Here is a 57671-nt window from a genome sequence, read left to right as displayed (position 1 = left end):
GGCGACTATGCTTTAACAGATCGCTTAAATGTTCAAACTGGCGTGCGTTATCAATATGTTCAGGCAGACACAGACAGTTATTTAACGGCACGTAAACCTTATACTTTAATGGCTGCTGATTCGACAGATTCCGATAAATTCTTATTTAATTTAGGTACAGTGTATAAGCTAACTGATGCTCAACAAGTTTATGCTAATTTCTCTCAAGGGTATAGTTATCCGGATGTACAACGTGTACTACGTGATGTCGCAGCCTATACGCTAACAACCTCAGGGATCGCGCCTATTACGGTAAATAGCTATGAATTGGGTTGGCGCTTAAATCAAGATACTGGTTTAAGCTTAGGTTTAACTGGCTTTTATAATACCTCTGATAAAGTAGTACAGTTCAATTCTGATCGATCAGTGAATATTGTGGATGCTGATCAACGTGTTTATGGTGCCGAAGCTAATGTTAGTTATCCATTTATGGAAAATTATAAAGTGGGCGGAACCTTGGGTTATACCCGTGGACAATATAAAGATGTAGCAAATAATTGGCATGAACTCAATGCCTTTGCTGTTTCTCCAATGAAGGGAACCCTGTTCGCTGAGTGGAATAACGATGAAGGCTATGGTGTCCGCGCACAAATGCAAGCCATTCAAGGCACAGATAAAGCCTATAAAGATGACCAAAAATTAACAGCAGCAGGCTTAAAAGACAGTAATAGCGCAGCAGAGATTAAAGGCTATACCACCATGGATGTATTGGCTCATTTCCCTATGGCTAAAGGGCGTGTAGATTTTGGTGTTTATAATGTTTGGGGTAATCAATATAAAACGGTATTTGCACAACAAGCAGCAGTGACGAATGCAAATTCGTTATTGGCTATTCCAGCAGAAGGGCGTACTTTTGCATTGAGTTATACGATTAATTATTAATCTCTGCTATAAAGTATCCGTAAATTCTGCGGATACTTTTAAATTTTGGGTCTGTACTAGATTAGCAAAGTGTTAATCTATGAAAATAACCCCAACCAATTGTAAATTAAATAAAAAATACAGCTAAGGTTGCTCGAGTTTTTTGTACTCGGTGTAACAGCTAAAGCTGCCGCAGATGTATTAGAAATACATCCCAATTCTGCTGCTCTCTTTTTCACTAAAATTCGAAAAATTATTTCCTATTATTGAGCACAAGATGCTTTAGAAATCTTTGATGTTGAAGTTGAACTGGATGAAAGCTATTTCGGTGGAGCTCGTAAAGGAAAACGTGGTCGAGGTGCAGCAGGTAAAATCATTGTATTTGGTTTGCTAAAACGCAACGATAAGGTCTATACCATTATTGTTCCTGATACAAAGGCAAGCACCTTAATGTTTGTAATATCAAAGAAAATCACTCCTGACAGCATTGTTTATACAGATCGTTGGCATAGCTATAATGTTTTAGATGTGCGGTTTTTTGTCATCATCGAATCAATTATTCAAGCCATTTTGCAGAATGGTCAAAATCATATAAATGGAATTGAGAATTTTTAGAATTAAGCGAAAAGAACGCTTAGGAAATACAACGGAATTCCTAAAAATTCTTTCTACTGGAGATGATGCTAAGTAGAATAAATTACTGAATTTAGTGTTTATTTACAATTTTTAAATACTGATAAAATATTAGCTAGTTAGAATGTTTATTACTTCATAGACCATATTTTTCAGGAAGTTAATCACTTCCTGAACTTGTTTTAAGGAAAGCTAAAATGTTTTCTACCTATATTCATGCTTTTGCCTTATTTTTTGCCTTATTGAATCCTTTTTTAATGAGTGTTTATATGATTGGGTTTATTCGTCATACAGAGACTCATGTTTTTAATAAAGGATTAATTCAAGGGGCTTTAATTGCTTACATCGTTTTTATGCTATTTGCATGGGGAGGCGAAGCTATTTTTAGTACATATTTGAATGTACGTTTTGAGTCATTTCAAATATTTGGTGGGCTAATCTTTCTAGTGATAGGTTATCGTTTTGTTTTTCAGGGAGCTGATACTATTGGAGAAATGAGAGGTGCGCCAGAACATTTAGCTGGCACAATTGCTATGCCTTTCATGATTGGTCCTGGAACAATTAGTGCTGCTGTTGTTACTGGAATGAATTTGTCAATTGGTGAAGCTGCTCTTGTTATTTTTTTAACTCTTTTATTAACATGTACTATTTTGATTATTATGAAATTTTCACATGATCATCTACGTGATAAACATTCTAAATATATAGATCGTTACTTTGATATCGTAGGTCGTTTATCTGCTTTATTAATAGGTACGATTGCGATAGACATGATTGTCACAGGTATAATTGCATTAATTGAGAAAAATTAAGATTATTTAATAGAGCTAAATATTTTATGTAACTCTATTATTATAAATTGATTTCTGGAGTATATTTTGACTGTGTCATTGGGACATTCTTTCAAGAAAGTAGGTCTCCGACAATCTCGGTACGGTTCATTATGGATGGACACCATAAACAGTATGATCCAGCCTTCCCAAAACAAACTCATTTAACAGTGGGGCGTGTTGGCTGGTCAGCTTGGGAAATCAATCATAAACTAGCTGATCGAAAATAAGTTGGGAGCTTCGGCTCCCTAATGAGGGAATTATACACACTTTGTATTTACAAGATATTTATTCTGCGCTTTATCCAGCATGTACTTAAATATAATATAAATCAATATTGCGGCTGAAATATTTAGATAAAGGTTTGCCATATACAATTATATTTTGGATATTTTGCAATAATCCTCATTTGTGAGGTCTTGTAAATTAAAGCGTAATATTTTTAATCTCAAAAAAACGATATGTTTACTTATTACTAGGTCTGCAAATGATGAATGCTCCAGTCGCTTTAACACCTGAGTTATTAACCCAATTGACAGCTATTGTCGGTGAAAACCGCATTAAAACTGATGCGGATAGCCTCCAGAATTGGGGTCGAGACCACACTAAACATTTCGATCCAAATCCATCGGTTATCGTTTTTCCATCGAGCACAGAACAAGTGCAAGCGATTGTAAAATTGGCGAATCAATTTGATGTTGCGATTACCCCATCAGGTGGTCGTACGGGTTTATCTGCGGGTGCTGTGGCAGCCAATGGTGAAATTGTCGTTAGCATGGACAAAATGAACCAAATTCTTGAGTTCTTCCCTGCAGACCGTATGGTACGTGTACAAGCGGGTGTGGTGACTGAACAATTGCAAAACTATGCTGAACAACAGGGGCTGTATTATCCGGTTGATTTTGCATCTTCGGGTTCGTCACAAATTGGCGGCAACATTGGTACTAATGCTGGCGGTATTAAAGTCATTAAATACGGCATGACGCGTAACTGGGTACTGGGTTTAACCGTCGTGACGGGTAAAGGCGATGTACTACGCTTGAACAAAGGCATGATTAAAAATGCCACAGGTTATGCATTACAACATTTATTTATTGGTGGTGAAGGCACTTTAGGTTTAGTGACTGAAGCTGAAATGAAGCTGGAACGTCAACCGCATGATTTACAAGTAATGGTCTTGGGTATCCCTGATTTTGATTCGATCATGCCTGTACTTCATGCCTTCCAAAACAAAATTGATTTAACTGCATTTGAATTCTTTGGTGAATTGGCGATGCAGAAAGTGTTGGATCATGGTCATGTACAACGTCCGTTTGAAACAGCTTGTCCTTTCTATATCTTGCTTGAGTTTGAAGCACCGTATGAACCCATTATGGATGCGGCAATGGAAATCTTTGAGCATTGCATGGAACAAGGTTGGGTACTGGATGGTGTGATGAGCCAAAACCTAGATCAAGTCCATAGCTTATGGCGTTTGCGTGAAGACATTTCTGAATCAATCGCACCATTTACCCCATACAAAAATGACATTTCGGTGTTAATTACCCATGTTCCTGCATTCATTAAAGAAATTGATGCAATTGTAGAAGCGAATTATCCAGATTTTGATATTTGTTGGTTCGGTCACATTGGTGACGGTAACTTGCACTTAAATATCTTAAAACCTGCGGATTTAAGTAAAGATGAATTCTTTGCTAAGTGTCAGGTAGTGAATAAATACGTATTTGAAACCGTGAAAAAATATGATGGTTCAATTTCTGCGGAACATGGCGTGGGTATGACTAAAAAGCCATATCTTGGCTACACGCGTTCTAAAGAAGAAATTGAATACATGAAAGCATTGAAACAAGTATTTGACCCGAAAGGCATTATGAATCCAGGTAAGTTATTTGATTTATAAGGCTGTTATACGGATAACTACATAAAGCTAATCGTGTAAAAAATGAAGGCATGGCATCATGGGTGCGATGCCTTTTTTGTTTTGGGGAATATAATGATGATTCGTTTATTTTCAGTTTCTGCTTTGTGTTTAGCGGTACTTTCTGGTTGTGCAACGACTGAAAAATTAGCCAGTAAAGTCAGTTTTACTGGTTCAGATATGCCAATGCAACAGGTGTTAAAAGCACAACCTGATTTGGTCAAAAATCAAAATAGTCTTTCGATTCGTCAGGTATTTAATCGCGTAGAATCTCCAACGGCTGCACAAATTGCAGTGATTGAGTCAAATTTAATGGATGATTCTGTCAGTGCGATTCGTACTGATTATGTTTTTAAGCGTGTGGAAGATGATTGGAAATTACAGGAAACGAAGAAGAGTTATCAATGTGCACGTGGGAAGAATAAAGTTTTTCAAACTGCGGTGTGCTCATAATAAATATTTGATTTTGCTTGAAAGTTAAACAGTAAAGCCTCATAAAAAGCGTATCAGATTTGGTACGTTTTTTAGTTTTGGGGAAATAATAACAATGAATATTTTAATTGTGGGTAATGGTTTTGATTTGTCGCATTACTTGCCGACGAAATATGACCATTTTATGATGGCGATGGGTACGATTGAAAAGTGGGATATTGCTAATGGTGAAATGAGTTTTGATGATTTATTTGGCTCACTCTATGAAAAAGAAGACTATTTTTTTGGTTATACCAAAGCAATGTATGACACAGATCAAATTAAAATTTCAGTAGAACAAGTTATAAAGTTAAAAAAGAAATTAGAAAAAAATGTTTGGTATCAATATTTTTTCGATCATGTAAAAGAAATAAAAACATGGATTGATTTCGAGCAAAAAATAAATGAAGCACTTATTTTGGTAGGTAATTTTTTAAATGAAATAGAAGAAAAATTTAAATTATATGGAAAGTTTAACTACGGATTAAAAATATTAGAGAAAAGTAACTTTAATGAAAAAAGTGAATGTTATTACATTACAAAATTAAAAATTGATTTATTAGAAACATTGAAGATATGTATTTCTAACCAAAAATTTGGGGAAATAATAAGTGCTGGTTTGACAGACTTGAGAAAATCTTTTATAGATGAATCTTGGTATAAGATTGATAAAAAAGAAGAGTATGGATTCTCATCTGACCAATATCTGGGCTTTCTTTATAAAGAATTGGATAGTTTGATTAAGCTCTTTAATGATTATTTAGTTTTGGTCATTAATGAATTAGAGATAACTAAAAATATCCAATCTCCAATTGATGAAGTCGAGCAAATTTATTCTTTTAATTACACAAAAACTTTTCAAAGGTTATATGCTGAAAAACAAAAAATCAATTATCTACATGGTCGACTTGGTGAAGACCAAAATATAGTATTAGGAATTTCTAATTTGACTTCTCAATTACTGATTGATCAAAAAGCTTATGGATTTACTAAATATCATCAAAAACTATTGAAAAATACAGATTACAGTTTTCTACATGATATTAAGGAAAAATTATTTAATTTATACAGCCGAAAAGAAAAGTTTATATATGCTTATAACTCAGCCGAGCATATGAAAATTAGATCTTTAGCAGAAACACAAAAATTATTTAAAAAGATTGAGGATATTAATCGAAGTTTAGCTAATTTGAATGGAAAAATTATAATTTGGGGACATTCATTAGATCGTTCAGATATTAATTATATTAAGGAGATTTTTGAATTAAATCAGCTTGAAAAAAATTTTGAAATAGTCATATATTATTATAATTCTCAAACCAAGTTTGAACTTTTGGCGAACCTTTTAAATATCTTGGAGCAAGAAAAAGTCGAAATATGGATGAAAAAAGGTTGGCTTAAATTTGAATCAAATCCTAATATTGTTGAATTAAATAATATTAAACCTGTTGAATTACCAAAAATTGCAAAAGCTTAATTTCTTTCTTTAGATTGTCTCTGCTAAACTATAAGGACAGAGCCAACAAAACGTACTTGGCTCTGTGATAAAACATCACAATTATTTATTTTTATCTACTCAGACACCTTGTGAAAACGGTGTTTTAAATCGCTTATTTTCAAGCGTATTTTTCCAACTCAATTTCTAAAAACTCAGTGCTTGTCATTGGGCTGACGCTTATCTCCCTAAAAATAGTGTTTAGCTCCACAAGCCTATAACGATATGTAGAAAACAATGCAAAAGGTTAAAACCACAACGTTAAGCCGTGCCACGCTTATGTTTCCATTGGCATTGGTATTATTTGAATTTTCCGTCTATATCGGTAACGACTTAGTCCAACCCGCTATGCTTTCCATTACCAAAGAGTTTGGTGTGAGTAGCAGTTGGGCACCCTCGTCTATGTCATTTTATTTACTTGGTGGAGCATGTGTTGCATGGCTACTGGGACCATTGTCTGACCGCATCGGACGAAAAAAAGTTCTACTGGCAGGTGTATTGTTTTTTGTCGTGTGTTGCTTACTCATTTTACTGACACAGAATATTGAAAGCTTTTTAGCACTGCGCTTTTTACAAGGCATAGGCTTAACAGTTATTTCTGCTGTCGGTTATGCCGCAATTCAAGAAACCTTTGAAGAACGTGATGCCATTAAAGTCATGGCACTTATGGCGAATATTTCGCTGCTTGCGCCATTACTGGGGCCTGTGGTGGGGGCATTTTTGATTGATCATGTGTCATGGCATTGGGGTTTTATTGGTATCGCATTTTTGGCATTTTTAAGTTGGTTTGGTTTAAAAGCCAAAATGCCCGATACCAAAGTAAGCATTCCAAAACAGCCGCTGAGCTATATTTTAGATGACTTTAAACAAGTTTATAAAAACAAACGCTTTTTAGGCATGACTTTGGCATTGCCGATGGTCAGTATGCCTTTAATGCTGTGGATTGCGCTGTCACCCGTGATGTTGATAGAAGAATTAGGTTTTAGTAGCATGCAATATGGCTTGGCACAATTTCCAGTGCTGGGTGGCTTAATTCTAGGCAATATTGTGCTGATTAAAATTATCGATAAATTGGTTTTGGGTAAGTCAGTGTTGATTGGTTTACCTATTATGTTGTTGGGAGCCTTGGTTTTAGTTGCAGGGGTAATTTGGCAGGATTATCTGGTCTGGTGCTTAATTGCAGGAATGACGCTACTGAGCTTTGGTGAAGGCATTAGTTTTTCTGTACTTTACCGTTTTGCTCTCATGTCATCGGAAGTATCAAAAGGAACTGTGGCAGCAGCAGTATCGATGCTGTTGATGTTTAGCTTCTTCTTTATTATTGAATTGGTTCGTGTGTTGTATGAACAATTTCATTTAATCGCTTATAGCGTGTCATGTTTTGTCTTGATTGCACTGTGGTTTACTTTCCCTCGAGCAATACTGAAACAAGTGCTGCTGGAACGTAAACAGAGCGGCATTTTTTAAATGGCATTGACCTGATGAGTTCCTCTCCTTCAAAAATGGAGGAGAGGGCGCATGAATTTAAAGATAGGGAAATATTTTTTTATTCACTGATGGGTTGTTCAAAGGTCTTTAATTTTCGATCAAAAATAAAAGGTCCAAATGGTAAAATAGCGGCAGCCAGACCCATTAAAAAAATAGTAAGCGACCATTTCTGTTTTTCGCAAACGGTAAATAAAACAATTAGAAAGAGAATGAAAAGTACGCCGTGCCCCATACCGACATATTTTACTAAAACTGGATTATCGAATATATATTTCATCGGCATAGCGATGAATAAAAGCAGGAGGAAGGAAAGACCTTCCAAAAGACCGACAACACGTAAAGTTTGGATATTCATGGTCATACTTAAATCAATGAGAATGAATGTTGAGTGTACTCAATATTGAAACATGGGTGAATGAAAATAATAAATATATTTACTATTTATATCAGGTGTTTATAACCAACGATTTAACTCGGATTATTTTATTTCCTGTAGAAACAATGCAGTTCTTAACTTTAATAATTCAGGCAAAGTTTCCAATAATAAACTGATCTGTTTTAGTACCAATAATAAGTCTTCAGATAAATTTTCTTGTTCGCTTATTTGCTTAATTTCTTGCAACTTAGCTTGAACTTGATCTTCTGCTAAAGGCTGTTGTTGTAATAGTGCTGAGAATAAAGTGTCTTTGCACCAGAGCATTAAATCGAGTACTTGCGTATCTTGTACCTGTTCACGGTGGCTGCCCAAAGCCGAGACATAACTCAATTGACTGTGGCTATAGACCAAATAGCGAAATGCAGAATGAATCAGTGCTTGGTTTGGGTTCGGTTCGGTACTTAAACTGGAAATCATGCTCGACAGTTCAATTTGTGCATTATGGGCTGAACGACGTGCTTTACGATAATCAATACCGTTATTTTTACCCGATTGGTATTGTTGAACCACAGCATCGAAATAGTCCAAAGTAGCCTGATTACTTTTTTTGATGGTGTTGGAAATATCACGAAAATTCCAATCGGGCCAAATAAAACTGACTGCAAACCATGCAATGAAACAGCCTAAAAGAGTATCGATCATCCGTGGCAAAATAATGGCATAGCCTGTACCTTTTAAGTTGAAAATCAGTAACACCATGAGCGTTGCCATCAGGGTCGCCATGGCATATTTTTTCGAACGTAAATAGAAAAAACACACGCCAAAAATAATGGTCAGTACCAATTGTCCTTCAATACTGGGCACAAAATATAAAACTGGAATGCCTAAAATAACGCCTAAAACTGTGCCTAAAGTGCGCAGTTTTAGGCGGCTTTTGGTGGCAAAATAACTGATCTGACAGACAAAGAGACTGGTGAGTAAAATCCAATAACCATGTTTGGCAAAGGGCAGTAATGAAATGGCATAACCGACTGCAAAAACAAAGCCGATACGGACAGCATGGCGAAATAGGGCAGACTTCGGGGTTAGATGTTGCGTAAGTTTGAGCCATAAATCTGGAATATCATGGATATCATCATCCAATAGATTTAAGTTGTCCTGATGCTGAAAATAGTTTTGACGATAATTATTCTGTTCACGACTTAGATTGATAAATTGTTCCTGAATTTTTTTTAAATTGCGCAAAATCAGCAGCAGGTTTTTTACTTCTAAATTGTGTGGGTTTTCTGCAATCCATAATTGGATAGACTGTTCTAAGTTGGTAATCGCAATATCTGTTTGTGGGTCAGATTGATAGGTCTGATGGTTGAGAATGTTTTGCGCCAGTTTTTGACAGGATAAAGCATGTAGTTTTACATTTTTTTGAATGCGAAAAATTAAGTCGGTGCGGCTAAAATTTTGATGAATTTTTTCATAATGCAAATAATTGGATGTCGCTTGTTCATGAATGTCTTGTGCTAAAAAATATAAATTGAGCCAGTAAATGGTATTTTTGTTGGCACGAGAGGCTTTTAAACGGGTGAGTAAAGAGCCTTTGGTTATATTTAAGCTTTGTACCACAAGGCTATTTTTAAGTGAAAGTTGGTAAAGGAAGGGTTCAATATTATCGGTATTGTCTGGGTCAAAGAGATGAGCTTTGGTCAGCAGTAAGTCTGCAATTGCATTAAAATTGGCAGCCAAATTGTCTTGTAGTGCTTGAGTGGGTTTGAGTAAATAAAAGATGATTGAGGTTAAGCCATACCACAGCGCACCCATCACAAAATAGCTGGGTTGTTGAGACCATTCGCTATATTCACCCAGTCCAAACATAGTGTAAATAGACAGTAAAATGGTACCAAAAGAAATGGTCGCATAACGCTGTCCCAATGCCCCCATTAAAATAAAAGCAGCACTGGATAGCGATAAATACAGAATAAAAAGCAGTTTATAGGGGGCGAGAAATTCAAGAATGCTACTGACGCCAAAAAACAAGATGCAGACATAAAGCAAATTGCGTAAGCGAATACTCAAGCGATCATCAAAATCGGTCAGAGCCGTCGCAATCGCGCTTAAAGTGATCGGCACAATTAAGGATTCATAACCTAAAAACAGCAGGCCGAGTGTCGTTCCCGTGAGAACAATAAAAATTTGCAAGCAATAGATTAAAATGGAATTAGATTTAAAGCGTTGTAGGAGGTCTTTTAGGTTATTCACGATTTTTCTAAAGAGTCATTATTATGCAGATAGCGTGAGCTTTTTTAACGGTGCTGTCAATTTATGATCTTGCTCATTGCTTAATGGAACGTTGTCATAAGCAAGCCAATTGAACAAAAAAAAAGCAGGTCTGGAGCCTGCTTTTTTATCTTGCTGGGGATAAGTTAGTATTTATCCACAATAAAGATTATTGAATCAGACCACAAGCAATACGCTCTCCACCACCACCTAGTGGTTTAGGTTGATCTGAGTAGTTATCGCCACCTGCATGTATCATTACGGCTAAACCATGAATATCTGCCATTTTTAAGCGTGGTGCAATTAAGCTGGTTTTCGCTTGACCTTGAGCATTGACATTTAATACGGGTAAATCACCGAGATGACCTTGGAGAGGTGTGCCATGGTGGGAAGCTTGATTGGGATTAAAATGCCCACCAGCGGCAATGGCTGCGCCCATTTTCCCATCTTTTTCGGCAGGGTCACATGAACCTTTTTCATGAATATGAAAACCGTGAGGACCAGATGGTAATTCAGATAAGTTGGTGTTAATCACTAAACCTGCTGGACTGTCTTTAAATTGAATGCTGCCAATTGCGCGACCGACACCCTGAGCAGATACCGCATGAACGGTTACCCGATGTTCGCTGCTTGGTGATGACATTGGCGTGTTTACGCAACCAGCCATTGCAAGACCAGTCATGGCACAGAGCATTGTAAATTTGAACAATGAAGAAGACATTGAATTGCATCCTTTTCTTTTATGATGACTTTGATCATTCAAGCAAGGTATGAGACACAATTCAATGTTAATTAAGTATTTGAATGTATGAGTTTCTTAAACTTTTGGCTTAATTCTCATCCTTACTGGGTGGTTTTTCTTCATCGTCAATATCATAGGCCAGTGTCGATTTTGGCATCATGAGGGCATTAAAATCATTGGTTTCATGTAGCCATTCACGCCAAATTGCCAACAAGACTGCAAGAATAACTGGACCAATAAATAAGCCGACCAGACCAAAACTGGCAATACCACCTAATACACCGAACATAATCAGTAAAAATGGAATTTGTGTGGCACCTGAAATCACCAATGGACGGATCACATTATCCGAGGTGCTGACAATACAGACTCCCCATACCATGACGCCAATTGCCTCAATCGTTTGACCTTGCGAGAACAACCATAAAGAGACAGCTCCATAAGCCAGCGGAGTTCCAAATGGAATTAATGCGAATATGAATGTCACAATGGTGAGTACCATTGGGTTGGGTACATCTACGACAAAATAACTTAAACCCGCTAATGCTGCTTGGGCAACTGCGGTTAATCCCACGCCATAAACAACAGCACGTGTGGTTTCAGAAATGGTGTCTAAATAATGATGGATACGTGGACCAATGATCATTTCCAAGGCTTTACTGACTTGATTGAGAATGGTTTGACCATCGCGGTAGAAAAAGAATAATGACAATACTGCAAAACACAGCTTAACGATGTTTTTACCAATTTCATTTAAAACGAAACGACCGTAATTGAGATGACTTTGAATCCATGTTGAAACCGTTTGCACAATACTGTTCGGGTCGGTATTGATGTCATGCAAAGTTCGGCTAATTTCCTTACCAATAAAGGGTAGGTCACGAATAAATTGCGGTACATTGAGATGACCAGAGAAAACCTGTTTTTGCAATTCATAATATAAATTCCGACCTTCATGTTGCAGCATAAAAATACCGAAGGTCAGTGGAATACCAATCAGCAAAATGATCAGGCTGATCATAATTGTCGCACTGAGTGTGGCACGTGAGCCGCACCAGCGATGAATGGATTGATACAATGGCCACGTCATATAGGCAATAATGGCTGCCCAAAGTACAGGCACAATAAAATATTTGAGAACATTAAAACTCAAAAACAGGAGGATAAAGAACAATCCAAAGAGTAATACTTTTTGTAATGTTGGCGCGTACTGTTGCACTGTATTCCCTGATTTGTTTCTAAGGTTTATGCCATCTTAACTGAAAAAAAAGAGATCGAAAATGAAAGCCGAGTAAGTTCTAGTGAATAATGAAGAAACTCATTGGTTTTATTAGGGTGATGTTCGAACCTTTTAATCGGCTAAAACCACTTGGTCGGGTCATCAATAATGGCATTTAAGACCGGTTGCCACTGATTTTGCATGCTTAAATAATTTTTCTGCGTTTTATCAAACACCGTTAAGCCGTGCATTGCCAACTGGCCATAAGCCGTTCGTTCCGAAATCCAAGCCACAGGTTGTTGTTCAACTTTGTTGAAAAAATCTTGAATATCTTTAGCACTGGCGCTGTTAGCTTTGACACGATTGGCTAAAAGTAAAATTTGCACTTTGCCTTTACGAATACGTTTAATGTCTTGTAAATGTTTTAAGAAACGACGCGTACTGTCGATATCAAAAAATGAGGGTTGTAAAGGAGTAATGATGGTGTGGGCTTCACTGATCAGCTGTTCGGCATGATCCCCTGAAAGCGCACCAGGTGCATCAATAATGAGATACTCTATATTGGTCGGTGCATCACCAATGGATTTTCCTTGACGCCAGTCTAGGTCTTGAATAGAGGCTGCATCTTTAGGGCGCTGTTTGAGCCATTGTAAAGTCGATTTTTGGTTGTCTGCATCGGCAAGTGCGACCCGATAACCCTTTTGTGCTAAAGCGGCAGCGAGATTAATCGCGGTCATGGTTTTCCCACATCCACCCTTTTGATTGGCAATTAAGATTGTTTTCATGACCCTGACGATTTTATTCTGCTCGACCCTAGCATATCATTGTTTGATGCCATGAATATGACACATGACAAAAGTCTTTAAAATTCATGTGATAGTACTTTTTTGAATTAGGAAAAAATAATGTCCATTTGGATGGCAATGCTGATTGGTGCATGTATTGGGGTAGTTTTAACCACCCTGATTTTAAGTAATACCCGTAACGGACGGGTAAAAGCAGAGTATGAGCAGTACATTGCTGAATTGGAATTGGAACATCAACAGGCTTTAATTAGTGCGCAAAAGCGTAGTGTTAATACCAGTCGTGCGGTATTAAAAGGAAAAATGGCAGAGCAACTGGCACCTATCATGCCAGAGTTTCAATACTTACCCAGCGATGCCAAATTCTTAGGTGATCCTATCGATTATGTGGTGTTTGATGGTTATAGCGACTTCCGTGATGGTGAAGGTCGGGCAGAGGACATCGAAGTGGTACTGATTGATATCAAAAGTGGTGGTGCACGATTGACTAAAGGGCAACAAGCGATTGCTCAAGCGATTGCTCAAGGTCGAGTGCGTTTTGAAACGATTCGCATCGACTTTGATGATTAACCCGAGATTGCTGGTTGAATGAATAAGCTTATCATTACTTTCGTGATATTCGCCTTGATGATCTGGATTTGGTCATCTTACTTTCGTGCCATTCCGCATTTACAACAAGTCGGTGTATTGAAAAATTTTCAGCTTAAACATCTGGATGATTTTTCAGGTGAATATGTATTGCTAGAGAAACGCTATTACAGTCCAGCAAGACGATCTTTTCATCCAGCATCACCTGTGGTGGGAAGTTTTAATGATCTGGCTTATGTCAGTAATATTGACTTGTTATTGGGAACTGGAAAATTAAGCGATACACTGAACTTAAAACAGGTCGAATTTGAGCAAGAACAACGCTGTTATCGCTTCAAAATCAAATCAACAACCAGTTTAAGTGCAGAGGATATTTACGCCAACAGTCTAAATGTCAGTGTTATTGCCAATAGCGAGCGTGTAGCAGATCAATTACGCCAGCTTCGCACTGGACAAAGAATTTACTTAACTGGGGACTGGGTTAAGGTCAATTCAATTGCTACAAAGCACTTTTTTAGCGTCGGTCAAAAAATTCCAGTAAATCATCAAAACTGCGCTATTTTACGTGTACATTCACTTCGTATTTTAAAATAGTTTTACTGAGCTTGTCTTTGAGCACGGGCAAAAAACATACGCTGTGCAAGCTTGGGAACACCTTCAGCAGCAAAATAATGCTGCTCTTTAAAATTAAAATGAGCATCTCGTAATGCCTGTTCAATATTACGGTTGAGATGACAACCATCGGCAAGGCGTTTTTGAATGGGCGTGAGTAAGCTTTGTAAATGCTTAAGTTTTGTATTGTCTTGATATTGCACATGTTCGAGCAGATGCAAAGTCCCACTAGGCTTTAGTACCCGATGCATTTCACTTAATGCTTGCTCTACATTTTCAATGCTACATAAGGTCCATGTCGTGACAATATGATCAATACTGGCATCGGAAAAAGGTAGTTTTTCTGCATAGGCTTGCACGTGTTGGACATGAATCGCACTTTCATGGATACGTTTTGCAGCGAGTTGATAAAGATCTACATTGGGTTCTAGTGCATATAGCGTGGCAACGTTTTGATAAAATGGCAGATTAACACCTGTGCCAAAGCCAATTTCTAACACCTCACCCGCAATAGGGAGCAACAGTTGTCGACGCTGATCCATGAGACTTGGTGTGTGCATGACTTGATTGAGTAAATGCGGGAAAATATGTTGTTGGTAAAATTTATAAATCATAGTTCTCTTGATTTTTCTTTATCGATGTTGAGCTTAATGGCTATTCTGATCCAATCATAAGACAAAAAAGTGACTGAATATATCTCTATTGTTACTAAGTCGATATGGTTATTTTAGTTTCATCGCTTAAGATAAAAAATTAGAAGATAGAAATTCGTTTTGAGGTATAGAGATGACTAGGCAATTATTACTCAGTATTTTACTTGCAACCACCATGTTGCGCGTGAGTGCCAGCGCATCATCTGTCGATCATAATATTTCTAAAGGTCTGATGCCTGTATCCAAAGAACAGTCGATTAAAATGCTGCAACCCTTTAAAGGGGATTTTCGTATTTTAGGATCGAAAATTTATGCCCACGATGAGCAAGCAAAGTTTTCGCCTATTGATTATGCGGTCAGTTGGGGGTTATTTGCTGAACCTGAAATTGCACGCCATATTTCGGTTAACCAATATGACCGTTATCTGAATTGGAAAATTGATCGTTTGCCTGTGCCCAAAGAGCAAGCGATGCAGATGGTGTCGAATATGCATATCATTCCTGCAAACCCAAATATTGCGCAGCAAATTAAAAATGTAAAACGTGGTGATTTAGTCCGTTTAAAGGGCGATTTGGTTGAAATTAAAGATAAAGATTTGGTCTGGACGTCATCTTTAACCCCAACAGATACAGGGGACGGTGCATGTGAACTATTTCGTGTCAGTTCAATTGAGTGGATTGAAAAAGTACAAGGTTAATTTTTGAAAAGAATGCAAAAAGCCCTCTTTATTAAAGAGTAAAGCCAGTCAGTTAAGAAACTGACTGGCTTTTTTATTTTAAATTCATGATGTTATTCGATACACGGAAACGTCATCCGCAACTGTTCGAGGCAAAACCATTTTAAAAAGGTAAGGTTTCTGCGATTAATCAATCAATAAAAGGTATTTGGCGAGTTTTGCGGATGACAAGTGCCTTTGATTACTTTGGGCTTATCCAAAGTAATAGATGAGCTCCAAGTATTTGATTTAAAAAATATAAGACTCCGTCGTGAATAACTAGAAAGCTAAGGACTTTATTTCTAAAACCCTTGACTGACTGGCATTACTCTATTAAAGAGAGCTTTTTAGATAAGAAACTTATTTGGCAGCTAAAGCTTCGCCTTCAAATTGGATGCCATCCCAACTGTTTAACATAAACTGGCGAATATTTTGATGGTCAGTTGCTTCTGGTGTCGCTAAAACTGCGGCGTAATGTTCTGCAAATAAACTTAAGGTTTGCGCTTGATCCAAACCATTGAGCTGAGCAAAAGAAAAAACTTTTGCACTGCCTTGGTTTTCAGTCGCGGCATTGGCCTGTTGGCCATTTTTAAATGCAGTTGGAGTGTGGTTATAACGCGCGTCAATATAAGCAATGACATCGGCAAATTTCGCTTCACCTGTTTGAAGTTGCGCTAATAAATCTTGAACCATCATTTTTTAATCCATAGAAAGAGTGAATTTAATGGCGAGACTATAGCAATTTTTAGCTATTTTACTCAGTATTATTTCTTTGTAAAACCTGTAGATTCATGCAAAAGTAATGGCTGAATCTGGACAGGGTTGTGTTATAGGCAGCCAATATTGGGTGAAATAAATGAGTTGGTTATGGGTGGCTATGGGCGGCGCTATTGGTGCAAGTTTACGTTATGGCGTAGGGGTGTTTTTAGTTAAACCGACAAATTTGTTCCCATGGAGTACATGGTGGATCAATATTGTGGGCTGTTTACTTACAGGTATCTTTTTTGCTTATAGTCAAAAATTCCCCATCTTGCAAAATGAAGCACGCCTATTTTTAATGGTGGGTATTTTAGGTGGCTTTACTACATTTTCCAGTTTTGGTTTAGAGACATTTCAGCTGTTAAAACAGGGTCAACCGATACTCGCCATGTTCTATGTAATATCAAGTGTGATCATCGGGGTGATGGTTTTGGCATTGGGTTTTTATCTCTTTCAAGCGCTATTAGCTAGTAAATAAAACCCAAATTAAACATTCATTTGGGTTCTGTCCGTATTTTATGGGCGAGGCGGAACGAATTCATCAAATAAGTCGTTTAGATTGTCATGCATTTTTAAATGAATCATATTCCAATAATGACCCGATACTGTGCGATTAACCATGAGTGTTTCTGCTGAAGGTTTAAATACATCCCAATATTTTAATGAGGGTTTGAGCAGTTCAACTCCATCATGATGTGCTGAATTTTCTGCAAAATCATACATGGTGGTCAATGGGCGCATAAGAACTTCTAACCATTGATTATATAATTCAGTTGGAAACTTTCCTTGTACTGAAATGGCATGTAACGCATCTAATTGTTGTTCCATTTCGACAATATTACCTTCACGAGCAGACTGTATTAACTGTTTAAAATGCTGCACCGTTACACTGGATAATGTTTTGACTCCACCGTAATCATAAATAATCACATAGCCATCTTCACGAAAGGCAAAATTGCCTGGATGTGGGTCGCAATGGAAGCGTTTGAGATAAAAAATCTCTTGTCCAATGGCGCGAAATAAACGACGTCCAAGTTCATTTCGGGTTGCTTGCGACCATGTACTCGCCGTTTCAATACTTTCACCTTGTTCTAAGCTCAAGGTTAAAACATGGCGTGAGGAATAGTCTTTATACACTTGTGGAATAATAATTTTGCTGTCTAAGCTTTGGTGGAACGTACGCGCGACTTTTAGATTTTGTGCTTCAATTTCATAGTTTAATTCATTGTCTAAGCTTTCTTGAATTTCTTTGAACAGTTGATCTTGTAGTTTACGATCGACTTTCAGTACGCCCATTAAACGTAATGCCAAACGGACTTGTTTGAGATCACTTTCGCAGGCTTCATCAACACCCGGATATTGTACTTTCACTACAACCTGTTGACTATTTGGCAGTAGGGCTTTATGCACTTGACCAATGGATGCTGCGGCAAAAGGTTGCTCATCAAAGCTTTTAAAAATTTGATGCAGTGGCTTGCCGAGTTCTTTTTCAACTTGTGCTTTAATTTCCGCAAAAGGCATGGCAGGGGCTTGGCGCTGTAATTTGGCAATGGCACGGGCAACTTCGGGTGGGAAGACATCTTTATATTGTGAGGCAATTTGCCCGACTTTCATCACTGCTCCTTTCATTTCGCCAAGGGTGTCAGCAATTTGTAGACCAATATCTTGAAAAAGTTGGCTGCGTGAAGCATTTTTTTGTTCTTCATCGGCATTAAAATTTTTGATCGAGTTAGAAACTGTTTTAGTTGCGATGCTCGCCGTCATACTGGCAAGTTTCATAAAGCGACGACCGGGTGTGCTAGCCGTTTTTGCCATGCGATATTCCTCAAGGTCATCATAGATATGTTTGATTGATCATAGGCGACAAAGTTAAAAACACCTACTTTAAATTGTTAAGCATTTGTTTGTGTCTGAATATTTTGAGCTTTATTGGGGGGGATTTTTTGTGGGAAAATATTCAGTTTTGCTATATAGATGAAAGTGACTCATCTCAATATACAGATATAAAGAAATGCTCAAATCTAAGTGAATAAATATTTTAAAATTTGATACGCGGTAAAGTTCATGATCAATTATCTAACATCATTAATGAACTCACATCCTCATTTTAATTACATAACTTAGATCACTTTGCGCAGGAACTAATGACACTTTTGTTTGGGAAAAATAAGAAGTGGAGCTTCGCAAGGAAACCACCGTTGGGCTGAGGAATATCCATGTCCCTCAGCCCAACGGTGGCTCCCTGCCACCTACTTGATGGTTAATCACGGAGGGAAGAGTAAATGTGATAAGTTTTTTTAGTTTAGGAATGATGACTTAAGCGCTGATTATTCATATACAAACGTGTCAGTAACAACACACAAGCAATACTTAAACCGACAATTAGTCCGACCCAAACTCCTGCTGCGCCCATTTCGGTAAAACGGGCCAAATAAATCCCAACAGGGAAGGCAATGACCCAATACGCGAGCATAGTGATCCACATTGGACCTTTGGTGTCCTGCATACCGCGTAAACAACCTGCGGCACTGACTTGCCATGCATCCATCAATTGATATGCAATTGCAAATAAAATCAGATACATCGCGACTTTAGCTACGTCATAATCTGAAGTATAAATGGCCACAATTTCAGCGCGGAACAACCACATCAATGCCATGGTGATAAAGGCAAAAACAGTTCCAGTAGCGAGACCCAGATACTGTACTTTACGCATCGCCAGCCAGTTATGTTCGCCATAATACGTTCCAACACGAATGGTGAGTGCAATCGCCAGTGACATTGGAATCATAAACAGTTGCGAAGTGACTGAAATGGCAATCTGATGTGCAGCGATAATGGTTTCACCCAAAGGACTTAAAACAATTGCTGCAGTACTAAAAATACTGACTTCAAAGAAAATGGCTAAGCCAATGGGTAAACCGAGGGCTAAAATTCGTTTGACCCAATAAGGATCTAATTTTTCCCACAGCGCAAAAGGCTGGGTTTTTTGATAACGGTCTGCTTTGAGTATATAAATGGCTAAAGCAAAGAACATCAACCATTGTAAAATTGCGGTGGCAAAACCAGAGCCTGCACTGCCTAAATGTGGAATAGGACCAATGCCATACATAAAAATAAAGTTTAAAGGAATTAATAGCACCAGAGCAATTAAGCTAATTGCGGTGACGGGGCGTGGATAACCCAAGGCTTCTGAATAGCCTCTTAATGCCGCATACATGGTTACAGCAGGCATACCAAAACCAATCGCATGTAAAAATAAACTGGCTTTAGGCAATAAATTTTCAGGAACGCCTAAAATTGGCAGCAGCAAAGGCATGAGCTGTAAAATCAGCCCTGCAATGACCCCTAAAATCAAAGCAACCCACAAAGACTGACGGGCAATGGTGGCAATTTTTTCGGGGGTACGTGCACCATTGGCTGCGGCAACTAATGGCGTGGTTGCAATCATGATGCCACTAAACAGCAACATGATTGGAATCCATAAACCCACACCAACGGCAATAGCAGCAAGATCTTGTGCAGATAAATGTCCCGCCATAATCGTATCAATCAGACCAAAACCTGCTTGGGCAAATTGTGTGATCAAGATTGGAATCATAAGGTGGAAGAGTTGTTTTAACTCAAAACGAGTGGTCGTAGTAGATGTAGCATTTAACAAAAAAATTACTCATTTTATTAGGGTCTGTGGACATTTCAGCCATGCATTGCGTTATTCACTAAAACAACTCAAACAAGGCATGAAATGCAGACAATGGTAATCCCCTTGCCAAGTTTCATAACGAGGTTTGGGGAAGTTTTAGTGATAACCCTACGGGACAGGGACATTTTTTCCGCTACTGCGTTATGTTTTACTCATTTAGAATGACTAAATTTCGTAAAACATGCCCTGTACCGTCTAAACATCTTGCGCCGTGTACGGCTCATGTCGCAAGCATCTGTGACATGTCCACAGGCCCTATGTGCTTAGAATGAAGTGTTAGCGTTGTAAAGTGAGAAGCACACCAATAAAAATCACGACGCTACCTAAAAGACGTTGCCAGTTAATGGATGTTTGTTCTGTACCGAGTAAACCAAAATGATCCAAGAACATCGAAGTGATGATTTGTCCAAAAATAATTAACCCTGCAAAGGTCAAAAAACCAAGTTTGGGTGCGGTATAAATACTGATGCTAATCGCATAGACACCTAAAAATCCGCCAATCCATAAAAACCAAGGCAGTTGAGCCAACATTGTAAAAGTTGGTTTATCTACGTTTTGAAAAAACACCAACACGGCAAGCACTATTGTACCAACCAAAAAGGATAAAAGCGCGGCTTGCAGAGGGGAATGTAAATATTCTCTTAATTGGCTATTAATTGCCGTTTGAAAAGTCATAGCAATACCAATCCCCATTGCTAGGGGCAGCAACAACAATAGCTGAGTCGATATTTTCATCATATGCGTGATCTAATTATTCTTGGCTTTGAACAGTTTATCGTAGATAGGAGAAGAATTCAGAAGTGTCTTGATACAGTCATGTTAAAATGTATGTCTTCTTATTTTGTTGTTTTGAGCTTATTCCTTGGCCGATTTAAATCCCGCAAGTATTCCATTGTCTTTATATATTCACATGCCGTGGTGCGTGCGTAAATGTCCGTATTGTGACTTTAACTCACATGCCGTACCCGATGGAAAGTTATCTTTAGATTTAGAGCAGCAATATTTACAAGCGTTGGTTGAAGACTTTAAAACACAGATTAATTTTGCCCAAGGTCGCCACATTCATAGCGTATTTATTGGTGGTGGAACGCCGTCTCTAATTTCTGCTAAAGGTTATCAATGGTTATTTAGCCAGCTCAAAAGCCTCATTCCTTTTGAAGAGGGTTGTGAAATTACTTTAGAGGCCAACCCTGGTACGGTAGAACACGATCCTTTTGCAGGTTATTTGGATGCAGGGATTAATCGTCTATCTATTGGGGTGCAAAGTTTTAATACCGATCATCTTAAAAAGCTAGGTCGTATTCATAGCAATGATGATGCCGTTAATGCCATTCACTTGGCCAAGGAAGCAGGTTTTACACGCGTTAATGTAGACTTGATGCATGGTTTGCCTGAACAGACCTTAGAGCAAGCTTTGTATGATTTAAAACTGGCAGTGGAAAATGGTGCAACGCATCTTTCATGGTATCAATTGACTATTGAACCGAATACGGTGTTCTTTAGAACTCAACCTGTTTTGCCGGTTGATGATGTGTTGGAAGAGATTCAAGCACAGGGTGAAGCGTATTTGAAAGCCAATGGTTTTGTGAATTATGAAGTGTCGGCCTGGCGTAAAGAAAAGCCCTCTGCACATAATTTAAATTACTGGCAATTTGGTGATTATTTAGCGATTGGGGCAGGGGCGCACGGTAAAATCACAAAGCCGGATGGTGTCTATCGTTTTCAAAAAACGCGTTTACCGAAAGACTATTTAGCCAAAGTTCCAGCGGAACATGTGCAGTTTAAACGCATTGAAGCCGATGATATGCCATTTGAATTTATGATGAATGCACTACGTTTAAACCAAGGCGTTGACGCGAAACTGTATGTGGAACGGACAGGCTTGAAATTTGATGATTTAGATGTGCTGTTAAATTCTCTACGTTCACGTCACTTGATGGTTGAAGATAAAACTCGAATTTCATGTACCGAGAAAGGGCATGTGTTTTTAAATTCGGTGTTGGAAGAGTTTCTTTGATTTTAAAATTTAATTTTATGTACAATTTATGAGTAGAAAATGGAAAGAAACTTATCTATTGATATTTTGAAAGTCATTTTAGCAATTGGTGTAGTGTTTTTACATATACACATTTTTTCTGATATATCGACACTTTTAAGTCATGTTTTCGTTCAGGGAATATTTAGGCTGGCAGTACCTGTTTTTTTAGTGATTACAGGTTATTATTTTTTTTATATCAATAGCATTCAAAAATATAAAACATGGCTCAAACGTGTTTTTATTTTGTATGTTGTTTGGATGATATTTTATTTACCCATATGGTGGACAAAAAGCTCCGCCTATAATTTTTCTGTCTTATACAATGGTTATTATGTTCTTTGGTATATTCAGGGGCTGTTGTTGGGCGGTTCTCTTTTATATTTCTGTAGAAATATAAAAACGGAAAAGCTTTTTATTGGGAGTGTTGTTTTATTTTTGTTTGGGGTTATTCTGCAGCAAATCGGTAATTTACATTTATTTCAGGGTCAAATGGATTATGAATTGAATAGATATACCGTGCATCGTAATTTTTTATCGATGAGTTTTCCTTTTCTAGCATTAGGTTTTCTGCTGAATAGATGTAAGGATACAATTAGTCATAAAATAGATATAAAGCTTTGGCATGTCATTGTTGTTATTATTTTAGTGATTGTAGAATCACTCGCGAATTATTTTTTGATCAGTAAGACGCAAAGTCTAGATCAGATGTTTTCCTTATTTATTGCTGCACCGATTATCTTTCTATACTTTTTGAATAAAAAGATACTGGGGAAAAATAAAGAATTGGCAAATTTATCGACGGCCATTTTTTTAATTCATCCTTTTTTTATTTACCATTTAAAAGGTTACTTTTTAAATCAACAGACATTATTCAGCCTAATTGTATTGGTGTGTTCAATTCTGGTCGGATTAATATTGGTACAAATGAATAAAAAAATAAAATACTTGTTATGAAAAAATTATAAAAAAGAGCGCCGTAGCGCTCTTTTTTTGCTTTAAAACTTATTAGTAATCGAAGCTAAAGTGTTCAGGTGCGAGTGAAGTCATGGTTTTTGAAGGATTGACCATTGCTTCAGCATGACCTTGGGTACGCGGCAATAAACGTTCGAAATAGAAGTCAGCGACTTTAATTTTCGCTTTATAGAATTCAGCAGATTCTTTGCCTTCACCAGTCGCCAATTTTTCTGAAGCAACAGCGGCTTGTTGTGCCCAGAAGTACGCCATCATCACATAGCCAGAGAACATCAAGAAATCGACAGAAGCTGAAGATACGACATCACGGTCTTTACGTGCTGCAAGCATAATGCGCACCGTTAATGCATTCCACTGTGCACATACTTTGGTTAAGTCCCATGCAAAACGACGCATGTATTTGTTGGTGGCATTTTGTGCACAGAATTTTAAAATTTCAGTGGTGTAGTCACGAATGACTTTACCTCTAGAGGTGAGTAACACTTTACGACCAATCAAGTCCAGTGCTTGCACGCCAGTTGTACCTTCATAAAGTGTAGCAATACGCGCATCACGTGCAATCTGCTCCATACCCCATTCTTTGATATAACCGTGACCACCGTAAATTTGCATACCGTGGTTTGCTGCTTCTAAACCAAGCTCAGTTAAAAAACCTTTTAAGATTGGGGTGTAGAAACCTAAATGATCATCTGCTGCTTCAAATGCCGCAGTATCACCACGCTCTAAAGCATCTGCCATTTTGTCAGCCAGTTGCGCTGCATAATAAATCATTGAACGACCGCCTTCAGCAATCGCTTTTTGCGTCAACAACATGCGGCGAACATCAGCATGGTGAATAATGGCATCGGCAACTTTTTCAGGATCTTTCTTGCCAGACAGGGCACGCATAGACATACGATCTTTAGCATACGGTAAAGCACCTTGGAACGACAATTCAGCATGCGCGATGCCTTGAATGGCAGTACCAATACGCGCCGTGTTCATGAATGTGAACATGGCATGTAAGCCTTTATTTGGCTCGCCAATTAAATAGCCCACAGCATTGTCAAAGTTTAAAACGGCGGTTGCAGACGCGCGGATCCCCATTTTATGTTCAATTGAACCACAGGTTACAGGGTTGCGATCGCCTACAGTACCATCGGTATTGACAAGGAACTTCGGTACAATAAATAAAGAAATCCCTTTTGTACCTGCTGGCGCATCTGGAAGACGTGCAAGGACAATATGGATAATATTGTCTGTTAAATCGTGTTCACCCGCAGAGATGAAGATTTTTGTCCCTGTAATGTTGTAGCTGCCATCTGCATTGGATTCTGCTTTGGCTTTCACTTGACCTAAGTCAGTACCACATTGTGGTTCAGTTAAACACATGGTGCCTGACCATGTACCTGCCACCAAGTTCGGCATATACAGATTTTTTTGTTCGTCAGTACCAAACTGAAGAATGGTATTCATACAGCCAACGCTCAAACCTGGATACATTTGGAATGACCAGTTTGCTGTCCCCATCATTTCTGATTTGATCAGATTTAAAGATTGAGGCAGATTTTGACCGCCAAATTCTTCTGGAAAAGACAAACCTTGCCAACCACCTTGTACGAATTGGTCATAAGCTTCTTTAAAGCCTTTCGGTGTTTTGACTTCACCATTTTCGAAATGACAGCCTTCTTCATCACCCGATTGATTTAAAGGAGACAGTACATTTTCACAAAAATCTGCTGCACCTTCAAGAATCATGTCTACAGTATCAGCATCGGCAGCTTCGCCATTAGATAACGTTTTATAGTGGGCAGAGAAGTCAAAGACTTCATTCATTAAAAAGCGAATGTCGTGTAAGGGAGCTTTATAAGCAGGCATAGTGTTAATCCTAATTTAGAAATAGTTTTGGATTATCCGAATCGATAGTTTGATTATTCACATTGTTCATCAAAATACATTGATAGAGTCGCCTTGAAAAAATGTCAGAAAGGCGAATAACAATGAAAATTAAACCGTTCATAAAATGTTTTTTTGTTAAAGTATAAACTTTGATTTTGATCAATAAATTAAATTGATCAGTGTTTAAGTATAAATAACATAAGGTATTTAAAAAGAAATCATGCAAATAAGATATTTAACGTTGTGCTTAATGGCACTGAGTTTGAGTGCTTGTTCACAACATGTCATTAAATCCAATACCAATACTGGACATAGCTTAGAGCAAAAAGCGGTGACCGGTCTAAATGCCATGTTTGAAACGTCGGGCTATGATTATCAAGGAAAATTAAATTTTCAGGCAAATTTAGCCTCTAGTACGACAAATAGTACGACAAAAAATTCAAAAGCGACTCCACAACAGCTTGCTCCTCAATTAGATCCTGTACTGCAAGGTCAAATTGAACAATATCTTAAAGTGCAAAAAGTTCGTTTAGATCATCAGGAAAAGCAGCATTTATATGCAGCATTGGCAAAAGAACAGCTTTCCAATGACGATCTATTTTCTACGAGGGAGGGCTATGCCAGTAAGTTTGATCAGTTTGCCTTGAACTTATTAAGTAATATTCAGTTTAGTTATAATGGTTCAGTGCATTATCGGCAAAAACTAGCTTCTTTGAATTTAGAGGCAAAATATGAAAAACCAACGCTACTGGTGCATGCTAAAGTCCCAATGGTGGTTGATTTTAATGAGCATAAATTTTATATCAATTATTTCTCACTCATGCCTTATTTAGTTAATAAAGACAGTCAGGCAAGCTTCGCCTATATTGATTTTTCGAAGTATAAAAATGAAATAGATCGAGTTGATTTTAAAAAACTGGCAGATTATTTAAAGCAAGTCAATGCGCTGTCTTATGTATTGGCTGAACCGAAAGGGATTCAAGCTTTGCCGTTAAGTGCAAAAGATAAAGACTTGGCGGTGATGGAGAAAATTCGTTTAAGCACCACCTTGGAACAATTACAGCTGCAAATGGCTTTATATGAACAAGTCAATCGACCTTATTTTCTTAATTCAGTGCTTGGAATAAAGGCGACGGATGCAGTTTCTGATCAAGCAGCAACAACTGCAACAGAACAGAATTCAACTAAGGTTAAAGGTAAAGTATCTGTAGCTCTTCAAACGGCTGATACAACTGAATTTCCACTGGATAAGGCAGCAGATGAAGCCGCTGCATCAAGTCAGCAGTTAAGCCAATTGATTGATACGCATTTTAGTGCTTTAGGGCAAGGTAAGTCAGCAGAGCCAGCCCAAGCCACACAATCAAGTTGTTCGACAGATGGCGGATCTGAAAATAAACGCTGTGCTGAAACAGATGTGGCAGAGGATACCGTTGTTGTAACAGAGCAACGGGAAGATGCGGTCGCAGCGGATGAAGTGCAAACCGCGGATCAAGACTCGGATGAATATTTAAATCAGCAACAGTGTCAAGAATTGATGAGCCAGCCACAGCGTGCCACGATGGGTGCTTTAACATTCTGTCAGCATGAATATGATTTAAATGCTTTTACGAGCAAACAGAAAGATGTCGATCAAACAAAACAGGTCGATGCGCTGAGCAGTTTAAGTCCTATTTTTGAACAGTATGTTTCAGATCAATTGATGGATGTAAAAGTATTTTCAGGCTTATGGGCGAAGCATCAAGCTGAAATTCAGCAAGCGCTGAAAGCTAATGCAGAGCAGATACCGCTTGTTATTGATGTCGGACTGGATGCCCAAGGTCGCGCCACACTGGTAGATTACGATATAAAAATTACCAGTAAAAAATATGGCACGGTAAATATTCAGGCCGATATGAATATTCAGAATTATGGTCAAGCCAGCAAAATTGATCGTACTCAATTACGTCAGGCCAAGTCTTTAGAGGAAGTATCTAAAGGATCGGTGATTGAAAATATGGTTCGTGGTTTGTCTAATGTAACGGGTGTAGAAGATATACAAACGGATGCAGCGATAACTGCGAAAGGTACGCTAAGTTTGAATGAGCAACTTAAGCAATTGGCTGAAAAAACGTATCAAAAAACGCATTCTTATGCGCACACTTATCAGGCACTGTGGGGGGGGCAAATGGCGTCACAAAACAGTGAATTGCTTAAGAACTATAATGCACAAAGTCTGCAAGAAATTGCGCAGGTCTATGCCTATTGGTTTGCCGATGAAAAAATTTATAACCCGACAGATCAGGCTCTGAAGCAGATTCAAACGCTACAGAAAAAACATGATTTAGAAATAGATCAGCAGTTTAATCAAGCGTTAGGGGAAGCGGTATATCAAATGGTGGTCACTGCTATTCAAAAGGATGCTGAACGTCAGGCATGGCAGCAACTGGTTAAACAATATAAACAACCAAAAGCTATTTTTGCTCAACACTATATACAGAACTTTAATCAAGATTATGAGGTTGAACAGCCGCAACAATTGAAAGCCGTTGCGGATATTTTGGCACAAGCCTATGTTGATTCAACTCAAAATCGTCTGTCTTTAAAGTCGATTGAAAAACTGACTTTAGAGCAAGAAGGGTATATTGATTTAGCCTTGTATCAGAAAACCTATACGGTGTTAAAGGAAAACTTGAACACTAAAAAATAACAGTGAAAAAGAACCTCATATGAGGTTCTTTTTTTGGCATATTTTATGAGATAGGCTTAAAGAAAATCTTTCAGCGATGGTTTAACCCCATTCCAAATGGAAAAAGATTCAATCGCTTGACCTACTAACATGCCATAACCTTCAGATGTAGGAATACCACGTGCTTTGGCTTGATCTAAAAAGCTCGATGGTTTGCCATAGGCCATTTCATAGGCATGTTTAAACTGTAATGTTTCAGGTAGAACTAAAGCTTCACCACTGAGACTGGCTGATGTGGCATTAATGACTAGATCAAATTCACCGATTAAATGATCTAATGAAACGGCAGCAAGCGTGGCTTGCGGAACAGCATCTTTTAAATCTGCGACCAATTGTTCAGCGCGCGCTAAGGTACGGTTGGCAATGACAATTTTTTTCACACCCGCTTGCACCAATGGATAAACAACGCCACGCGTTGCGCCGCCTGCACCAATGATTAAAATAGCAGTATTGTCTAAATTCCAATTTAAAGCTTGAATGGCATCGACCAAACCTTGACCATCGGTATTATCGCCGTGTAATTTCCCATCTTGCATCCACAGGGTATTCACCGCTTTGGCAATTTTGGCACGTTCAGTCAGGACATGGCATTGTGCAAATGCTTGTTCTTTAAAAGGCACAGTGACATTCATACCGATGCCACCTTGGGCAAAAAACTCTTTAATGCTGGCTTCAAAACCATCAAGGGGAGCAAGGCGTTTGCTGTAATGAAGGTCGATACCTGTTTTCTGTGCAAAAGCATGATGCAGTTCTGGTGAACGCGATTGTTCGATGGGGTGACCAATCACCGCGAATTGTTTGCTCATTTCACAAGATCCATGTGCGGAAATGGCATTCAATATACGTGATTTTTAAACAAGGCTAAAGTCAGAACCAGAGAGAAAATAAAATAGAAAAAGAAATTAAAACCGTAGAGAAAAATTTTTAAAATTAAAAGTGATGAGATAAATATTAAGGATTACAGATTTCGTGCACCATTTCTTCAAGTAACATTGCCGCAGTAAAAAATAAAGCAAAACCAGCAAATACACTAAAGCTAATCGATAAGCTGTCAGAAAAAGTATTGTCTGATGATAGGGTAATGCTTATAGAGCAAAGGATCATGATGAAAATTGACCAAAATAAAAATATTTTACGATTTAGAATTTTGTCTAACATGGTTTTCCCCTTATAGCATGGTTTTTTGTCATTTATACCTGCTTTTAAATATGTATAAATAGTCCATTGAAGAGCCAGTCTAAACGAATTTATAAACCTCACTGTATCTCGTGCTGTAAGGAAATATGTCAATAACGTGAATATGAGTGGAATAGCGCGATACATTTATAAAGTAGTAATATTGATTTAAAAGGTTTTAATTGATTTTTAATCAAGATCTAATCAAGCAAATATTAAATTTAAAAACCCCTCTGTTCACTATGGAACAAAGGGGTTAAGTTTTCTAGATATTTAATTATTTAAGTTCGGTTAGCCAATCATGTGGTTTTAAATAGTAATCGGTTAAGCGTTTTTCAGCTGAATCCTCATCCCATTCGGGGCGATATGACCAAGCGGCAAGCGGTGGCATACTGACCAAAATCGATTCAATCCGCCCACCTGTTTGTAAACCAAACAAAGTACCACGGTCATAAACTAAATTATATTCCACATAACGACCACGACGGTAGAGCTGAAACTCACGTTGCGCTTGACTATAAGGTTGATTTTGATGACGTTGGAAAATCGGCAAAATTGCTTCTAGGTAACCATTACCCACAGCTTGAATATATTGAAAGCAGGTTTCAAAATCCCATTGATTTAAATCATCAAAGAATAATCCGCCGACACCACGCTGTTCATCACGATGTTTTAAATAGAAGTAGTCATCACACCATTTTTTATGTTCAGCATAAATATGGTCACCAAACGGGGCACACAGGTCATGGGCTTTTTGATGCCAAGCCAAGACATCTTCATCATCTGGATAAAAGGGGGTTAAGTCAAAACCACCACCAAACCACCAAATTGGATCTTGCCCTTCAGGCTCTGCCACGAACAAACGTACATTGGCATGTGAGGTTGGAACATTTGGATTCTTTGGGTGAATAACTAAAGAAACCCCTAAAGCTTGTGCTTGCGCCCCAGCAATTTGTGGATGACGTTCAGTTGCAGAAGCAGGGAGTTTTGAAATATTGATGTGTGAAAACATCACACCACCTTTTTCAATCACCGTACCATTTTGTAAAACGCGTGAACGACCGCCACCACCTTCAGGGCGCTCCCAATCATCAATCTCAAATTGAGCGGTGCCACCACTCTGTAATTCTCGTTGTTCTAGGGCTGCACAAATACGGGCTTGTAAATCGAGGAGAAATTCGCGAACGCGTTGAATATCAGCTGACGTTGGGTTCGGCATAGATGACCTCTATAGCATGATTTTAAGGACTGCTTACATCAAAGCATAAAGTCATAAAAAAAGTAAGGGATTTTTTAACATCGTGTAAAAAATCCCTGAATCTAGGGTCTGTGGACATTTCAGCCATGCATTGCGTTATTCACTAAAACAACTCAAACAAAGCATGAAATGCAGACAATGGTGATCCCCTTGTCAAGTTTCATAACGAAGTTTGGGGAAGTTTTAGTGATAACCCTATGGGACAGGGACATTTTTTCCGCTACTGCGTTATGTTTTACTCATTTAGAATGACTAAATTTCGCAAAACATGCCTTGTAGCATCTAAACATCTTGCGCCGTGTACGGCTCATGTCGCAAGCATCTGTGAAATGTCAACAGACCCTAATGATTTATAATATTTTTTAAAATGAATTAGAAGTCATCTTTATCATACATGTGTGACATGCGTTCATGTTTAGTTTTTAAATAATCCGCATTAAACGGATTTAAACCGACGGTAAGGGGAACACGTTCTACAACATTAATACCGAGTTCTTTTAAGGCTTTAATTTTTGTAGGGTTATTGGTAATTAATCGGACTTGTTGGATTTTTAAATGCTCAAGCATGATATTGCACATGTCGTAACGGCGTGCATCAGCAGGTAAATTTAACATTAAGTTGGCATCAACGGTATCATGACCTTGATCTTGCAGAGCATAAGCACGAATTTTATTGGTCAATCCAATACCACGCCCTTCTTGGCGTAGGTATAGAATCACGCCTTGACCGACTTCATTAATTAATTTCTGTGTGGCTTGTAATTGTGGACCACAATCACATTTGAGCGAGGCAAAAGCATCACCTGTTAAACATTCAGAGTGAACCCGAACCAATACGGGATCTGTAGGTGCTGTATCAAGACCTTTAGAAAGTGCGACATGTTCTTCACCAGTTTCTGGATCTTGAAACACAGTGATTTTAAATTCACCAAAAGCAGTGGGTAATCTTGAGGTTGCGACAAACTCTATAGGCACTGTTTAACCCGTCAAATAGTTCATTAATACGTTAAAGTATAGCCTACTGGTTGAGTATTGGTAGAATTGCTATGCTGAAATATGCAGAAGATTTTCTTTTTTGTATAAAGCGAACGATAATGGTTGATAAATAGTAAGATTATTCAGGATAATCTGATTTTATGAGTAAACACCCAGTTGAGAGAACTCCTCAAAACTGCATCGCTAGAAATGTGGCTGATTTAAAGGTGATACAATTCGATAATATGATCGAATAACCCATTTACCTAGCTTAGGATTTGCCAGGCTTTAGAAGGCTTTGCCATATATGTTGTATACAGAAATACCCACTCATCGCCCTGTAACACCGTTGCTGGATACCATTGATCATCCGCAACAATTACGTTTGCTCGAGCGCGACCAATTAGAAAAAGTGGCGGATGAGTTACGTCAGTACATTTTGTATGCAGCAGGTCAAAGTGGTGGACATTTTGGTGCTAACCTAGGTGTGATTGAGCTGACAGTTGCTTTACATTATTGTTTTAATACACCCAATGATCGTTTGGTTTGGGATGTGGGTCATCAAGCCTATCCGCATAAAGCCTTAACGGGTCGCCGTGAACAACTCACGACGATTCGTGCCAAAGATGGTTTGGCTGCCTTTCCTGCACGCGAAGAATCCGTGTTTGATACGTTTGGGGTTGGACATTCGTCTACCGCTATTTCTGCGGGTTTGGGCATGGCACTGGCACGTCGTTATCAAAATGATCCGTGTGAAGTGGTTTCAATTATTGGTGATGGTGCCATGACTGCGGGTATGGCTTTTGAAGCCATGAACGATGCAGTAGCCCATAATGCTGACTTGATTGTGGTACTAAATGATAATGATATGTCAATTTCATGTAGCACTGGTGGCTTTGCTAAGCACTTAGCTGCAATTTGGGAAAGTGGGCAATCTGTTAATATTTCAGAAATGGGCGAGGCTTATTTACAACCGCATCCTGAATGGAATTACAATTCACGCTTACACAGTTCAGCCACTGATGCGGCAGACAACCTATTTAAAGCCATTGGTTTTGATTATTTCGGTCCATTCGATGGACATGATGTCACACAGTTGGTTCAAGTCTTCAATGCATTAAAAAAACGTAAAGGTCCACGTTTAATTCATGTCTATACCAAAAAGGGTAAAGGTTTTATTCCTGCCGAATCAGACCAAATCAAGTATCATGCCATTAACAAAGTAAATTCAGTTGCTGCTGTAAATACTGCGCCTAAATATTCTGATGTATTTGGGCAGTGGTTGTGTGATGAAGCTACACAAGATGAGCGCTTACTTGCGATTACGCCTGCCATGTGTGAAGGTTCGGGTATGGTGCAGTTTGCCAAGCAATTTCCGACACGTTTCTTTGATGTCGCCATTGCCGAACAACATGCAGTGACTTTAGCGGCGGGTATGGCTTGTGAAGGGTTGAAGCCTGTTGTTGCGATTTATTCGACCTTTTTACAACGTGGTTATGATCAGTTGGTTCATGATGTCGCTTTACAAAATTTAGATGTAACCTTTGGTATTGATCGCGCTGGATTGGTTGGTGAAGATGGTCCAACACATGCGGGTGCTTATGATTATGCATTTATGCGTACCGTACCGAATATTGTGATCATGGCACCCAAAGACGAAAATGAATGCCGCCAAATGTTGCATACGGCTTACTTATATCCTGGCCCTGCTGCTGTGCGCTATCCGCGTGGTAATGGTATTGGTGTGGACATTCAACAACAATTAACCGCTTTAGAGATTGGTAAAGCGGAAATTGTGGCAAGTTTTAATGAACAATACGATGAACACATCAGTATTCTGGCTTTTGGTAGCCGAGTAACGGTTGCGATAGAAGCAGCACAAGCTTTGGCACAAACCCATGATGTCGGTGTGCGTGTCGTAAATATGCGTTTTGTCAAACCACTCGATGAACACATGGTTACAGCGCTTGCATCAACCACCAGTTTATTTGTGACGGTGGAAGAGCATGCTGTTATGGCAGGTGCGGGCAGTGCAGTGAATGAATACTTAGTTCAAGCACAAATTGTTAAACCGACTCTAAATTTAGGTTTGCCTGATACTTTTATGCACCAAGCCTCACATGCACAAATGTTGCAACAAGCAGGATTAGATGCCAAAGGCATTGAAAAATCGATTGAATTGGTGTGGCTGAAACTGATGCAAACCGTTTCATCTTGATTTATTAAATTTTAGAAACATTTTTCCCCTAAAAGCCTGCATATTTGCTAAAATGTGCGGGCTTTTATGCATTATTCTTTATCAGTATCTTCAATTTGTAGTGGGTGTTCAATGGAACCTATGGTGGTTATGGCTGCGCGTGCGGCGCAGTTAGTTGGTCAAGAGCTTTTAAAAGCGCATCAAAATCGTCATAAACTCGATCTACAAGTCGAAGAAAAAGGGATTGATGGTCCAGTAACGCGTGTAGATCGTTATTTGGAACAGTTGGCTATCGATACTCTACGTAAAAGTTATAAAAACCACAGCTTCCTTGGTGAAGAGTTTGGTATGCAAGAAGGTAAAGGTCACGACGCTGATTGGTGTTGGGTGATCGATCCTCTTGACGGTACTTTAAACTTTATTCACGGTTTCCCGCATTTCTGTATCTCCATTGCCGTTAAGCATAAAGGCATCACTCAGCATGGTGTTATTTATGACCCTGTGAAAGATGAGCTTTTCTCTGCTAGTCGTGGCCGCGGTGCTATGATGAATCAACGTCGTATTCGTGTAAATGTAAAAGACAGCTTAGACAATACGTTCTTGGCTGTAGGTCATGCTTACCGTAATAAACGTAATGGTGAAGTAGTTTCTTATGCAAAAAACCATTTTGATTCATTATTAAACGTGACTGAAGCTGGCGCACAATTCCGTCGTTCAGGTTCTGCTGCATTAGACTTGGCTTATGTTGCTGCGGGTCGTCTTGATGGTTACTTCGAACTTGGTTTGAAACCTTGGGATATCGCTGCAGGCGAGTTAATTGTCAAAGAAGCGGGCGGTACTGTAGTCGATGCACGTGGTGGTTCTGACTCTATGGAAAATGGTCAAGTGATTGCTTGCTCTATGAAAATGCTCAAACCTTTAATGCAAGCTGTTGTTCCAGCTTGGGGCGACGCAGCAAAGTAAGATTGATTTGACCTAGTGATATAATCAAAAGCTCTCCATGTGAGGGCTTTTTTATATTTCAGGCAAAAGCTTATATGCTTTGCAAAGGTTATTTTTAAGCGGCTACCTAAGTCACTTGATTCGTGGATCAGCTCTTTATATAAACTTACTGTTTAAAAAATAAACAAAAAATAAGTTGTAAAATAGACTGTTACTGAAAAAAACAGTGTATATCCACAATTTAATCGAAAAAAATGATTACTTTTAAAAACGTTTCTGTTACTATGTTGCCACGCACTTAATTTTCCGTTCTTTACCTGAACATTATCTTCTAATCATTGTATGCGCGTGCTGTCCATAGAGAGGACATATCCTTCGCGCCCCAATCGCTTAAGCGATTCCTTCAGGTTTGCGGCCGTAATCATATACGTGCGTTATATCCACATCGACGTTATTCGGATCGCTGCTGAATCCTTATTTTTCAGCTCTATTTGCTGTGCCGCTTTTTGCCGATGTCCATATTATTTGTAATTTATTAAATGGAGCACCCACTTCAGGGTGAACACTCTCTATGAGCAAAACTTTTGCTGATTTTTCCCTCGATGAGTCTTTAACACTAGCGATCGAAGGTTTAGGCTTTACTACACCAACTCCTGTACAAGAACAAGCGATTCCAGCTGCACTAGAAGGTAAAGACCTTCTTGTATCAAGCCAAACAGGTTCTGGTAAAACAGCTGCATTCTTATTACCTACTTTAAACGGTTTAGCGAATCAAGATACACTAGTGCCATTTAAAGATCGTATGAAAGCGATTACACAACCGAATATTTTGGTGATTTCACCAACTCGCGAACTTGCACAACAAGTATGTCAAGATGCAATTGCATTGGTACGTCATATGAAAGGTGTGCGTGTTGCTGCGATTATGGGTGGTATGCCTTTTGGTAAACAAATCCAACAGTTAAAAGGTGCACAAGTTGTAGTTGCGACTCCAGGTCGTTTACTTGATCTTGTTAACCGTCGTCAAATTAAACTTGACAACGTTGATGCGTTAATTGTCGATGAAGCTGACCGTATGCTTGATCTAGGTTTCTCTGAAGACTTAGAAGCAATTGGTGAGTTAGCGGCAAACCGTAAACAAACTTTAATGTTCTCTGCAACTTTTGCACCGCGTATTATTACGCTTGCTGAACGTATGATGAATAATCCTGTACGTATTGCGATCGAAACTGGTCACTCTACCAATACAGACATCACGCAAACATTGCATTGGACTGATGGCTTTGAACACAAGAAAAAATTACTTACACATTGGTTGTCTGATGAGTCTGTAGATCAAGCTGTTGTGTTTGCAAGCACTCAAGAAGATACAGATATGTTGGCTGAAGAACTTGCTGAAGCAGGTCTATCAGTTGTAGCGCTTCACGGTGCTATGCCACAAACGGTTCGTAACCGCCGTTTACGTAGTATCCGTGAAGGTCGCGCTAAGATCTTAGTTGCAACTGACGTTGCTGCTCGTGGTCTTGACGTACCAACAATTTCACACGTAATTAACTTCGGTCTTCCAATGAAGAACGAAGATTATGTACACCGTATTGGTCGTACAGGTCGTGCTGGTCGTACAGGTAATGCAATTACTTTAGCGACTTACCGTGAACGCGGTAAGATCCGTGCGCTTGAAGACTTCCTAGATGCACGTTTAAGTGTATCTGAAATTGAAGGTCTTGAGCCATCTCCACCTCCTGCACGCGGTAGTCGTGATGGCGGCGGTCGTGATGGTGGCGGTCGTGGTCGTGGTCGTGATGGCGGTCGTGGCGGTTTTGGCGGTGGTCGTGATGGCGGTCGTGGCGGTTTTGGCGGCGGTCGTGATGGCGGCGGCGCACGTCGTAGCTATGATGATAAACCTCGCGGTGATCGTCCAGCTTATGCTGGTGGTGAAGATCGTCCACGTCGTAGCTATGATGACAAGCCTCGTGGTGAGCGTCCAGCTTATGCTGGTGGTGATGATCGTCCTAAGCGTGATTTCGGTGATCGTCCAGCTCCACGTCGTGAAGGCGGTTTTGGTGATCGTCCACAACGCTCATTTGATGACCGTCCTAAACGTGATTTCGGTGATCGTCCAGCTCCACGTCGTGAAGGTGGTTTCGGTGATCGTCCACAACGTTCGTTTGATGACCGTCCTAAACGTGATTTCGGTGATCGTCCAGCGCCACGTCGTGAAGGTGGTTTCAGTGATCGTCCGCAACGTAGCTTTGGTGACAAACCGCGTTCTGCAGATGATAACCGTGGCAACCGTGTAGACTATAAACCAAGTGGTGATCGTCCAGCTCCACGTCGTGATTTCGGTGATCGTCCAGCTCCACGTCGTGAAGGTGGTTTTGGTGATCGTCCACAACGTAGCTTCAGCGATGATCGTCCTAAGCGTACTTTCGGTGGCGAAGATCGTCCACGTCGTAGCTTTGATGATAAACCACGTGCTGAGCGTCCAGCTTTTGGCGGTGAAGATCGTCCACGTCGTAAATTTAACGATTAATTTAATCGTTCGATTTAGATAAAAAAACCGGTGGAAACACCGGTTTTTTTATGAGATTAATCTTTGCTCTTATTTGATAAAATTGTATACTCAATCATACTTTGTTTTAAATTCGTTAAATATGAACAATAAATCTGCTCATTATATTTGGAATTTCAATCAAGAGGTGATTATGCCTTATATTGGTTTGTTCTTATTGTTATGCAATATTATGTATTATATCTATAATTCTTTTCTGTAACGCATCGTTCTATTTTTATACCTGTTTTTTATGGGTAATCGAATTACAATTAAATTAATTAGAAAATTACGCTAAATTTGTTGCTTTTTGATCAAATACAACATTTTGAACCTGAATCCTTTATAGTATGCATGCTGAAAAAATGTAGGAAAACGCTCAGCTATGAATAATCAAATACCCTCCCAATCTCAATCTTTGATTGAGGTTAAAAATCTGAGCTTTAAACGAGGGGAGCGTATCATTTATGACAATGTCAGCTTAACGATTCGTCGTGGTCAAATCACTGCCATTATGGGACCTTCAGGGACGGGCAAAACAACGTTGCTTCGTTTGATTGGTGGGCAGCTTATTCCAGATCAAGGACAAGTGTTGTTGGGTGGAATAGATATTGCCAGTATGTCACGGTCTGAATTGTTTGCTGCACGTGCGCGTATGGGTATGCTTTTCCAAAGTGGTGCATTGTTTACCGATATGACCACTTATGAAAATGTGGCATTTCCACTACGAGCTCACACCCAATTACCAGAGCATTTGATTAGCGAAATTGTGGCACTCAAATTAGAGTCTGTCGGTTTGCGCGGCGCAGAACAACTAATGCCTTCAGAGCTGTCTGGTGGTATGAATCGTCGTGTCGCGTTGGCTCGTGCAATTGCACTTGATCCAGAACTGATTATGTATGATGAGCCATTCGCAGGTCAGGATCCAATTGTGATGGGCGTACTCAGTCGTTTGATTCGCTCACTACGTGAAGCTTTGGATTTAACCACCATTGTTGTTTCACATGATGTCGCAGAAACCTTATCTATTGCCGATTATATTTATGTTGTGGCAGAAGGCAAGATTCAAGGGGAAGGGACACCAGCTGAACTTCGGGAACATCAGTCGCCTTTTGTGCGTCAATTTCTGACTGGATCAATAGAAGGTCCAGTCGATTATCAATTTAGCCATCAAGCTTATTTAAGTGATGAGGTACGTTCATGAATGCCATTGCCTTATTAGGTAGACGCGTTATTGAACGTGTACGTGGTATCGGTGTAGCAACCGTAATGTTGCTCCAGATTCTATTGTCCATGCCGACTCGGCTAGGCGTAAAGCTCTTTATTTATCAAATGCACCGTATTGGGGTCATGTCTTTATTGATCATTAGTGTTTCTGGTTTGTTTATTGGCTTGGTGCTTGGTTTACAAGGTTATTCTATTTTGGTCAATATCGGTTCTGAAGCCATGCTGGGGACGATGGTTTCACTGACTTTATTGCGTGAACTTGCACCCGTGGTTGCAGCTTTGTTATTTGCAGGACGTGCAGGTTCGGCTTTGACCGCTGAAATCGGTTTAATGAAAGCAACCGAACAGCTTTCAAGTATGGAAATGATAGGTGTTGATCCACTGAAACGAATTGTTTCACCACGCTTATGGGCAGGTATTGTTAGTTTGCCGATGCTGACTGTTATTTTTGCTGCGATTGGTATTTTGGGCGGTAAAATGGTCGGTGTAGATTTTTTAGGTGTTGATGAGGGTTCTTACTGGAGCGGTATACAAAATGCAGTTCAGTTTGGCCATGATGTTGTGAATGGCATCATTAAAAGTATTGTTTTTGCCCTCATTTGTACTTGGATTGCGGTATATCAAGGCTATGCCTGTGAGCCAACGTCAGAAGGTATTGCAACATCAACAACACGTACAGTGGTGTATTCATCGTTGTGTGTATTAGGTTTTGATTTCGTGTTGACTGCGGTCATGTTTGGAGGGGTTTAATGAAATCACATACAAGTGAGCTGACCGTAGGTATTTTTGTCATTATCTTTGGTGTGGCATTATTTTTCTTAGCCATGAAAGTGAGCGGATTATCGGGCACCAATTTACGTGATGCTTATGAGATGACTGCGCAATTTGACAATGTGAATGGTTTAAAACCACGTGCTAAAGTGACCATGAGTGGTGTAAGCATTGGTCGTGTGACCGATATTACGCTTGATCCTGTATCACGTTTAGCGACAGTGCATTTTGACTTAGATGGTAAATTGACTTCATTTAATCAAGAGCAACTGAAAACAGTGACGGCAAATGCGCTAGAAGAGCTGCGCTATAGTACTGAATATACAGAAGCAACGCCGGCACAACAAAAAGAAATGGAAAAACAACTTACCGATAACATGCACTCCATCACCAGTATTGATGAAGATGCTTATATTATGGTTGCAACCAATGGTTTGTTGGGCGAAAAATATTTGAAAGTGGTACCAGGCGGTGGTTTGAATTACGTCAAACGTGGTGAACGTATGGCTAATACGCAAGGTACGATGGATCTTGAAGATCTGATTAGTAAGTTTATTACTGGTGGTGCTGGTAAATCATCAGAAAAAGCGACAAATGAAAAGACATCGGCTGAATCAAGAGATGCAGAAGCATCATTCGTTGAATAATTTGGAGAGAAGGTTTTAGTGAATACTTTAATTAAACAAACGCTTGCAGTAAGTATTTTATCTACAATGATTGCAAGTGCTGCATTTGCTGTACCCGCGGAAGCACCTCCAGCTTTTGTTAAAAAGGTTGCTGATGGTCTGATTTTACGCTTAAAAGCAGATAATGCGAAATTGCAAAATAATCCAGCAGCGGTCAAAGCAATCGTACGTCAAAACCTTGATCCATATATTGATTCACAAGCATTTACCCGTATTGTGATGGGTACATATGCAACCAATCAATACAGTACAGCAGCGCAACGTGCGCAATTTGAACGTAACTTTCGTGAAACTTTAATTGAAAACTATGGCAGTGCATTTGCTAAGTTTTCAAATCAAAGCTATAGCATCCGTCCATATAAAGCCACTGACAGTAAAAACCCTGTAGTAACCTTAGACTTTAATAATAAGGGTGAAAAAATTCCTGTATCGTTCCAATTGGTGGATAAGGGCAGTCAATGGAAAATTCGCAACATTAATGTGTCAGGTATTGATTTAGGTTTACAGTTCCGTAATCAGTTTGCTGCAACAGTAAAACGTAATGGTGGTAGCTTGGATAAAGCGATTGCCAATTTCGAACCAGATGCAGATGCAGCTGTTAATAAAAAATAACGGAGTAGATGTTCGGTGATTAAAATCATTCATCAGGAACTGCATGTTTCTGGAAAAATAGATCATGCAAATGCGGAAAGCTATTACCAACAGGGTTTGAAATTGATTCAAGCTCAAAATCAATTTCCGCTGGTCGTGAACCTTGCACAGTTAGAGCAGGGTAGTACGTTGGCTTTAGCGGTATTGGTGCAGTGGTTACGTCAAACGCCGCAAGCTCAAGGTATACAGTTTAAGGCGGTTCCTGAAAGAATGATGAAAATTATTCAAGCTTGTCATTTACAAAATGATTTACAGTTGATTAGCTGAACATAAACCGTATAAAAAAAGCACCGAAAGGTGCTTTTTTTATTGCATAGAATAGATTCAAAATCTGAGTGTTTCTTGCGCTTCGCTTTAAAAGTAGTGCTTTTAAAGCTCGCTTAAATCCATTTTTTCCAACGGAAGTAGATGAGCGGTCCAATAAAGAAGGTAAGTAGAATGATACCTACCATGATAAAGCTGGTCGTTCCTTTAGCAAAAGGCAGTACATCTGTATTCATACCATAGATACTGGCAACCAGCATGGGTGGCGCGAGCATACTGGGTAAGATGGAGAAGCGACGAATCGTGTCATTCTGTTCGGTATTAATGAATCCAGAGGTGGTATCGAGTAAGAATCGAACCTTTTGGAATAAGAATGCATCATGTTCGACTAGGGAGCGAACATCTTCACTGAGTTCTCGAATATCGGCATCGTAAATATGACTGCCTAAAGCCCGTGGACGCGAGAGAAAGGTTAAAACCCGTCGTAAATCGATTAAACATAATTGTGCTTTCCCCAACATATCTTCGAGTTGAGCTAGGCGGGTAATCATGTCATCTAAATCAAGTATTTGTTCGCGATGACGATTGTTGAGCACTTCTGTGGAGTATTTTTCTAAGTCTTTGTGGATATCTTCCAAGATATCCGCAAGTTCATCTAGTTTGGCTTCAAGTAAGCCGAGTAGCACCCACGTCGGATCTTTATAGTCAATTTCATAGTCATTGCGACGAGCACGTGCCCGAAAGGCACGAAAGGCGACTAACTTTTCACCACGTAAGGTGAATAAGTGTTCTTTATGCAGAATGAAGGCAACGGTTTGTACCGTGGCTAAAATACTAGAATTGTCATCGGGTTCTGCATCGACCTGAAAGTTTTTATTTTTCGTTAAAAAATAGGTGCTGATATGTAAAATACCATCATCATCACGGTAGAATCGTGCCGATGAAGAGATGTCTTCTAATGATTTTAGTGTGGGTAGGTTCTGCTCATAAGCATCAAGTACCCATTGTTGTTCTTCTTGTGAGGGTGCAATTAAGTCAATCCACACTAAATCTGGATGAAGATCAAAGCCCCCATTAATAGTGGCATCTTCCAAACTACCGCGCTCTGTGGCGTAAAAGGCTTCAAGCATGCTGTCTTTGCTCCCTTGCGCAGTCTGGTTGAATCAATGGGTGTATTTTAGACAAGGAATTGAATAAAAACACTGCTTGAATTGCTTTTTTATGAAAAAATCTGCTTTAAATTTACTTTAATCGTATGACATTTTCAAAACAGGGTGAAAAAATGATGAATTCGATCGCAATTTTTTGTGGTTCAGCTATCGGGACAGATTCCATTTTTCTAGACACTGCCCAGAAAATGGGTCAAACCATAGCGCAGCAAGGCAAAACATTGGTATATGGTGGCGGTCGTTCAGGGTTGATGGGCGTTGTCGCTGATAGTGCTTTGCAGGCAGGCGGAAAAGTGATTGGTGTTATTCCGAATGCCTTGGTGGATCGTGAACTTGCACATCCACATCTAACAGAATTGCATGTGGTAAAAAATATGCATGAACGTAAAACCAAAATGTCAGAATTATCGGATGCGTTTATTGCATTGCCCGGTGGAGCAGGCACCTTGGAAGAAATCTTTGAGCAGTGGACTTGGGCGCAACTCGGTATTCATTTAAAGCCGTGTGCATTTTTAAATGTAGAAGGTTTTTATGATGATTTACTGAAATTTATCCATTTGACCACCGTCAAAGGTTTTACCCATGCTCGCTTTTCTGAAAGTATTATTGCCTCAGATTCAATCGAAAATATTTTACAACAATTTGATATTTTTCAAGCGCCGCAACCGAAATGGGGTATGGTCGATCAGCAAGACTTGGTGAAATAAACATGAAAGTGATTACTGTTGCAGCTGCGATTATTTTAAATGATCAACAGCAGATTTTAGTGGTTCGCAAACAGCATACCGTGTGTTTTATGCAAGTCGGTGGTAAGTTGGAGCCAAATGAACTGCCTGAAGCAACCATAATTCGTGAAATTCAGGAAGAAATTGGTTGTCAGGCACAGATTAAACAATTTGTTGGGCGTTATGAAACAGCGACTGCAAATGAGCCAGATCATCAATTGGTCAGTTATGTTTATGTTGTAACATTGGATCATGCACCAAAAATTGATGCCGAAATTGCCGAGATGAAATGGGTAGATTTAGATGATCAAACGACCTTACTTGCTCCCTTAACCACAGAAATTGTGATGCCATGGGTAAAAAATTATTTAAAGGCTGCGGTTTGATTTAGTCTATTGGACTACGCGAGAAAAATGATGCAGTAATTGATTACTTCGCACTCGCGATACAGGCGGCATAGATTTTCTGACAGCCCAATTGCTCAAGTTTTTGTTTTAACGCAAAGATTGAACTTCCCGTCGTCACCACATCATCCAAAATAAGTACACGACGATAACGCAATTTGGACGATGTATTGATTTGGAATTGCTGCTGAATATTTTCAATGCGCTCTAGGCGAGTTAAGCCTTTTTGTGAATGTTGTTGTAAGCGAGTGATCGGTTGCCAAATGGGAAGGTCTAATTGTTTGGCTAAAATCTTGCCAAGTACCAAGGATTGATTATAACCACGCTCTGCTAAGCGTTCATTGGAAATGGGCATGGGTACAATGGCTTGGATTTTGGGCAGCCGAAGTTGCATGAATACACCCGCCAGTACATTCTGAAAATGTAGCTGCTGTTCATATTTAAATTTTTGAATGATACGATCCATTGGGTAGTCATAATAACAAGCACTTTGAATATCCATTTCCTGCCGTTGCACTGTACTTTTAAACCACGGTAATTGCTGCCAGCAATCTTCACAGACAGAATGGATTTGTTGTTGCCCCGTATTGCAGAGTTGACAGGGTTGTAAGCCTTGTAAAAGCTGTATGGAGTGTTGTAAAAATGCTTTAAACATAGGCATAGCGCGGTGCTTCAGGTAGCCAACGTTTTAACAAAGCCTTGGCATTTTCAGGGTGATCTTTTAAAATTTGCTGCGCTACATAATGCGCTTGATTGAGTAAATGATCATCTCGTTCTAATTTCGCCACCCGAAAGCCCATATCGCCCGTTTGTTTGGTGCCAAGTAATTCACCCGGCCCGCGAATTTCCAAGTCTTTTTCTGCAATGATAAAGCCATCGTTGGTTTCACGCATAATGCGTAGGCGTTCTTGTCCATTTTGCGATAAAGGATGTTTGTAGAGTAAGGCGCAAAAACTGGCTGTTGCACCACGTCCGACACGTCCACGGAGCTGATGGAGTTGAGAAAGTCCGAGGCGTTCTGCATTTTCAATCACCATGATCGATGCATTCGGCACATCTACGCCAACTTCAATAACTGTTGTAGCAATCAGTAACTGCAATTGATTGTCTTTAAATTGCTGCATCACTAATTGTTTTTCATCGGCTTTCATTTTGCCATGCACTAAGCCCGTGTTTAGATGGGGAAAACGTGTTTTGATTTCAGCAAAAGTGGCTTCAGCGGCTTGTGCATCTAAGGTTTCGGATTGTTCCACCAAGGTGCAGACCCAATAGGCTTGTTTACCTTCAGCACAATTGCTAGCGATACGACTTAAAACCTCTTCACGGCGATCTAGAGGAATAGTCACAGTTTGAATTGGGGTTCGTCCTGGGGGTAATTCATCAATCACAGACGTATCCAAATCACCATATGCCGACATGGCCAAGGTACGGGGGATTGGAGTTGCAGTCATCACCAGTTGATGTGGCGTCATATTCTGCGCACCCTTGTTACGTAATGCTAGACGTTGATCGACCCCAAAACGATGCTGTTCATCAATAATCACCAAACCGAGTTTGGCAAAGGTAACATTGTCTTGAAATAAGGCATGTGTTCCGATCACTAAATGGGCTGAACCATCTTTAATGCTTTGCTCGGCTGCCGCACGTGCTTTGCCTTTTTGTTTTCCTGAAAGCCATGACACGGTTAAGCCCAAAGGTTCAAACCATTTTTTAAAATTTACATAATGCTGTTCTGCTAAAATTTCCGTCGGTGCCATTAGGGCGACTTGCCAATTTTCTTCTAACGCATGACACGCTGCAATACCCGCTACTAGTGTTTTTCCTGCACCCACATCGCCCTGAATCAGACGCAGCATTGGTTTGTTTTGTTTTAAGTCTTGTGCAATTTCTTTGGATACCCGTTTTTGTGCATCGGTCATGCTAAACGGTAAGTCTGCCAACAGTTGTTTGGCAAAGTGTTTGCTGGTCGAAAAAGATGGTGCTTCAATTTGTTGAATATAGGCCCGACGTGAAAGTAAGCTCACTTGATGAGCAACCAGTTCTTCAAAGATTAGGCGTTGTTGAGCAGGGTGTGAACCTTGAGCCAATTGCAACATATTGGCATTGAGTGGAGGCTCATGAATATATTCTAGGGCTTGTTTAAGTGCATAGCCATTGGTGAATTTCGCTGGCAACAGTTCAGGTAAATCATCACTGTGTTGTTTAAGTGCTTGTTTAACATATTCACGTAACTTGGGCTGAGTTAAACCCTCTGTAGCAGGATAAATGGCTGTGAGTTCAGTTTTAGGCAGTGGTGTGTGTTCAGTAATCAGTTGTATTTCTGGATGATAAAGTTCTAAACCTCGTGCACCGACACGTACTTCACCAAATATTCGTAGGCGATTGTCCATTTTGGCACGATCAGTCAGGGCTTTATAAACATGATAAAACCGTAAAGTGACTTTACCAAAATCATCCTGTAATAACACCGCCATAGACTTGCGTTTACCGGGTGGAAAATCGACACCTTTGACTATGCCTTCTAACAAATAGCTGCGCCCCACGATCAATTGGTTCATGGAGATGATCGTGCTACGATCTTCATAATCACGTGGCAGATGAAACAGTAAATCATCTGTGGTGAAAATATTTAGTTTTTCCAGTAAAGCAGCAGAGGCAGTTCCTACCCCTTGTAATTGATGGACGGCAGCCATTTCCCCTCAACTTCGGTTATGTAATCAGGTGTTTATGCATATTTTATTTATTGGTTATGGTAAAACATCTTGGCGTATTGCTAAACAACTATTTGAGCAAGGGCACCAAATTACCACAATCAGTCAAAGTCCGAAAATGGATGAATATGCGACTCATCTCATTCAGGATGTACATCAGCTTAATCTGGATCAGATCAAGCCCATTGACTGGGTCTATATATTGTTAAGTCCAAATGAAAGTACACCTGAGGCTTATCAACGGGTGTATGTCGATTCGGTACAACCCATTAGTAAGACTTTAAAACAACATCCCGTGCAAAAGGTCGTGGTTGTGTCGTCCACGCGTGTCTATGGTGAAAATCATGGTGAGCGTATAAATGATGAATCAGAGATGAAGCCCAATGATGAGCAGGGGAGATTATTGTTGAAAATGGAGCTGCTTTGGCAGCAGGCTTATCCATCGCGAAGTATCATGATTCGCCCGACAGGAATTTATGGCACATCGGTGGCTCGAATGCTAAAGCTGGCTGAAAAAACTAAAACTTATCCAAATCTTCACTGGTCAAATCGAATTCATATTGATGATTTGGCGACTTTTCTCGCAAGTATGATTCACGTGGAACATGCTGAAAAATCGTATATTGTCAGTAATAATCAGCCCAGTCCTTTGCATGAAAGCATTCAATGGTTTCAACGACAATTGCATGTGCCTGAGTTGGTTTTGCAGAGTGATGAATGTTCTGGAAAAAGAATTTATGCTACGCGAATGGCTGAAATGGGTTTTCAGTTGCAGCATGAAAATTGTTTTGAGGATTATTTAGAGATGTTAGGAAAGTTATAAATAAATCCCCCTCCTTTTTAAAGGAAGGGGATTTTTACGTTATTTCTTTTTACGCTTTAAACGACGTTTCGCTTGTTGCGCGGCAACGGCATCCAATGCATCTTTTAATTCTGCATCACTAAAGGTGGTAATGTGCTGAAGCATTTGTAGGGTCACATCATCCAAAACTAGATTGGCATATTGTGCAACATTTTGGAAGTTCTCATCAAACACAATGGCATTGTCTTCGTTATTACGAATATAGCCTTGTTGCGTTAATACTTTCATAAAGCTTTGGAATAGGGCTTTATCAAAAAATTCAGGTGAGTTGAACTCATAAAGCACAGATAGACGTTGACCGACCAAATGACTGAGTTCTTCAACCTGACGAATCGAAATATTGCCTGAACCGCGTTGTGTAATTAAAGCCAACGTCATGTAATAACGCTCAAGACTTTGCATCACAGGTGCAGCAAGCACGACCAATTGGTTGTGATCTTCTGAATTTGGTGCAGGAGAAATAAGATGATCTTCGGCATCTGCCGTGATGAGTTTCGCGTTAATTAAGGCATCTACATAAGCGCAGATTTGATCCTTCAGCTCATCATCTTGCCATTTTAAGAACAATTCAGCTTTTAAGAATGGATAAAGTGTGCGAATCACACTGATTAAATCACCACGACGGATCGAACCGTTATGTTCAACCAAGGCGGCAATTAAAGAAGGTAATACAAAGGCATGCAGAATGTTATTGCGGAAGTAAGTCAGCAATACCGCTTGATTGTCTTCAATCGCAATAATATCGCCCAACACATGTTTAATGCGTTTAATCAGTTTGAGTTTTAAACCGTAGGCAATAATTTCTTTGCCAGAAAGCGGTGTTATTTTTGCACGTGCATCGTAAGGTAGTGCAGTGACTAAATTACGATAAGCATCCAGTTGTTTAATGCAAATTTCTTCATCTAAGGTGTGTTTCGGAGTTGCCAATAAGATTAACGACAAGAGGGATACAGGGTTGATGACGACAGCACGGTTAATATTTTCTAAGATGAGCTGCGCTGAACCATTCACTGCATCGGATACTTCCGTTGGGATTGGATCATCATTTTTTTCAATCTTGGTTTGGTCGGCACCGTGCTTTTTCAGTAAATCATCTAAAAAGACAGGTTCACCGAAGTTGACATGTACTTTACCGAAAATACGTTCAATTTTACGCAAGGTTTTGAAAATACCGACAATCGATTCAGACTCTTTCGCTTTGCCTTGCATCTCACCGACATAAGTCGAGCCTTCCATCAGACGTTCATAACCAATATAGGTCGGTAAGAACACAATCGGTTTCGCTCGACCGCGTAAATGACTATGTACGGTCATGGCCAGCATGCCAGTTTTTGCTGGAAGTAGGCGACCCGTTCGCGAACGACCACCTTCAATGAAGTATTCCAGTGGTGTATTACGCGCTAAAATACTGTATAGATATTCTTTAAATACCGTAGTGTACAAACCATTGCCACGGAAGGTACGACGAATAAAGAATGCGCCACCGCCACGAAGTAACTGTCCAACAAAAGGCATATTTAAATTATCGCCTGCGGCAATATATGGCACCATCATGCCACGTCGGTAAATAACATAAGACAGTAATAAATAGTCAATGTGACTACGATGACAAGGGGTGTAGATAATCTGGTAATCTTTGGCCAGTTCACGCACGGTACTGAAGTTATGGACTTCCACGCCATCATAGAGCTGCGTCCATAGACGGGTGAGTGCCATATCGGCAAAACGGATTGCAGAATGTGAATAGTCTGAAACGATTTCATTTAAATAACCAATCGCACGACGTTCAGCTTCAATCATACTGACTTTACTACGAATACTTTCGCGACGAATGGCGTCTTGCACATCATTAGATTTAATCAGTGAATGCACTACATTACGACGGTCTGATAGGTCAGGACCAAGTACGACTTCACGTTGACCATCTAAATAGTTATTCAGCGTATTGAGAATATATGTCGCAGGAGATACGTTTGGATGGGTCTGTTTAGTAAAATCGACCAGTGTGCGTAAAGATTGTCCTTTGTGGAATTCTAAATATGACTGGCGACCATGTAAGCCAATATTGACCAATTGTTTGACTGTACCCGGTGTTGCCCAAGTATCGGTAAACAGCAGCTTGAACCAAGAGTCTTCTTTATCAGGTGAACGTCCCCAAAGTACAGTGACCGGAATCAGTTCAATATCAATTTCAGGGTACTTTTCTACGATATCTATTAGGCGTAATAAGCGTGGCGGAAAAGCATGTGCGGGTGGGTTGAGTAAATTATTTTCATCGTGATGTTGTAAAAATAACACCGATGCTTTTTCTTTATGATCACCAATCACTAATGGGTTTAATGCTGGTGATAGTTTCAGACGGCGTGTTTCACTATCTACGATTAAGGCATTACTGCGTGAGTAATTTTGTAAAACATAGCAGACTATTTTTTGCTGAACCGGTTGGTCTGTTGCTGTATTTACATTTGTCGTTGTCGGTTCAGTAGGAACCTCACCAAGTACATGTGGAGTTACCACAAGGTCAAGCAGCTTACTCGAAAGCTGACGATACATTTGACCAAAGCCACTCTTGGACATACACACTCCTACTTAAATGACCGCAACCACAGATTTTCTGAGGGGGGATTGTTTTGCATTATTGTAATTTAAAACTGTATGTCATTTTCTGACAAAATGGATATTGATTGTAAAATTTTAACGTTAAAAATCGTATTTTTAGCCGATATAATCGAAAAACAATGTGACACATTGGTCAGACTAACTCTAGGGGGTTGCTCTGACTTTATGGCAAAATAGATAAAAGAGTCTATCTGATTGATTTAAATTTCCCGCTTATATCTTTGGTATTCCACATCAAAATAGGTCGCTTATGAATGCGTTAACCCAAGAATTGGTTGAATTACTTAGCCTTGAAAAAATTGAAGAAAACATCTACCGAGGAATGAGTCGCAACTTGGTTGGGAAGCGTGTCTTTGGCGGGCAAGTGTTAGGGCAGGCATTACGAGCGGCATCGTATACCACAGATCGTCCTGCACATTCATTGCATGCTTATTTTTTGTATGGCGGTGATGTGAATGCCCCTATTCTATATGAAGTTGATCGTTTGCGTGATGGGAAGAGCTTTGTCAGTCGCCAAGTACGTGCCATTCAACATGGTCGGACGATTTTTACTGCAATGGTTTCTTTTGCTCATCCAGAAGAGGGTTTAAATTATCAAATTGCTGAACCAGAGTATCCAGCAGTAGAAACCTTGAAATCCGAAGCTGAATTAAAAAAATTGATGGTCGAATTTGTTCCAGAAAATGTCCGTGCCAGCTTTATGCGTGATCGTCATATTGATATTCGTCCTATTAATCCAAGCAACCCCTATCAACCCCAGCCAGAAGCACCGTCTTACGCACATTATTTACGCACGCACGATAAAATTGCCGCAGAGGTGGATGAAATTTCTTTACATCAAGCCATTGCAGCATTTTATTCAGACTTTACCTTAATGACCACTGCACTGCGTCCACATGGTTTAAGTTATTTATCGCCAAGTTTGCAATGTGCCAGTATTGATCATGCCATGTATTTCCATAAACCATTCCGTGCGGATGAGTGGATGTTGTACGACATGGATGCGACAGTGAGTGCAAGTTCGCGCGGTTTAAACTTCGGTCGGATGTGGCAGAATGGTGAGCTGGTGTGTAGTACGACACAAGAAGGTTTAATTCGTATCCGCGAAATTGAAACCCAATAAGGCATCATGTTTTACTTTAAAAAATCGGGCATAGAGCCCGATTTTTTATGTTGGGGCTTTAGTGGCAGCGTGGAATGTCTTCGGATACATCTTTATGGCAGCCATGACCTGAATGAGCAAAAGTTTGCCCAATGCTGAAAAGTAGTGCAGTGATGAGAATTATTTTTTTCATATTTTTGCTCTTTTAATTATTGGTGGATGGGTTGTAATGCAAAAGTAGATTTTATGCCTATATTCACCAAGCTGTTGGTGATTCAGACAAAGTGTAGATCATGTTTTTGCATATCTATGCTGAGCTTGTGACAAAAAATTCCTCGATTCTAAAAATAGGGCATGGCATAGTGCCTACAAGACTGAACAATAAAAGCATGCAGAAATGGGCTTAAACACACAAATTTTGATTGCTGCGATTTTGGGCGTAGCTTTTGGTTTTATTCTAAATTTTTATCCAAGTACGCCTTTTTTTGATGCCAGTTTATATGGCATAGGCATTGCCAGTAGTATTTTTATTGGCTTATTGAAGATGCTTTTAATTCCCCTCATTTTTAGTTCAATTGTGGTGGGTGTATCGAACTTACAATCGGGTGGGCAATTGGGCAAGGTCTGGAAAATCACCTTGGCTTGCTGCGTGACCACCACGACCTTGGCTTTAATTCTTGGTATTGGCAGTGCGCATTTATTTGATGTTGGAAAAGGCATCGACATTGCGATGTTTCAAGATGCAATGAGCAATCATCAGACTCCTGATACTTTAACCCCAACATCATTTTTAACTCATTTTATTCAAAACACTTTAATTAATCCCTTTAAAGCATTTTCTGAAGGTAATGTCCTTGCTGTAGTGGTGTTTGCTTTGTTTTTTGGCGTGGCTTTGGTGCATGGCGGTGAGCGTTTTAAAACGGTAAGACAACTGAGCCAACAGTTTTTTGACATGATGATGTTCATGATTATTTGGGTGATGCGCCTTGCACCAATTGGTATTTTTGCTTTACTGGCAAAATTGATTTCTACTGAAGATATTTCGGTGCTGAACCGTTTGGTTGAATTTGCTGCTGTGGTAACGGGAACCACTATTTTTCATGGTGTTGTGGTTTTGCCATTATTGTTATGGATTTTCGGCAAGATGAGTCCGCTGACCTTTTTTAAAGGGGCGCGTACTGCACTGATTACCGCTTTTGCCACCAGTTCAAGTTCTGCGACCATGCCACTTTCATTGAAATGTGCGCAAGAAAATTTAGGCGTACGTCCTGCAACAGCTGGTTTTGTTATCCCACTGGGCACACAATTGAATATGGATGGTACGGCACTGTATGAAGCTGCTGCTGCGCTATTTATTGCCAATCTGATGGGGTTAGATTTAAGTATTGGGCAGCAGTTGATAGTTTGCTTAACCGCAATGATTGCCTCACTTGGTGCACCGGGTATCCCAAGTGCAGGTATGGTGACTATGATTATGGTGTTGCAATCGGTAGGTTTACCTGCCGAAGCGATTGCCATTTTATTGCCGATAGATCGTTTACTGGATACGGTGCGTACTGTGGTTAATGTGCAAGGCGATATGATGATTAGTGTGGTGGTGGATCGGCATACGCGTGACGATGAAGTTTTAACTTAATCCTTTGGGCAACTGTACGATCTTCAAATATTTGCATAGTAAAGCCTTCATTTTATCCGCCTAAAGCATCATATTTGGGGATCTATTTTAGTACAAATAAAAGTAGGGCATAAAGCCCTACTTTTTGGTATTTGTGTGATTGCTTTAAGCGACTTTCAGTGCTGCTCGTTTTGCCGCAGGAGAGTGGTCTAAGTAGGCAATGGCATCTTCAGTTTTAGCTTCATGTACAGGGTCGTACCACGGCATTAAATAACCCAATTGTTGTGAAACCAACCAAAATGGGCTCGGCATGATGCGGTTATCTTTTTGTGAAATGGCATACCATTCGCGCCAAATCCATGGTTTAAACACGCTAGGGCGAATTGATTTAAAGCGTTCATCTTGCTTCATAATGTGCGCTGCACCATCAACCCATAAGCCGAGTACACCAACAATAACCGCCACACTTAAATAATAACGTGCAATATAGCCACCACCCAAATGACGGTACAAGTCAAATGCCACAGTACGATGTTCAATTTCTTCAGCACCATGCCATTTGATCAGATCTAACATGGCTGGATCAGCGCCAAGTTGTTCCCAGTGTTGGTTGTAGAGCACATATTTTCCAAGCACACAGGTCATATGTTCAACTGAGGCAATAATCCCGAGGCGAAATAAATCCCATTGATGTTCGAGCACTTTAGGTACATTTAAACCCAAAGGTTGGTCTGCCAGTACTTGACCAAAGAGAAAATCCATAAGCTTAAGGTTGCGCTGTACATCAATGTTACGCACAGTGAGATATTCTTTGTTGGCAGATGCATGGGCTTGTGCATGCATGGCTTCTTGGCGAATAAAGGCTTTTACATCTTCTTTAAGTTTTTCGTCGCTAATTTGCGGTAGAACTTTGTTGTAGAGACGACAAAACCAAAACTCACCCGCAGGTAAAATCATATTAATTTCGTTGATGAAATAACTGACAAAAGGATGGTTGGGAATCCAGTCGACAGGTGTGTCTTGCCACTCAAATTTCACTTTTCGCGGCTTAATTTGGTATTGAATCGAAGACCCAATTTTAGACTTCTTGAATAAAGATAAAAGTTTCATCATCCTGTCCTATTCTTTTTCTAACGGTGAGTGTGTTCACGTTGCTTTAGAATCAGTATAAAAAAATGCCCTCAATTGTGGTTAGCAATAGAGGACATTCAGATATCAATAGATGATAAATTTGGTCAGACAATCTGCCTGATATAAATTATTGCTCGTTTTTAGGCGTAGCTGTTGGATTGTTGTCGATACTTTCGTTGTTAAGCGCCGTATCTTCAAATTCATTTTCATCAAAGAATTCATCATCACCTTCAACAAATTCAATTTCATCTGCTGATGCTTCAGGAATGTTGTCTAAATCAAATTCGCTGGCTTGTTCGAGGGTGAAGTTCAAACGACCACCCATCACACTAGCAAGCTCTTCTAAGCCTTGTTTATTCATTGAAGAGAACAATTGAATAGAGAATTGAAGCTTCATTTTTCTCAATTGTTGTTGCACTTCTTGTAGAACTTTAGATGCAGGACCACGGTTTAACTTGTCGGCTTTCGTTAAAAGCACGTGTACAAATAATTGGCGTGAATATGCCCATTCCAACATCATGACATCGAAGTGTTGTAACGGATGGCGAATATCCATCAACAACACCAAACCTTGTAAGCTTTGGCGATGAATTAAATAACTTTCCAGTTCTTTTTGCCAAACCAATTTCATTGCTTCTGGTACGGCTGCATAACCATAACCGGGTAAATCGACCAAGCGTTGATCTGGATTACCCAAGCTAAAAAAGTTAATCATTTGGGTGCGACCCGGTTTTTTCGATGCACGCGCCAATTGCTTTTGGTTGGTTAATGCATTAATTGCACTAGATTTACCCGCATTAGAGCGACCTGCAAAGGCAATTTCGTAGCCAGTGTCTTCTACGCAGAGATTGAGCTTAGGCGCACTCATTAAAAATTCGGCTTTGCGTAACCAGTTGAGCGAACGCACGGAATATTCAGTAATGGCAGAATCAACTTTTTTCTCATAGCTGATTTTTTGCTTAGGCGCAGCTGAAATTTTACTGTTTTTGGATTTTCCTCTGCTGTGGTGCATAACTCAACTTCAATAAATGATCTACAAAGAAACATTATAAAGGAAGTCGTCTAGGCAAGCGACCTTTGCATTTTGAAAGCGGAAAACTTTGCGTGGTGATTTAAAGATTAATCAGTGAAATGGGTGATGAAGTTACAACTTTGCTGGAGCGGCTTTGATCCAGTACATCGACTAAGCGGTATTGATCTAAAGCTTGATAGAACTGTTCAAGTGCTTGATCTAAAATACCTTTAAGGCCACAGTTGTGGCGAAGTACGCAGGGTGGGGTGTTACATTCGACAATTTGATTATTGCCTTGCAAGATCCGAATAATGTATCCCAAATTTAAATTTAAAGTTTCTGCATTTAAGCGAATGCCGCCACCTTTACCGCGTGTGGTGATGATCCAATTCTGTTTTCCCATGAAATGGACAATTTTAACCAAATGATTTTGTGAGACCTGTAAATCCCGTGCAATTTCTGCAATGGTATAAGGCTTATCTTTTGGTTGTGAGATATACATCAAAAGACGTAGCGCATAGTCTGTAAATTTATTGAGTTGCATGGGGTCTTTAAAATGTCAGGAAAGGTTTATAGCGTAGCTTGAAAGTCCCCCTGAAAGGAACTTTCAACACCGATCAATGCATGATTTATTCAGTATTTAACCTTTAACAGGCGCAGAAACCTGAACCACATCACCGACTTTGTAATTTTCAAGCAAAATATTAGCAACAGAATATTCGGTATGATTTTCTTCAGCTTTTACATTAAATGTATATTGATCTGCAGACTGAGCATCAGCAAAAGTAAATTGTTGTGGCTGTTGAATAGCATGTTCAGGAACTTGAACTTTTACAGAAATATAACTTCCTGCTTCAGCAGTAACGATAGGCTGACCATCTTGTGCTTTTAAAGTAAAACGTTTGCCAGTATCAGTGCTTTCAACTGCAGCAATTTCAAAGGCACGCCATCCTGCCCATCCGCCATTTTGTGCAGCTAAACCTTCATATTTTTGCTTTTCTACACCAATTAAAATATCTGCCAATTGCATATACGCTTCTTTCCAAGCAGCAATGAGGTCGGATTCAAAAGGAACATTTAGAACTTCACTAATTGAGTGCAAAAGATTTTCCCCAACGATAGGGTAGTGTTCAGGTCGAATATCCAAGCTCACATGCTTGGTGGTGATGTGTTCGATTGCTTTAGCCAATACGCTTGGGTTTTCAATATGTTCTGCATAAGCCAGCACTGCTGCTGCTAAAGCACGTGGCTGACGACCGCTAGATTGATGATCTAAATTGAAGACATTTTTTAGTTCTGGATTGTTATTCAGCATGCGTTTATAAAAATAGCTGGTCAGTGCAACACCGTTTTCACGAAGCACAGGGACAGTTGATTTAACGAGTTCAATATGTTGTGGAGTCATGGCTAGAACATCTGTTGTGGCTATAAGATGTATTTACAATACATCTTATAAAGTGCGTTGTAAATACATCTGGTAAAAAACCATAAAAAAATTATGGAATAGTTCAATATCCCATAGTTTTAAAAAATTTAATAGTGTGGAAGGGGCTTATTTTCTTCCAAAAAGGGAACCGAGTAGACCACGGACAATTTTCTGCCCTGTACTACCACCTAAGCTGCGTGCGGCACTTTTTGCAAAGGTGCCGATAATGTCTTGGGTGAGTTTTTCACGTTGTTTCGATTCGCGGTCAGTCTCTTTTTGTTGCTCTCGTGCAATACGTTCTTGCTCTCGTGTTTGTTGCTTTGTAAACGCTTCCTGTTCTTTGGCTTGCTGTTTGGTTAAGCTTTCTTGTTCTTTGGCTTGTTGTTTCGCTGTTTCCTCTGCAACGGCTTGTTGCTGACGTTGTACGACTTTTTGTTGCAACATCTCAAAAGCACTTTCACGGTCTACCTGTTGCTCATAAATCCCTGCAACAACACTTTGATTCATCAGTATTTTTCGTTCATCTAGGCTGATCGGGGTGAATGATGAATAGGGTGGCATGACCCAGCCACGCTCTACAATTTGTGGTGTGCCTTGTTCATCTAAGCAGCTAATGAGGGCTTCACCAACACCCAGTTCAGTAATGGCTTGATCGACTCTGAATTCGGAATTGGATCTAAAGGTATCTGCAGCAGTTTTAACTGCTTTTTGATCTTTTGGTGTAAACGCGCGTAAAGCATGTTGAATACGGTTCCCTAGCTGTCCTAAAACACTTTCGGGTAAGTCGAGTGGATTTTGGGTGACAAAGTAAATCCCCACGCCTTTAGAGCGAATCAGGCGTACCACTTGTTCAATTTTTTCTTGTAGCGCTGTGCTGGCATTATCAAACAATAAATGCGCCTCATCGAAAAAGAACACCAGTTTGGGTTTGTCCATATCACCAACTTCGGGTAATTGTTCAAATAATTCTGAAAGCATCCACAGTAAAAATGTGGCATACAATTTGGGCGTGTTCATGAGCTTATCTGCGGCTAGTACATTGATATAACCACGCCCTTGGCTGTCGGTTTGAATGAAATCTAAAATATTTAAACTGGGTTCACCAAAAAACTGATCGCCACCTTGGTCTGCAAGCGCCAATAAATTACGTTGTATGGCACCCAGACTAGCAGGAGAAAGGTTGCCATATTCAGCTTGAAACTCTGTTGCATGTTCCGAAACATAAGTAATGATTGATTTTAGATCCTTAAAATCAATCAGTAATAGACCTTGATCATCGGCAATACGAAATACTGCGGAAAGTACACCTTCTTGAGTGTCATTTAGATTGAGCATCCGTGCTAATAATAGTGGACCAATTTCGGAAACTGTGGTGCGAATAGGATGACCTTGTTCAGCAAACAAATCCCAAAACACCACAGGTGAAGCGGCAAAAGGAATTGCATCAATATTTAAGACTTTAAGGCGTTCATCAAATTTAGCGTTGCTTGCTCCAGCCTGAGCTAGGCTGGATACATCACCTTTGGCATCGGCTAAAAATACGGGTACACCAATTCGGGAAAAGTTTTCTGCAAGAACTTTTAAAGTGACCGTTTTACCCGTACCCGTTGCTCCAGCGATTAAGCCGTGACGGTTGGCAAACTGTGAATGTAAAACTATATCTTGTTGTGTGTCTGACGTTTTCTTTGCAATAACGATTGCTGTACCCATAAAATCTATTCCTATTTACTTTCTTGTGTTTAGGTTATTCGAGTTGTTGTGTATTCAATTGTTTTAGCGCATTTTCTATATCTTGAATCAAATCTTCAGGATGTTCTAGTCCTATACAAAAACGAACCAATAATCCTTGTTGTAAATGTGTATGTTGCAGTTCACGCATCTCTTTTAAGTTATATAGCATAACTAAGCTGACAGGGCCGCCCCAGCTAAAACCGAGCTTAAAGAGGTTTAAGCTGTCACAGAATTTTCGAATGGCTTTTAAATCATATTCTGCTTTAAAAATAACACTAACTAAACCTGCGCTATGTCCTTCTTTACATACTTCTTTCCAGTAGCGATGTCCAGCAGATGATGCATCGGCAGGATGCAGAACTTGTACAAATTCATCTTGTTGTTTCAGCCAATCCAGCAGTTTTAAGGTGCTTTGTGACTGATGTTCATAACGAAGTCGCATGGATGCTAAGCTGCGTTGAACTTGTGCGGCATCATCACCTGAAATGGCAATCCCTTGAATGGCATGCATACGGAACAATTGGTGATGCAAATTTTGATCACGTGTCACCACGGAACCCATTAAAATATCACCACCACCGCTAGGATATTTGGTTAGGGCATGTACGGTGATATCGACACTTAAATGTTCGTCACCAAAATCAAAGGCATTAAAGGCAAGACCCGCGCCCCAAGTA

Annotated in this window: 52 protein-coding genes and 1 pseudogene (2 of these 53 only partly in view); 28 read left to right on the top strand and 25 right to left on the bottom strand. The window is 39.6% G+C overall.

Going from position 1 to position 57671, the window contains the following annotated elements; translation table 11 throughout:
• The 8 genes and pseudogenes from B9T25_RS12250 to B9T25_RS12215 all read left to right on the top strand — a co-directional run.
• Nucleotides 1-921 carry the end of a TonB-dependent receptor gene (locus B9T25_RS12250; RefSeq protein WP_086188693.1) on the top strand. 1266 nt of this gene lie to the left of the window's left edge, so only the last 921 of its 2187 coding nucleotides appear in the window; the start codon falls outside the window, past its left edge; its stop codon occupies nt 919-921.
• Nucleotides 922-1188: 267 nt separating this feature from the next.
• On the top strand, nt 1189-1515 hold the full coding sequence (locus B9T25_RS14890; RefSeq protein WP_086188692.1) for an IS1595 family transposase: 327 nt from the start codon (nt 1189-1191) through the stop codon (nt 1513-1515).
• Nucleotides 1516-1730: 215 nt separating this feature from the next.
• Nucleotides 1731-2345: a MarC family protein gene (locus tag B9T25_RS12240; RefSeq protein WP_086188691.1), complete on the top strand. Its 615-nt coding sequence runs from the start codon at nt 1731-1733 to the stop codon at nt 2343-2345.
• A gap of 128 nt (nt 2346-2473) precedes the next feature.
• Nucleotides 2474-2593 (top strand): annotated as a pseudogene (locus B9T25_RS14810) (AlpA family transcriptional regulator); the annotation flags it as partial.
• A 260-nt stretch (nt 2594-2853) separates the two neighbouring features.
• The gene (locus tag B9T25_RS12230; protein WP_086188707.1) at nt 2854-4263 is read left to right on the top strand and encodes an FAD-binding oxidoreductase; all 1410 of its coding nucleotides are present in this window, start codon (nt 2854-2856) and stop codon (nt 4261-4263) included.
• Nucleotides 4264-4359: 96 nt separating this feature from the next.
• Complete coding sequence (locus B9T25_RS12225; protein WP_086188706.1) at nt 4360-4734, top strand: hypothetical protein; 375 nt, start codon at nt 4360-4362, stop codon at nt 4732-4734.
• Nucleotides 4735-4828: 94 nt separating this feature from the next.
• Nucleotides 4829-6229: an AbiH family protein gene (locus B9T25_RS12220; RefSeq protein WP_086188689.1), complete on the top strand. Its 1401-nt coding sequence runs from the start codon at nt 4829-4831 to the stop codon at nt 6227-6229.
• A 255-nt stretch (nt 6230-6484) separates the two neighbouring features.
• Nucleotides 6485-7714, top strand: coding sequence for an MFS transporter (locus tag B9T25_RS12215; RefSeq protein WP_086188688.1), 1230 nt, complete (start codon nt 6485-6487; stop codon nt 7712-7714).
• A gap of 79 nt (nt 7715-7793) precedes the next feature.
• On the opposite strand, the gene B9T25_RS12210 is transcribed toward B9T25_RS12215, so the two are convergent.
• The 5 genes from B9T25_RS12210 to B9T25_RS12190 all read right to left on the bottom strand — a co-directional run bounded on the left by B9T25_RS12210 (nt 7794) and on the right by B9T25_RS12190 (nt 13128).
• Nucleotides 7794-8090: a DUF3817 domain-containing protein gene (locus B9T25_RS12210; protein ID WP_086188705.1), complete on the bottom strand. Its 297-nt coding sequence runs from the start codon at nt 8088-8090 to the stop codon at nt 7794-7796.
• Nucleotides 8091-8213: 123 nt separating this feature from the next.
• Entirely contained in the window at nt 8214-10364 is a 2151-nt protein-coding gene (gene yccS / locus B9T25_RS12205; protein WP_086188687.1) for a YccS family putative transporter, read from the bottom strand.
• Nucleotides 10365-10551: 187 nt separating this feature from the next.
• Nucleotides 10552-11103: a superoxide dismutase family protein gene (gene sodC / locus B9T25_RS12200; RefSeq protein WP_086188686.1), complete on the bottom strand. Its 552-nt coding sequence runs from the start codon at nt 11101-11103 to the stop codon at nt 10552-10554.
• A 109-nt stretch (nt 11104-11212) separates the two neighbouring features.
• Entirely contained in the window at nt 11213-12343 is a 1131-nt protein-coding gene (locus B9T25_RS12195; RefSeq protein WP_171262778.1) for an AI-2E family transporter, read from the bottom strand.
• A gap of 140 nt (nt 12344-12483) precedes the next feature.
• Nucleotides 12484-13128: a ParA family protein gene (locus B9T25_RS12190; RefSeq protein WP_086188684.1), complete on the bottom strand. Its 645-nt coding sequence runs from the start codon at nt 13126-13128 to the stop codon at nt 12484-12486.
• A gap of 120 nt (nt 13129-13248) precedes the next feature.
• On the opposite strand from B9T25_RS12190, the gene B9T25_RS12185 reads away from it, so the two are divergent.
• The gene (locus tag B9T25_RS12185; protein WP_086188683.1) at nt 13249-13716 is read left to right on the top strand and encodes a Holliday junction resolvase-like protein; all 468 of its coding nucleotides are present in this window, start codon (nt 13249-13251) and stop codon (nt 13714-13716) included.
• 18 nt (nt 13717-13734) lie between these two features.
• Nucleotides 13735-14328, top strand: a complete 594-nt coding sequence (locus B9T25_RS12180) for a hypothetical protein (protein WP_086188682.1) — start codon at nt 13735-13737, stop codon at nt 14326-14328.
• 2 nt (nt 14329-14330) lie between these two features.
• On the opposite strand, the gene B9T25_RS12175 is transcribed toward B9T25_RS12180, so the two are convergent.
• Nucleotides 14331-14960 (bottom strand): class I SAM-dependent methyltransferase, encoded by a 630-nt coding sequence (locus tag B9T25_RS12175; protein WP_086188681.1) that lies wholly within the window; start codon nt 14958-14960, stop codon nt 14331-14333.
• Between the two features lie 172 nt (nt 14961-15132).
• Here B9T25_RS12175 and B9T25_RS12170 point away from each other — a divergent pair, with 172 nt between their 5' ends.
• A complete protein-coding gene (locus B9T25_RS12170) occupies nt 15133-15696 on the top strand; it encodes a hypothetical protein (RefSeq protein WP_086188680.1) in 564 nt (187 codons plus the stop codon).
• Between the two features lie 378 nt (nt 15697-16074).
• On the opposite strand, the gene B9T25_RS12165 is transcribed toward B9T25_RS12170, so the two are convergent.
• Nucleotides 16075-16407 carry a HopJ type III effector protein gene (locus B9T25_RS12165; protein WP_086188704.1) on the bottom strand — a complete coding sequence of 111 codons (333 nt, stop codon included), beginning with the start codon at nt 16405-16407 and terminating at the stop codon, nt 16075-16077.
• Nucleotides 16408-16570: 163 nt separating this feature from the next.
• Here B9T25_RS12165 and crcB point away from each other — a divergent pair, with 163 nt between their 5' ends.
• Nucleotides 16571-16951 carry a fluoride efflux transporter CrcB gene (gene crcB / locus B9T25_RS12160; protein WP_086188679.1) on the top strand — a complete coding sequence of 127 codons (381 nt, stop codon included), beginning with the start codon at nt 16571-16573 and terminating at the stop codon, nt 16949-16951.
• A 38-nt stretch (nt 16952-16989) separates the two neighbouring features.
• Here the strand turns inward: crcB and B9T25_RS12155 are convergent, their stop codons facing one another.
• The 3 genes from B9T25_RS12155 to B9T25_RS12145 form a co-directional block, all read right to left on the bottom strand.
• Nucleotides 16990-18288 carry an ABC1 kinase family protein gene (locus B9T25_RS12155; protein WP_086188678.1) on the bottom strand — a complete coding sequence of 433 codons (1299 nt, stop codon included), beginning with the start codon at nt 18286-18288 and terminating at the stop codon, nt 16990-16992.
• A 487-nt stretch (nt 18289-18775) separates the two neighbouring features.
• Nucleotides 18776-20074, bottom strand: coding sequence for an MATE family efflux transporter (locus B9T25_RS12150; protein WP_086188703.1), 1299 nt, complete (start codon nt 20072-20074; stop codon nt 18776-18778).
• Between the two features lie 378 nt (nt 20075-20452).
• Nucleotides 20453-20914, bottom strand: a complete 462-nt coding sequence (locus B9T25_RS12145) for a DMT family transporter (protein ID WP_086188677.1) — start codon at nt 20912-20914, stop codon at nt 20453-20455.
• Between the two features lie 124 nt (nt 20915-21038).
• Between B9T25_RS12145 and hemW the strand changes: the two genes are divergently transcribed.
• Nucleotides 21039-22193 carry a radical SAM family heme chaperone HemW gene (gene hemW, locus B9T25_RS12140; RefSeq protein WP_086188676.1) on the top strand — a complete coding sequence of 385 codons (1155 nt, stop codon included), beginning with the start codon at nt 21039-21041 and terminating at the stop codon, nt 22191-22193.
• 39 nt (nt 22194-22232) lie between these two features.
• Nucleotides 22233-23168 (top strand): acyltransferase family protein, encoded by a 936-nt coding sequence (locus tag B9T25_RS12135; RefSeq protein WP_086188675.1) that lies wholly within the window; start codon nt 22233-22235, stop codon nt 23166-23168.
• Between the two features lie 51 nt (nt 23169-23219).
• Here B9T25_RS12135 and B9T25_RS12130 read toward each other — a convergent pair whose 3' ends face one another.
• Nucleotides 23220-25043: an acyl-CoA dehydrogenase C-terminal domain-containing protein gene (locus B9T25_RS12130; protein ID WP_086188674.1), complete on the bottom strand. Its 1824-nt coding sequence runs from the start codon at nt 25041-25043 to the stop codon at nt 23220-23222.
• A 271-nt stretch (nt 25044-25314) separates the two neighbouring features.
• Here B9T25_RS12130 and B9T25_RS12125 point away from each other — a divergent pair, with 271 nt between their 5' ends.
• A complete protein-coding gene (locus tag B9T25_RS12125) occupies nt 25315-27750 on the top strand; it encodes a hypothetical protein (RefSeq protein ID WP_086188673.1) in 2436 nt (811 codons plus the stop codon).
• A gap of 56 nt (nt 27751-27806) precedes the next feature.
• Here B9T25_RS12125 and aroE read toward each other — a convergent pair whose 3' ends face one another.
• The 4 genes from aroE to ribA all read right to left on the bottom strand — a co-directional run bounded on the left by aroE (nt 27807) and on the right by ribA (nt 31198).
• Nucleotides 27807-28595: a shikimate dehydrogenase gene (aroE, locus tag B9T25_RS12120; protein ID WP_086188672.1), complete on the bottom strand. Its 789-nt coding sequence runs from the start codon at nt 28593-28595 to the stop codon at nt 27807-27809.
• Nucleotides 28596-28740: 145 nt separating this feature from the next.
• Entirely contained in the window at nt 28741-28947 is a 207-nt protein-coding gene (locus tag B9T25_RS12115; protein ID WP_086188671.1) for a hypothetical protein, read from the bottom strand.
• A gap of 295 nt (nt 28948-29242) precedes the next feature.
• Nucleotides 29243-30184, bottom strand: coding sequence for an oxygen-dependent coproporphyrinogen oxidase (hemF, locus tag B9T25_RS12110; RefSeq protein ID WP_086188670.1), 942 nt, complete (start codon nt 30182-30184; stop codon nt 29243-29245).
• 411 nt (nt 30185-30595) lie between these two features.
• Complete coding sequence (gene ribA / locus B9T25_RS12105; protein ID WP_086188669.1) at nt 30596-31198, bottom strand: GTP cyclohydrolase II; 603 nt, start codon at nt 31196-31198, stop codon at nt 30596-30598.
• A gap of 307 nt (nt 31199-31505) precedes the next feature.
• Here ribA and dxs point away from each other — a divergent pair, with 307 nt between their 5' ends.
• From dxs to B9T25_RS12065, 8 genes are all read left to right on the top strand, one after another.
• Complete coding sequence (dxs, locus tag B9T25_RS12100; protein ID WP_086188668.1) at nt 31506-33416, top strand: 1-deoxy-D-xylulose-5-phosphate synthase; 1911 nt, start codon at nt 31506-31508, stop codon at nt 33414-33416.
• Between the two features lie 111 nt (nt 33417-33527).
• The gene (locus B9T25_RS12095; protein ID WP_086188667.1) at nt 33528-34358 is read left to right on the top strand and encodes an inositol monophosphatase family protein; all 831 of its coding nucleotides are present in this window, start codon (nt 33528-33530) and stop codon (nt 34356-34358) included.
• Between the two features lie 550 nt (nt 34359-34908).
• Complete coding sequence (locus tag B9T25_RS12090; RefSeq protein ID WP_086188666.1) at nt 34909-36870, top strand: DEAD/DEAH box helicase; 1962 nt, start codon at nt 34909-34911, stop codon at nt 36868-36870.
• Between the two features lie 403 nt (nt 36871-37273).
• Complete coding sequence (locus B9T25_RS12085) at nt 37274-38092, top strand: ABC transporter ATP-binding protein (RefSeq protein ID WP_086188665.1); 819 nt, start codon at nt 37274-37276, stop codon at nt 38090-38092.
• Nucleotides 38089-38865, top strand: coding sequence for a lipid asymmetry maintenance ABC transporter permease subunit MlaE (gene mlaE, locus B9T25_RS12080; protein WP_086188664.1), 777 nt, complete (start codon nt 38089-38091; stop codon nt 38863-38865). Before B9T25_RS12085 ends, mlaE begins: the two co-directional genes overlap by 4 nt.
• The gene (locus B9T25_RS12075; RefSeq protein WP_086188663.1) at nt 38865-39533 is read left to right on the top strand and encodes an outer membrane lipid asymmetry maintenance protein MlaD; all 669 of its coding nucleotides are present in this window, start codon (nt 38865-38867) and stop codon (nt 39531-39533) included. Before mlaE ends, B9T25_RS12075 begins: the two co-directional genes overlap by 1 nt.
• Before the next feature lie 18 nt (nt 39534-39551).
• The gene (locus tag B9T25_RS12070) at nt 39552-40184 is read left to right on the top strand and encodes an MlaC/ttg2D family ABC transporter substrate-binding protein (protein ID WP_086188662.1); all 633 of its coding nucleotides are present in this window, start codon (nt 39552-39554) and stop codon (nt 40182-40184) included.
• A gap of 15 nt (nt 40185-40199) precedes the next feature.
• A complete protein-coding gene (locus B9T25_RS12065) occupies nt 40200-40490 on the top strand; it encodes an STAS domain-containing protein (RefSeq protein ID WP_086188661.1) in 291 nt (96 codons plus the stop codon).
• Between the two features lie 113 nt (nt 40491-40603).
• On the opposite strand, the gene B9T25_RS12060 is transcribed toward B9T25_RS12065, so the two are convergent.
• Complete coding sequence (locus tag B9T25_RS12060; RefSeq protein ID WP_086188660.1) at nt 40604-41617, bottom strand: CorA family divalent cation transporter; 1014 nt, start codon at nt 41615-41617, stop codon at nt 40604-40606.
• 155 nt (nt 41618-41772) lie between these two features.
• Between B9T25_RS12060 and B9T25_RS12055 the strand changes: the two genes are divergently transcribed.
• Both B9T25_RS12055 and B9T25_RS12050 read left to right on the top strand, forming a co-directional pair.
• On the top strand, nt 41773-42363 hold the full coding sequence (locus B9T25_RS12055) for a TIGR00730 family Rossman fold protein (RefSeq protein ID WP_213032997.1): 591 nt from the start codon (nt 41773-41775) through the stop codon (nt 42361-42363).
• Nucleotides 42364-42365: 2 nt separating this feature from the next.
• Nucleotides 42366-42767, top strand: coding sequence for an NUDIX hydrolase (locus B9T25_RS12050; RefSeq protein WP_086188659.1), 402 nt, complete (start codon nt 42366-42368; stop codon nt 42765-42767).
• Between the two features lie 43 nt (nt 42768-42810).
• Here the strand turns inward: B9T25_RS12050 and B9T25_RS12045 are convergent, their stop codons facing one another.
• Both B9T25_RS12045 and recG read right to left on the bottom strand, forming a co-directional pair.
• Nucleotides 42811-43446 (bottom strand): ComF family protein, encoded by a 636-nt coding sequence (locus B9T25_RS12045; protein ID WP_086188658.1) that lies wholly within the window; start codon nt 43444-43446, stop codon nt 42811-42813.
• On the bottom strand, nt 43433-45478 hold the full coding sequence (gene recG / locus B9T25_RS12040) for an ATP-dependent DNA helicase RecG (RefSeq protein WP_086188657.1): 2046 nt from the start codon (nt 45476-45478) through the stop codon (nt 43433-43435). Before recG ends, B9T25_RS12045 begins: the two co-directional genes overlap by 14 nt.
• A gap of 34 nt (nt 45479-45512) precedes the next feature.
• Between recG and B9T25_RS12035 the strand changes: the two genes are divergently transcribed.
• Complete coding sequence (locus tag B9T25_RS12035) at nt 45513-46319, top strand: sugar nucleotide-binding protein (RefSeq protein WP_086188656.1); 807 nt, start codon at nt 45513-45515, stop codon at nt 46317-46319.
• Nucleotides 46320-46358: 39 nt separating this feature from the next.
• On the opposite strand, the gene plsB is transcribed toward B9T25_RS12035, so the two are convergent.
• Nucleotides 46359-48935 carry a glycerol-3-phosphate 1-O-acyltransferase PlsB gene (gene plsB, locus B9T25_RS12030; RefSeq protein ID WP_086188655.1) on the bottom strand — a complete coding sequence of 859 codons (2577 nt, stop codon included), beginning with the start codon at nt 48933-48935 and terminating at the stop codon, nt 46359-46361.
• A 292-nt stretch (nt 48936-49227) separates the two neighbouring features.
• Here plsB and B9T25_RS12025 point away from each other — a divergent pair, with 292 nt between their 5' ends.
• Nucleotides 49228-50100 (top strand): acyl-CoA thioesterase, encoded by an 873-nt coding sequence (locus tag B9T25_RS12025; protein ID WP_086188654.1) that lies wholly within the window; start codon nt 49228-49230, stop codon nt 50098-50100.
• Between the two features lie 376 nt (nt 50101-50476).
• Complete coding sequence (locus tag B9T25_RS12020) at nt 50477-51715, top strand: dicarboxylate/amino acid:cation symporter (protein ID WP_086188653.1); 1239 nt, start codon at nt 50477-50479, stop codon at nt 51713-51715.
• 144 nt (nt 51716-51859) lie between these two features.
• Here the strand turns inward: B9T25_RS12020 and B9T25_RS12015 are convergent, their stop codons facing one another.
• From B9T25_RS12015 to B9T25_RS11990, 6 genes are all read right to left on the bottom strand, one after another.
• A complete protein-coding gene (locus B9T25_RS12015; RefSeq protein WP_086188652.1) occupies nt 51860-52804 on the bottom strand; it encodes a metal-dependent hydrolase in 945 nt (314 codons plus the stop codon).
• Nucleotides 52805-52952: 148 nt separating this feature from the next.
• The gene (gene yihA, locus B9T25_RS12010; RefSeq protein WP_086188651.1) at nt 52953-53837 is read right to left on the bottom strand and encodes a ribosome biogenesis GTP-binding protein YihA/YsxC; all 885 of its coding nucleotides are present in this window, start codon (nt 53835-53837) and stop codon (nt 52953-52955) included.
• Nucleotides 53838-53937: 100 nt separating this feature from the next.
• Nucleotides 53938-54381 carry an RrF2 family transcriptional regulator gene (locus B9T25_RS12005; RefSeq protein ID WP_086188650.1) on the bottom strand — a complete coding sequence of 148 codons (444 nt, stop codon included), beginning with the start codon at nt 54379-54381 and terminating at the stop codon, nt 53938-53940.
• 96 nt (nt 54382-54477) lie between these two features.
• Nucleotides 54478-55242 (bottom strand): globin domain-containing protein, encoded by a 765-nt coding sequence (locus B9T25_RS12000; RefSeq protein ID WP_086188649.1) that lies wholly within the window; start codon nt 55240-55242, stop codon nt 54478-54480.
• A gap of 147 nt (nt 55243-55389) precedes the next feature.
• Entirely contained in the window at nt 55390-56973 is a 1584-nt protein-coding gene (locus B9T25_RS11995) for a helicase HerA-like domain-containing protein (protein ID WP_086188648.1), read from the bottom strand.
• Between the two features lie 34 nt (nt 56974-57007).
• On the bottom strand, nt 57008-57671 hold the 3' portion of the coding sequence (locus tag B9T25_RS11990; protein ID WP_086188647.1) for a PLP-dependent transferase. The gene runs 539 nt beyond the window's last position; 664 of the gene's 1203 nt are visible here — the last part of the coding sequence; its start codon lies beyond the right edge, outside the window — the gene reads right to left on this strand; the stop codon is at nt 57008-57010.

The organism is Acinetobacter sp. ANC 4470, assembly GCF_002135335.1.
GTDB lineage: Bacteria > Pseudomonadota > Gammaproteobacteria > Pseudomonadales > Moraxellaceae > Acinetobacter.
The sequence above is the reverse complement of the archived record's forward strand: the minus strand, read 5'-3'. Positions and strand labels throughout refer to the sequence as shown.

Excerpts from the sequence above, each read along its gene's own strand:
- B9T25_RS12130 (WP_086188674.1), bottom strand. The coding sequence starts at position 25,043 with ATGCCTGCTTATAAAGCTCCCTTACACGACATTCGCTTTTTAATGAAT.
- B9T25_RS12175 (WP_086188681.1), bottom strand. The coding sequence starts at position 14,960 with ATGATTTATAAATTTTACCAACAACATATTTTCCCGCATTTACTCAAT.
- B9T25_RS12210 (WP_086188705.1), bottom strand. The coding sequence starts at position 8,090 with ATGAATATCCAAACTTTACGTGTTGTCGGTCTTTTGGAAGGTCTTTCC.
- B9T25_RS12020 (WP_086188653.1), top strand. The coding sequence starts at position 50,477 with ATGGGCTTAAACACACAAATTTTGATTGCTGCGATTTTGGGCGTAGCT.
- B9T25_RS12150 (WP_086188703.1), bottom strand. The coding sequence starts at position 20,074 with ATGATTCCAATCTTGATCACACAATTTGCCCAAGCAGGTTTTGGTCTG.
- B9T25_RS12190 (WP_086188684.1), bottom strand. The coding sequence starts at position 13,128 with ATGAAAACAATCTTAATTGCCAATCAAAAGGGTGGATGTGGGAAAACC.
- B9T25_RS12170 (WP_086188680.1), top strand. The coding sequence starts at position 15,133 with ATGACTAGGCAATTATTACTCAGTATTTTACTTGCAACCACCATGTTG.
- B9T25_RS12085 (WP_086188665.1), top strand. The coding sequence starts at position 37,274 with ATGAATAATCAAATACCCTCCCAATCTCAATCTTTGATTGAGGTTAAA.
- B9T25_RS12215 (WP_086188688.1), top strand. The coding sequence starts at position 6,485 with ATGCAAAAGGTTAAAACCACAACGTTAAGCCGTGCCACGCTTATGTTT.
- hemF (WP_086188670.1), bottom strand. The coding sequence starts at position 30,184 with ATGCCGAACCCAACGTCAGCTGATATTCAACGCGTTCGCGAATTTCTC.
- B9T25_RS12045 (WP_086188658.1), bottom strand. The coding sequence starts at position 43,446 with ATGCCTATGTTTAAAGCATTTTTACAACACTCCATACAGCTTTTACAA.
- B9T25_RS12115 (WP_086188671.1), bottom strand. The coding sequence starts at position 28,947 with ATGTTAGACAAAATTCTAAATCGTAAAATATTTTTATTTTGGTCAATT.
- B9T25_RS12240 (WP_086188691.1), top strand. The coding sequence starts at position 1,731 with ATGTTTTCTACCTATATTCATGCTTTTGCCTTATTTTTTGCCTTATTG.
- B9T25_RS12135 (WP_086188675.1), top strand. The coding sequence starts at position 22,233 with ATGGAAAGAAACTTATCTATTGATATTTTGAAAGTCATTTTAGCAATT.
- aroE (WP_086188672.1), bottom strand. The coding sequence starts at position 28,595 with ATGAGCAAACAATTCGCGGTGATTGGTCACCCCATCGAACAATCGCGT.
- mlaE (WP_086188664.1), top strand. The coding sequence starts at position 38,089 with ATGAATGCCATTGCCTTATTAGGTAGACGCGTTATTGAACGTGTACGT.
- recG (WP_086188657.1), bottom strand. The coding sequence starts at position 45,478 with ATGGCTGCCGTCCATCAATTACAAGGGGTAGGAACTGCCTCTGCTGCT.
- yihA (WP_086188651.1), bottom strand. The coding sequence starts at position 53,837 with ATGCACCACAGCAGAGGAAAATCCAAAAACAGTAAAATTTCAGCTGCG.
- B9T25_RS12075 (WP_086188663.1), top strand. The coding sequence starts at position 38,865 with ATGAAATCACATACAAGTGAGCTGACCGTAGGTATTTTTGTCATTATC.
- B9T25_RS12035 (WP_086188656.1), top strand. The coding sequence starts at position 45,513 with ATGCATATTTTATTTATTGGTTATGGTAAAACATCTTGGCGTATTGCT.
- B9T25_RS12060 (WP_086188660.1), bottom strand. The coding sequence starts at position 41,617 with ATGCTTGAAGCCTTTTACGCCACAGAGCGCGGTAGTTTGGAAGATGCC.
- B9T25_RS12155 (WP_086188678.1), bottom strand. The coding sequence starts at position 18,288 with ATGGCAAAAACGGCTAGCACACCCGGTCGTCGCTTTATGAAACTTGCC.
- B9T25_RS11995 (WP_086188648.1), bottom strand. The coding sequence starts at position 56,973 with ATGGGTACAGCAATCGTTATTGCAAAGAAAACGTCAGACACACAACAA.
- B9T25_RS12225 (WP_086188706.1), top strand. The coding sequence starts at position 4,360 with ATGATTCGTTTATTTTCAGTTTCTGCTTTGTGTTTAGCGGTACTTTCT.
- B9T25_RS12025 (WP_086188654.1), top strand. The coding sequence starts at position 49,228 with ATGAATGCGTTAACCCAAGAATTGGTTGAATTACTTAGCCTTGAAAAA.
- B9T25_RS12005 (WP_086188650.1), bottom strand. The coding sequence starts at position 54,381 with ATGCAACTCAATAAATTTACAGACTATGCGCTACGTCTTTTGATGTAT.
- B9T25_RS12095 (WP_086188667.1), top strand. The coding sequence starts at position 33,528 with ATGGAACCTATGGTGGTTATGGCTGCGCGTGCGGCGCAGTTAGTTGGT.
- B9T25_RS12125 (WP_086188673.1), top strand. The coding sequence starts at position 25,315 with ATGGCACTGAGTTTGAGTGCTTGTTCACAACATGTCATTAAATCCAAT.
- B9T25_RS12090 (WP_086188666.1), top strand. The coding sequence starts at position 34,909 with ATGAGCAAAACTTTTGCTGATTTTTCCCTCGATGAGTCTTTAACACTA.
- B9T25_RS12145 (WP_086188677.1), bottom strand. The coding sequence starts at position 20,914 with ATGATGAAAATATCGACTCAGCTATTGTTGTTGCTGCCCCTAGCAATG.
- B9T25_RS12180 (WP_086188682.1), top strand. The coding sequence starts at position 13,735 with ATGAATAAGCTTATCATTACTTTCGTGATATTCGCCTTGATGATCTGG.
- B9T25_RS12000 (WP_086188649.1), bottom strand. The coding sequence starts at position 55,242 with ATGACTCCACAACATATTGAACTCGTTAAATCAACTGTCCCTGTGCTT.
- B9T25_RS12165 (WP_086188704.1), bottom strand. The coding sequence starts at position 16,407 with ATGGTTCAAGATTTATTAGCGCAACTTCAAACAGGTGAAGCGAAATTT.
- sodC (WP_086188686.1), bottom strand. The coding sequence starts at position 11,103 with ATGTCTTCTTCATTGTTCAAATTTACAATGCTCTGTGCCATGACTGGT.
- B9T25_RS12230 (WP_086188707.1), top strand. The coding sequence starts at position 2,854 with ATGAATGCTCCAGTCGCTTTAACACCTGAGTTATTAACCCAATTGACA.
- plsB (WP_086188655.1), bottom strand. The coding sequence starts at position 48,935 with ATGTCCAAGAGTGGCTTTGGTCAAATGTATCGTCAGCTTTCGAGTAAG.
- B9T25_RS12055 (WP_213032997.1), top strand. The coding sequence starts at position 41,773 with ATGAATTCGATCGCAATTTTTTGTGGTTCAGCTATCGGGACAGATTCC.
- B9T25_RS12220 (WP_086188689.1), top strand. The coding sequence starts at position 4,829 with ATGAATATTTTAATTGTGGGTAATGGTTTTGATTTGTCGCATTACTTG.
- B9T25_RS12050 (WP_086188659.1), top strand. The coding sequence starts at position 42,366 with ATGAAAGTGATTACTGTTGCAGCTGCGATTATTTTAAATGATCAACAG.
- B9T25_RS12015 (WP_086188652.1), bottom strand. The coding sequence starts at position 52,804 with ATGAAACTTTTATCTTTATTCAAGAAGTCTAAAATTGGGTCTTCGATT.
- dxs (WP_086188668.1), top strand. The coding sequence starts at position 31,506 with ATGTTGTATACAGAAATACCCACTCATCGCCCTGTAACACCGTTGCTG.
- B9T25_RS12185 (WP_086188683.1), top strand. The coding sequence starts at position 13,249 with ATGTCCATTTGGATGGCAATGCTGATTGGTGCATGTATTGGGGTAGTT.
- crcB (WP_086188679.1), top strand. The coding sequence starts at position 16,571 with ATGAGTTGGTTATGGGTGGCTATGGGCGGCGCTATTGGTGCAAGTTTA.